At 72.5% G+C, this 57,367-nt stretch carries 50 protein-coding genes and 1 tRNA gene (1 of these 51 cut by a window edge); 14 read left to right on the top strand and 37 right to left on the bottom strand.

The window, feature by feature from the left end:
• The 5 genes from ACFV6D_RS22910 to ACFV6D_RS22890 all read right to left on the bottom strand — a co-directional run.
• A protein-coding gene (locus tag ACFV6D_RS22910) for a LacI family DNA-binding transcriptional regulator (protein WP_208869121.1) crosses the window boundary here: on the bottom strand, positions 1–191 show its start. 829 nt of this gene lie to the left of the window's left edge; the window shows 191 of its 1,020 coding nt (coding positions 1–191); it begins with the start codon at positions 189–191; its stop codon lies off the left edge, out of view.
• A gap of 25 nt (positions 192–216) precedes the next feature.
• Positions 217–1,935, bottom strand: a complete 1,719-nt coding sequence (locus ACFV6D_RS22905) for a glycoside hydrolase family 13 protein (RefSeq protein WP_380560967.1) — start codon at positions 1,933–1,935, stop codon at positions 217–219.
• Between the two features lie 37 nt (positions 1,936–1,972).
• Complete coding sequence (locus ACFV6D_RS22900) at positions 1,973–2,878, bottom strand: sugar ABC transporter permease (RefSeq protein ID WP_063350125.1); 906 nt, start codon at positions 2,876–2,878, stop codon at positions 1,973–1,975.
• 40 nt (positions 2,879–2,918) lie between these two features.
• Positions 2,919–3,920 (bottom strand): carbohydrate ABC transporter permease, encoded by a 1,002-nt coding sequence (locus tag ACFV6D_RS22895; RefSeq protein WP_063350124.1) that lies wholly within the window; start codon positions 3,918–3,920, stop codon positions 2,919–2,921.
• A 126-nt stretch (positions 3,921–4,046) separates the two neighbouring features.
• Positions 4,047–5,324: an extracellular solute-binding protein gene (locus ACFV6D_RS22890; RefSeq protein WP_380373758.1), complete on the bottom strand. Its 1,278-nt coding sequence runs from the start codon at positions 5,322–5,324 to the stop codon at positions 4,047–4,049.
• A 309-nt stretch (positions 5,325–5,633) separates the two neighbouring features.
• On the opposite strand from ACFV6D_RS22890, the gene ACFV6D_RS22885 reads away from it, so the two are divergent.
• Positions 5,634–6,245 carry a GNAT family N-acetyltransferase gene (locus ACFV6D_RS22885; RefSeq protein ID WP_380560966.1) on the top strand — a complete coding sequence of 204 codons (612 nt, stop codon included), beginning with the start codon at positions 5,634–5,636 and terminating at the stop codon, positions 6,243–6,245.
• Here ACFV6D_RS22885 and ACFV6D_RS22880 read toward each other — a convergent pair.
• Entirely contained in the window at positions 6,238–7,302 is a 1,065-nt protein-coding gene (locus ACFV6D_RS22880; protein ID WP_380428248.1) for an aldose epimerase family protein, read from the bottom strand. The genes ACFV6D_RS22885 and ACFV6D_RS22880 overlap by 8 nt on opposite strands.
• Positions 7,303–7,533: 231 nt before the next feature.
• The gene (locus ACFV6D_RS22875) at positions 7,534–10,545 is read right to left on the bottom strand and encodes an ATP-binding protein (protein ID WP_380560965.1); all 3,012 of its coding nucleotides are present in this window, start codon (positions 10,543–10,545) and stop codon (positions 7,534–7,536) included.
• Positions 10,546–10,868: 323 nt separating this feature from the next.
• Here ACFV6D_RS22875 and ACFV6D_RS22870 point away from each other — a divergent pair, with 323 nt between their 5' ends.
• The 3 genes from ACFV6D_RS22870 to ACFV6D_RS22860 all read left to right on the top strand — a co-directional run bounded on the left by ACFV6D_RS22870 (position 10,869) and on the right by ACFV6D_RS22860 (position 14,214).
• On the top strand, positions 10,869–11,816 hold the full coding sequence (locus ACFV6D_RS22870) for a hypothetical protein (protein WP_063350121.1): 948 nt from the start codon (positions 10,869–10,871) through the stop codon (positions 11,814–11,816).
• 267 nt (positions 11,817–12,083) lie between these two features.
• A complete protein-coding gene (locus ACFV6D_RS22865; RefSeq protein WP_063350120.1) occupies positions 12,084–13,607 on the top strand; it encodes an aldehyde dehydrogenase family protein in 1,524 nt (507 codons plus the stop codon).
• Between the two features lie 283 nt (positions 13,608–13,890).
• A complete protein-coding gene (locus tag ACFV6D_RS22860) occupies positions 13,891–14,214 on the top strand; it encodes a nuclear transport factor 2 family protein (RefSeq protein WP_363377241.1) in 324 nt (107 codons plus the stop codon).
• Positions 14,215–14,236: 22 nt separating this feature from the next.
• On the opposite strand, the gene ACFV6D_RS22855 is transcribed toward ACFV6D_RS22860, so the two are convergent.
• Positions 14,237–15,460 (bottom strand): serine hydrolase domain-containing protein, encoded by a 1,224-nt coding sequence (locus ACFV6D_RS22855; RefSeq protein WP_380560964.1) that lies wholly within the window; start codon positions 15,458–15,460, stop codon positions 14,237–14,239.
• Between the two features lie 145 nt (positions 15,461–15,605).
• Between ACFV6D_RS22855 and ACFV6D_RS22850 the strand changes: the two genes are divergently transcribed.
• From ACFV6D_RS22850 to ACFV6D_RS22840, 3 genes are all read left to right on the top strand, one after another.
• On the top strand, positions 15,606–16,115 hold the full coding sequence (locus ACFV6D_RS22850; RefSeq protein ID WP_063350117.1) for an NUDIX hydrolase: 510 nt from the start codon (positions 15,606–15,608) through the stop codon (positions 16,113–16,115).
• 33 nt (positions 16,116–16,148) lie between these two features.
• Positions 16,149–17,066, top strand: a complete 918-nt coding sequence (locus tag ACFV6D_RS22845; RefSeq protein WP_380560963.1) for a TetR/AcrR family transcriptional regulator — start codon at positions 16,149–16,151, stop codon at positions 17,064–17,066.
• Between the two features lie 129 nt (positions 17,067–17,195).
• Positions 17,196–18,938, top strand: a complete 1,743-nt coding sequence (locus ACFV6D_RS22840) for a hypothetical protein (protein ID WP_380560962.1) — start codon at positions 17,196–17,198, stop codon at positions 18,936–18,938.
• A 133-nt stretch (positions 18,939–19,071) separates the two neighbouring features.
• On the opposite strand, the gene ACFV6D_RS22835 is transcribed toward ACFV6D_RS22840, so the two are convergent.
• From ACFV6D_RS22835 to ACFV6D_RS22785, 11 genes are all read right to left on the bottom strand, one after another.
• The gene (locus ACFV6D_RS22835; RefSeq protein WP_063350114.1) at positions 19,072–19,779 is read right to left on the bottom strand and encodes a hypothetical protein; all 708 of its coding nucleotides are present in this window, start codon (positions 19,777–19,779) and stop codon (positions 19,072–19,074) included.
• 85 nt (positions 19,780–19,864) lie between these two features.
• A complete protein-coding gene (locus ACFV6D_RS22830) occupies positions 19,865–20,956 on the bottom strand; it encodes a YeiH family protein (protein WP_380560971.1) in 1,092 nt (363 codons plus the stop codon).
• Positions 20,957–20,969: 13 nt separating this feature from the next.
• Complete coding sequence (locus ACFV6D_RS22825; RefSeq protein ID WP_380342271.1) at positions 20,970–21,551, bottom strand: cysteine dioxygenase; 582 nt, start codon at positions 21,549–21,551, stop codon at positions 20,970–20,972.
• A 124-nt stretch (positions 21,552–21,675) separates the two neighbouring features.
• A complete protein-coding gene (locus ACFV6D_RS22820) occupies positions 21,676–22,590 on the bottom strand; it encodes a LysR family transcriptional regulator (protein WP_063350112.1) in 915 nt (304 codons plus the stop codon).
• Between the two features lie 108 nt (positions 22,591–22,698).
• Complete coding sequence (locus ACFV6D_RS22815; RefSeq protein WP_380560961.1) at positions 22,699–23,568, bottom strand: amino acid ABC transporter permease; 870 nt, start codon at positions 23,566–23,568, stop codon at positions 22,699–22,701.
• Positions 23,565–24,209, bottom strand: coding sequence for an amino acid ABC transporter permease (locus ACFV6D_RS22810; RefSeq protein WP_063350110.1), 645 nt, complete (start codon positions 24,207–24,209; stop codon positions 23,565–23,567). Before ACFV6D_RS22810 ends, ACFV6D_RS22815 begins: the two co-directional genes overlap by 4 nt.
• 12 nt (positions 24,210–24,221) lie before the next feature.
• Positions 24,222–25,139 (bottom strand): glutamate ABC transporter substrate-binding protein, encoded by a 918-nt coding sequence (locus tag ACFV6D_RS22805; RefSeq protein ID WP_063350109.1) that lies wholly within the window; start codon positions 25,137–25,139, stop codon positions 24,222–24,224.
• A gap of 9 nt (positions 25,140–25,148) precedes the next feature.
• Positions 25,149–25,877: an amino acid ABC transporter ATP-binding protein gene (locus tag ACFV6D_RS22800; RefSeq protein WP_063351563.1), complete on the bottom strand. Its 729-nt coding sequence runs from the start codon at positions 25,875–25,877 to the stop codon at positions 25,149–25,151.
• Positions 25,878–25,924: 47 nt separating this feature from the next.
• A complete protein-coding gene (locus tag ACFV6D_RS22795) occupies positions 25,925–26,170 on the bottom strand; it encodes a LapA family protein (RefSeq protein ID WP_363585876.1) in 246 nt (81 codons plus the stop codon).
• Positions 26,171–26,319: 149 nt separating this feature from the next.
• Positions 26,320–28,092, bottom strand: coding sequence for an ABC transporter ATP-binding protein (locus ACFV6D_RS22790; protein WP_380560960.1), 1,773 nt, complete (start codon positions 28,090–28,092; stop codon positions 26,320–26,322).
• Between the two features lie 64 nt (positions 28,093–28,156).
• Positions 28,157–29,929 carry an ABC transporter transmembrane domain-containing protein gene (locus ACFV6D_RS22785; protein ID WP_380560959.1) on the bottom strand — a complete coding sequence of 591 codons (1,773 nt, stop codon included), beginning with the start codon at positions 29,927–29,929 and terminating at the stop codon, positions 28,157–28,159.
• Positions 29,930–30,411: 482 nt separating this feature from the next.
• Here ACFV6D_RS22785 and ACFV6D_RS22780 point away from each other — a divergent pair, with 482 nt between their 5' ends.
• Complete coding sequence (locus tag ACFV6D_RS22780; protein ID WP_063350106.1) at positions 30,412–31,275, top strand: aldo/keto reductase; 864 nt, start codon at positions 30,412–30,414, stop codon at positions 31,273–31,275.
• A 257-nt stretch (positions 31,276–31,532) separates the two neighbouring features.
• Here the strand turns inward: ACFV6D_RS22780 and ACFV6D_RS22775 are convergent, their stop codons facing one another.
• Positions 31,533–32,429, bottom strand: coding sequence for a MarR family winged helix-turn-helix transcriptional regulator (locus tag ACFV6D_RS22775; protein ID WP_244293510.1), 897 nt, complete (start codon positions 32,427–32,429; stop codon positions 31,533–31,535).
• Positions 32,430–32,804: 375 nt separating this feature from the next.
• On the opposite strand from ACFV6D_RS22775, the gene fabG reads away from it, so the two are divergent.
• Together fabG and ACFV6D_RS22765 are read left to right on the top strand one after the other, a co-directional pair.
• Complete coding sequence (fabG, locus tag ACFV6D_RS22770; protein ID WP_063350105.1) at positions 32,805–33,572, top strand: 3-oxoacyl-ACP reductase FabG; 768 nt, start codon at positions 32,805–32,807, stop codon at positions 33,570–33,572.
• 231 nt (positions 33,573–33,803) lie between these two features.
• Positions 33,804–34,571, top strand: coding sequence for a phosphatase PAP2 family protein (locus tag ACFV6D_RS22765; RefSeq protein ID WP_244293509.1), 768 nt, complete (start codon positions 33,804–33,806; stop codon positions 34,569–34,571).
• Positions 34,572–34,644: 73 nt separating this feature from the next.
• On the opposite strand, the gene ACFV6D_RS22760 is transcribed toward ACFV6D_RS22765, so the two are convergent.
• Positions 34,645–34,845: an I78 family peptidase inhibitor gene (locus ACFV6D_RS22760; protein WP_063350104.1), complete on the bottom strand. Its 201-nt coding sequence runs from the start codon at positions 34,843–34,845 to the stop codon at positions 34,645–34,647.
• Positions 34,846–34,922: 77 nt separating this feature from the next.
• On the opposite strand from ACFV6D_RS22760, the gene ACFV6D_RS22755 reads away from it, so the two are divergent.
• Positions 34,923–35,198 (top strand): DUF6343 family protein, encoded by a 276-nt coding sequence (locus ACFV6D_RS22755; RefSeq protein ID WP_063350103.1) that lies wholly within the window; start codon positions 34,923–34,925, stop codon positions 35,196–35,198.
• A 105-nt stretch (positions 35,199–35,303) separates the two neighbouring features.
• Here ACFV6D_RS22755 and ACFV6D_RS22750 read toward each other — a convergent pair whose 3' ends face one another.
• The 15 genes from ACFV6D_RS22750 to ACFV6D_RS22680 form a co-directional block, all read right to left on the bottom strand.
• The gene (locus ACFV6D_RS22750) at positions 35,304–36,710 is read right to left on the bottom strand and encodes an aspartate aminotransferase family protein (protein WP_380342290.1); all 1,407 of its coding nucleotides are present in this window, start codon (positions 36,708–36,710) and stop codon (positions 35,304–35,306) included.
• A complete protein-coding gene (gene dxs, locus ACFV6D_RS22745) occupies positions 36,700–38,610 on the bottom strand; it encodes a 1-deoxy-D-xylulose-5-phosphate synthase (protein ID WP_380560958.1) in 1,911 nt (636 codons plus the stop codon). Before dxs ends, ACFV6D_RS22750 begins: the two co-directional genes overlap by 11 nt.
• Before the next feature lie 126 nt (positions 38,611–38,736).
• Positions 38,737–39,765, bottom strand: a complete 1,029-nt coding sequence (hpnH, locus tag ACFV6D_RS22740; protein ID WP_063350100.1) for an adenosyl-hopene transferase HpnH — start codon at positions 39,763–39,765, stop codon at positions 38,737–38,739.
• 2 nt (positions 39,766–39,767) lie between these two features.
• On the bottom strand, positions 39,768–40,448 hold the full coding sequence (locus ACFV6D_RS22735; RefSeq protein WP_063350099.1) for a hypothetical protein: 681 nt from the start codon (positions 40,446–40,448) through the stop codon (positions 39,768–39,770).
• Positions 40,445–42,529, bottom strand: coding sequence for a squalene--hopene cyclase (gene shc / locus ACFV6D_RS22730; protein ID WP_244293508.1), 2,085 nt, complete (start codon positions 42,527–42,529; stop codon positions 40,445–40,447). The genes ACFV6D_RS22735 and shc overlap by 4 nt, the downstream gene beginning before the upstream one ends.
• Before the next feature lie 7 nt (positions 42,530–42,536).
• Positions 42,537–43,625 (bottom strand): polyprenyl synthetase family protein, encoded by a 1,089-nt coding sequence (locus ACFV6D_RS22725; RefSeq protein ID WP_079136360.1) that lies wholly within the window; start codon positions 43,623–43,625, stop codon positions 42,537–42,539.
• A 254-nt stretch (positions 43,626–43,879) separates the two neighbouring features.
• On the bottom strand, positions 43,880–45,316 hold the full coding sequence (gene hpnE, locus ACFV6D_RS22720; RefSeq protein ID WP_380560957.1) for a hydroxysqualene dehydroxylase HpnE: 1,437 nt from the start codon (positions 45,314–45,316) through the stop codon (positions 43,880–43,882).
• A gap of 142 nt (positions 45,317–45,458) precedes the next feature.
• Entirely contained in the window at positions 45,459–46,316 is an 858-nt protein-coding gene (gene hpnD / locus ACFV6D_RS22715) for a presqualene diphosphate synthase HpnD (protein WP_063350097.1), read from the bottom strand.
• Between the two features lie 41 nt (positions 46,317–46,357).
• On the bottom strand, positions 46,358–47,338 hold the full coding sequence (gene hpnC, locus ACFV6D_RS22710) for a squalene synthase HpnC (protein ID WP_380560970.1): 981 nt from the start codon (positions 47,336–47,338) through the stop codon (positions 46,358–46,360).
• Between the two features lie 259 nt (positions 47,339–47,597).
• Entirely contained in the window at positions 47,598–48,407 is an 810-nt protein-coding gene (locus ACFV6D_RS22705; RefSeq protein WP_063350095.1) for an ABC transporter ATP-binding protein, read from the bottom strand.
• Positions 48,400–49,341 carry an ABC transporter permease gene (locus ACFV6D_RS22700; RefSeq protein WP_063350094.1) on the bottom strand — a complete coding sequence of 314 codons (942 nt, stop codon included), beginning with the start codon at positions 49,339–49,341 and terminating at the stop codon, positions 48,400–48,402. The genes ACFV6D_RS22705 and ACFV6D_RS22700 overlap by 8 nt, the downstream gene beginning before the upstream one ends.
• Before the next feature lie 136 nt (positions 49,342–49,477).
• Entirely contained in the window at positions 49,478–50,377 is a 900-nt protein-coding gene (locus ACFV6D_RS22695; RefSeq protein ID WP_063350093.1) for a glycosyltransferase family 2 protein, read from the bottom strand.
• Positions 50,374–51,111 carry a CDP-alcohol phosphatidyltransferase family protein gene (locus ACFV6D_RS22690; RefSeq protein ID WP_063351558.1) on the bottom strand — a complete coding sequence of 246 codons (738 nt, stop codon included), beginning with the start codon at positions 51,109–51,111 and terminating at the stop codon, positions 50,374–50,376. Before ACFV6D_RS22690 ends, ACFV6D_RS22695 begins: the two co-directional genes overlap by 4 nt.
• A gap of 91 nt (positions 51,112–51,202) precedes the next feature.
• Positions 51,203–52,264 carry an iron-containing alcohol dehydrogenase family protein gene (locus ACFV6D_RS22685; protein ID WP_063350092.1) on the bottom strand — a complete coding sequence of 354 codons (1,062 nt, stop codon included), beginning with the start codon at positions 52,262–52,264 and terminating at the stop codon, positions 51,203–51,205.
• Complete coding sequence (locus ACFV6D_RS22680; RefSeq protein WP_063350091.1) at positions 52,252–53,007, bottom strand: sugar phosphate nucleotidyltransferase; 756 nt, start codon at positions 53,005–53,007, stop codon at positions 52,252–52,254. Before ACFV6D_RS22680 ends, ACFV6D_RS22685 begins: the two co-directional genes overlap by 13 nt.
• 516 nt (positions 53,008–53,523) lie before the next feature.
• Here ACFV6D_RS22680 and idi point away from each other — a divergent pair.
• Positions 53,524–54,180, top strand: coding sequence for an isopentenyl-diphosphate Delta-isomerase (gene idi / locus ACFV6D_RS22675; protein ID WP_380429397.1), 657 nt, complete (start codon positions 53,524–53,526; stop codon positions 54,178–54,180).
• 32 nt (positions 54,181–54,212) lie between these two features.
• Here idi and ACFV6D_RS22670 read toward each other — a convergent pair whose 3' ends face one another.
• Positions 54,213–54,755 (bottom strand): ATP-binding protein, encoded by a 543-nt coding sequence (locus ACFV6D_RS22670; protein WP_380560969.1) that lies wholly within the window; start codon positions 54,753–54,755, stop codon positions 54,213–54,215.
• A gap of 384 nt (positions 54,756–55,139) precedes the next feature.
• Here ACFV6D_RS22670 and ACFV6D_RS22665 point away from each other — a divergent pair.
• Positions 55,140–55,224, top strand: a tRNA-Leu gene (locus ACFV6D_RS22665).
• 358 nt (positions 55,225–55,582) lie between these two features.
• Positions 55,583–57,256 carry an APC family permease gene (locus ACFV6D_RS22660; protein ID WP_063350090.1) on the top strand — a complete coding sequence of 558 codons (1,674 nt, stop codon included), beginning with the start codon at positions 55,583–55,585 and terminating at the stop codon, positions 57,254–57,256.
• Positions 57,257–57,367 lie beyond the last annotated feature (111 nt).

Raw genomic sequence — 57,367 nt, 5'->3', positions numbered from 1 at the left:
ATCAGCCCGATCAGGCCGGCGCTGCGCTGGCGCAGACGGGTCGGCCGCTCGTAGCCGAGCACGTCGAGCGCCGCCAGCACGGTCTGCCGGGTGGCGGCGGAGACGTTCGCCTTGCCGTTGAGTACGCGGGAGACGGTGGCTTCGCTGACCCCCGCCTGCGCCGCGATGTCTGAGAGTCGCGCCGTAGTCACGGTCCCAGAGCCTATTGCAACCACGTCAGACCGCCCACCAGCCGGTGCTGTCCGGCGCGAGCACCGTCTCGCCGCCGTCGACCACCAGCTCCACCGAGGAGAGCAGCAGCTTTCCGGGCGCCGCTATCCGGACCGGCTCGTCCGTGGCGTTGACGGTGCAGACGAAGGAGCCGCGGCGGAACGCCAGGGTCCCCTCGGGGCCCTCCAGCCACTCCACGGCCGTCCCGGCGCCGAGGTCGTCCTGGGAACGGCGGACGGCGAGCGCGCTGCGGTACAGCTCCAGGGTGGACGCCGGGTCGCCGGTCTGCGCCTCGACGCTCAGCGCGGCCCACTCGGCCGGCTGCGGCAGCCAGGACGGCCCGCCGGCGACCGGGCCGAAGCCGTACGGGGCCTCGGTGCCGGACCACGGGATCGGGACGCGGCAGCCGTCGCGGTAGCCGTCCTGCCCGGCCTTGCGGAAGAACGACGGGTCCTGGCGGACCTCGTCCGGCAGGTCGGTGACGTCCGGGAGGCCGAGTTCCTCGCCCTGGTAGATGTACGCGGAGCCGGGCAGCGCGAGCATCAGCAGGGTGGCGGCGCGGGCGCGGCGCAGGCCGAGCTCGCGGTCGCCGGGGGTGCGGATCTGGGTGCCGAGGCCGGGCGGGTTGGCGAAGCGGGTGGCATGCCGGGTGACGTCGTGGTTGGACAGCACCCAGGTGGTGGGGGCGTCGACCGGGCGCATCGAGTCGAGCGAGACGTCGATCACCTCGCGCAGCGCGGCCGCGTCCCAACCGGTGCCCAGGTACTGGAAGTTGAAGGCCTGGTGCAGCTCGTCGGGGCGCACGTAGTTGGCGGTGCGCTGGACGGTCGGGGTCCAGGCCTCGGCGACGCCGATCCGCTGGCCCGGGTACTCGTCGAGGATCTTGCGCCAGCTGCGGTAGATCTCGTGCACGCCGTCCTGGTCGAAGAACGGCATGACGTCGTTGCCGAGCAGCTTGAGCTGGTCCGCGCCGCCGAGGTCGGGCAGGCCGGGGGCCTTCACCAGGCCGTGGGCGACGTCGATGCGGAAGCCGTCGACACCCATGTCGAGCCAGAACCGCAGGATCGAGCGGAACTCGTCGGCGACTGCCCGGTTCTCCCAGTTGAAGTCGGGCTGCTCGGGGGCGAACAGGTGCAGGTACCAGTCGCCGGGGGTGCCGTCCGGGTTCTCGCTGCGGGTCCAGGCCGGGCCGCCGAAGATGGACTCCCAGTCGTTGGGCGGCAGTTCGCCGTTCTCGCCCTTGCCGGGACGGAAGTGGTACCGCTCGCGCAGCGGGGACTCGGGGCCCTCGCGCAGGGCGCGCTGGAACCACTCGTGCTGGTCCGAGGAGTGGTTGGGGACGAGGTCGACGATGATCCGCAGCCCCAGCTGGTGGGCGTCCCGGATGAGCGCGTCGGCGTCCAGCAGGCTGCCGAACATCGGGTCCACTGCGCGGTAGTCGGCGACGTCGTAGCCCGCGTCCGCCTGCGGCGAGGCGTAGAACGGCGAGAGCCAGACCGCGTCCACGCCGAGGTCGCGCAGGTACGGCAGGCGGCTGCGGATGCCGGGCAGGTCGCCCATGCCGTCGCCGTTGGAGTCGGCGAAGCTGCGCGGGTACACCTGGTAGATGACCGCGTCCCGCCACCAGCCTCTGGAGGCGCCGCCAGTCACAGGAGCCGGGGTGACCGCCTCGTGGGCGGCGGCGTCGGCGGCAGGCCGGGAGGTGTCGGCCAGGTTCTGGGTCATGGACGGTATCCCTTGGGGACTAGAGGAGCGAGGAGCGTTACGACTTGGAGGCACCGGCGGTCAGACCGGTGACCAGGTGGCGCTGCACCAGGTAGAAGAAGGCTGCCGACGGGATCGCGATCAGCACGGCGGTCGCGGCCATCAGGTTCCACTGGGCGTCGTGCTCGCTGACGAAGGTCTGCAGGCCCACGGCCAGCGTGTACTTGTCGGAGCTGAGCATGAAGGTGGAGGCGAACGGCACCTCGGCCCAGTAGGTGAGGAAGGAGTAGAAGGCGGCCACCGCCAGGCCCGGGCGGGCGAGCGGCAGCACCAGCCGCCAGAAGGTGCCGAACGGGCTGAGCCCGTCGACCCGGCCGGCCTCGTCGATCTCCACCGGGATGGTGTCGAAGTAGCCCTTCAGCAGCCAGGCGCAGTACGGCACGGTGGTGGTCGAGTAGACCAGGATCAGGCCCAGGTAGCTGTCCAGCAGGCCGAGGTCGGAGAGCATCGTGTACATCGGCACGATCAGCACCGCGATCGGGAACATCTGGGTGACCAGCAGCGACCACATCAGCGGCCGGTGGCCGGGGAAGCGCATCCGGGAGACGGCGTAGCCGGTGGTGGCGGCGACCAGGACGCCGAACACGGTGGTGACGCCGGAGACCAGGAGGGCGTTGCCGAACCAGGTGAAGAAGTCCGTGTCGAACAGCACGTGGTGGTAGTTCGACAGCGTGAGCTTGTCGAGGATCGCGCCGGGGTGGAGGTAGTCGGTCTTGTCCGGGCCGAGCGAGACGAAGAGGATCCACGCCACCGGGAACAGCGCGATCAGGCCGGCCACGATCAGGGTGCCGTGGGACAGCGCCCTGACCAGCGGGCTGCTCTCGCCGCGCCGGCGGGCCTTGGCCGGCCGGGCGGCCGGGGCCACGGCCGCCGCGGGGGTGGGGAGTTCGGTGGTGGTGCTCATCGGGGGTACCTGCCTTCGTGGGTCAACTGGGTCCGGGGCCTCAGCCGTTGGCCTGCTCGTTGCGGGCGAGCCAGCGCCGGTAGAAGGCGGTGAAGACGATCAGGATGGACAGCAGGATCACGCCGTAGGCGGCGGACTGCGCGTAGTCCCGGGGGATCTGGCCGAAGCCGAGGCGGTAGGCCCAGGTGACCAGCAGCTGGGCGTCGGGCGCACCGGTGCCGAAGAGCAGGAAGATGACGTTGAACTGGTTGAACGTCCAGATCACGCCGAGCAGGACGACGGTGGAGGAGACGGCCCGCAGCCCGGGCAGGGTGACGTACCGGAAGCGCTGCCACGGCGTGGCGCCGTCCATCTCGGCGGCCTCGTACAGCTCGGCCGGGATCGACTGCAGGCCGCCGAGCAGCGAGATCATCATGAACGGCACGCCGGCCCAGGTGTTGACCAGGATCGCGGCGGACTTCTGCGCCCACGGGTCGGTGAGCCAACCGGGTTCGGGCAGGTGGAGGAAGCCGAGCATGCTGTTGACGACACCGCCGTCGGACAGCATCAGTCGCCAGGAGAAGACGGTGACGAAGGTCGGCACGGCCCAGGGCAGGATGAGCAGCATCCGGTAGACGGCGCGGCCGCGCAGCTTCTTGTTGAGCAGCAGGGCGAGGCCCAGGCCGAGGGTGTAGTGCAGGAAGACGCAGATGGCCGTCCAGGCGATGGTCCAGACGAAGTGGGACCAGAAGCGGTCGTACGAGCCGGGGCCCCACAGGATGTCGGCGTAGTTGTGGAAGCCGACGAAGTTGTAGCTGGCCGGGATCTCGTTGACGCCGATCTTGCGGGCGACGTTGAGGCTGTTGGCGTCGGTCAGGGTGAGCCAGAGGCCCTGGACCAGCGGGTAGAGCACCAGGGCACCGAGGACCAGCACCACGGGGGCGATCATCGCGTAGGCGTACCAGTGCTTGGCGTAGGAGCGCTTGACGCGTTCCAGCAGGCCCGGACGCTGCTCGCGCTCCGGGCTGCCCTTGCCGGTGGCGCCCTGCACGGCGACTGACATCGATTGACACCTTCTCGGGGGGAAGTCTCGGGGAGAGCGGGTCCGGCCGCCGGGCCCGCCGGGTGGCCGCCGCCGCTCCAGCCGGACAGGGCCTGGAGCGGCGGCGGCCCGGACGGCCGACGGCGACTACTTGGCGAAGCCCGGCAGCAGCTTGGCGTAGTCGGTGGCGACGGTGTTCAGCGCGTCCTGGGTGCCGGTGCCCTGGACGGCCTTGCCCAGGTTGGTGCCGAGCGAGGAGAACAGCGAGCTGTACTCGGGCAGTTCGGGGCGCGGCTTGGCGCTGCCGAGGACGGCCTGGAAGCCGGCGATGCCGGGGTCGGCCTTGACGTCGGCGGTGAAGGCGTCGGAGCGGGTCGGCAGGGTGGAGTTCTTCTGCGCGATGAAGGCCTGGCTCTCCGCCGAGGTCATGAAGGCGGCGAACTTCTCGGCGGCGGCCTTGTGGGCCTGGTCGGCACCGGCGTAGACGGAGATGTTGTGCCCGCCGGTGGGCGCACCGGACTTGCCGCTGGAGCCCGCCGGGACGGGCGCGATGCCGAGGTTGTTCTTGTCGGCGAACGCGGCGCCCTTGTAGATGTTGGTGATCTCCCACGGGCCCTGAACGATGGCCGCGACCTTGCCGTTGTTGAAGGCGTCCATCATGTGCGCGTAGGCGTCGGTGGTGACGTCGGCCTTGGCCATGCCGGGCGCGGTGAACATCGTCTTGTAGGTCTCGATGGCCTTGACGGCCTCCGGCGAGGTGACGGTGATCTTCTTGCCGGCGGCGTCGACGGTGTCGGTGCCCTCGCCGAACAGGAACGGCATCGCGTAGTAGCCGTCCGCGGCCTTCAGCCAGAAGCCGTCGACACCGGCCTTGTCCTTGAGCGCGGCGGCGTCGGTCTTCAGCTCGTCCCAGGTCTTGGGGGCGGCGGTGATGCCGGCCTTGGCGAACAGCTCCTTGTTGTAGAGCAGGCCCAGGGTGTCGGTGACCAGCGGCACGCCGTACAGCTTGCCGTCGAACTTGGCCTGCTGGATCAGGCTGGGCTGGAAGGCGGAGGTGTCGGCGACGGCCGGGGTGCCGTCGAGCGGCTCCAGGTAGCCGGCCTTGGCGAAGGCGGCGGTCCAGCCGACCTCGGAGCGGAACACGTCCGGAGCGCCCTTGGCCCCCATGGCGGTCTGGAGCTTGTTCTGCGCCTGGTCGAACGGGACGTTGACGAAGTCGACCTTGACGTTCGGGTTGGCGGCCTCGAACTTCTTGACCAGCTCCTGGTAGTTCGGCGCCTCGTTGGTGGCGTTCGAGGTGTCCCAGTAGGTGAGGGTGACCGGCCCGTCGGCCTTGCCGTTTGAGCTGGAGCCGCTGCTGCCACAGGCAGCCATCGAGACCGCGAGGGCCACAACGAGGGCAGAGGCCGCGATGCCACGCCGCATGAGAACTCCTTGGGAGGGTGGGGGTGCCCGAGATCTTCGGAGACAGGCGCATAATGGCTGCCTCGTGCCGACTGCACCGTTGCTGCCGTCGGGCTCGGAAGGAAGTTAACAGCGGTGCAATAGCGACGGAAAGTCCTTGCAGCAAGTTTCTGCAAGAAACAGCGATCGTTACGCCCACGTGTCCTGGACGTAGCCGCACGGTAGTTGACAGTGCGACCAAATGTCCGGGTTCGCCCGCTTCGAGCCGGTACCGGATGGCCGAGAGCACCACCATCCCTGGCCGAAAACCGCTTGCAGCAGACTGAACGCATGCGTATCAGAGCCGCCATGAGGGACGAACTGCCGCTGCTGTGCGAACTGGAGCGGGCCGCCGGGGCCCCCTTCGCCGCGATCGGCATGCCGGAGATCGCCGACGACGAACCACCGGCCCCGCACGAGCTGGCCCACTACCTGGACACGGGCATCGCCCTGGTCGCCGTCCCCGACGCGACCGACCTGCCCCACGGAACCGACCTGCCCCAGCAACCCGGTCCCGGTCCCGGTCCGATCGCCGGCTACCTGCTCGCCGAGCCGGTGGACGGCGCCCTGCACATCGAACAGGTGTCGGTCCACCCCGACCACGCCCGCCGGGGCATCGGCCGGGCACTGATCGAACACCTCGCGGCCGGCACCGACGCCCCCGCACTCACCCTCACCACCTTCGCCGACGTCCCCTGGAACGCCCCCTACTACGCCCGCTGCGGCTTCCGCCCGCTCGCCGACCACGAGCTCACCCCGGGCCTGCGGGAGATCCGCCGCAAGGAGGCCGAGCACGGTCTCGACCGCTGGCCCCGGCTCTGCATGCGCCGGGACCTCGCGCGGGACCTCCAGCAGGACCTCACGCAGAACCTCACCCCGGACGTGCCCGGAGCGCTCAGCTGACGCCCAGCCGCAGCACGGTGGTCGAGCGGAACTCCTCCCCCGGCCGCAGCACGGTGCTCGGGAACGCCGGGTGGTTGGGGGAGTCCGGGAAGTGCTGGGTCTCCAGCGCGATCCCGGCGAACGGCCCGTACGGGACACCGCTCGCGCCGGTGACCGCCCCCTGGAACTTGTTGGCCGTGTAGACCTGGACACCCGGCTCGGTGGTCAGCACCTCCAGGGTGCGCCCGCTGACCGGGTCCTCCAGCAGCGCCGCCCGGGCCGGGCCGCCGTCGGCCGGCCGGGCCCGGAGCACCCAGTTGTGGTCGTAGCCGCCGGGCCCGGCCAGCTGCGGGTGGTCGTCGTGCACCGACTTGCCGATCGGCGTGGCCACCGTGAAGTCGAACGGCGTGCCGGCCACCGGCTCGGTCCGCCCGTACGGGATCTGCCGCTCGTCGGCCGGGGTGTAGGCGTCGGCGTCGAGGGTGAGCAGGTGGCCGAGGACGTCGCCGTTCCCTTCACCCGCAAGGTTGAAGTAGGCGTGGTTGGTCAGGTTGACCACGGTCGGCTTGCTGGTGACGGCGCGGTAGGCGATCACCAGCTCGCCGGCCGGGTCCAGGGTGTAGGAGACGGTGATGTCCAGCGCGCCGGGGAAGCCCTGGTCGCCGTCCGGGCTGTGCAACCGCAGCCGCACCCCGCCCTCGATCCGCTCGGCCTCCCAGATCCGCTGCGCGAAGCCGTCCGGCCCGCCGTGGATGGTGATGCCGCCGCCGGTCGGGGCGAGCGGGTGCTCCTCGCCGTCGATGGTGACCCTGGAACCGTCGATCCGGTTGGCGTACCGGCCGACCACGGTGCCGTAGTGCCGGGCCGGGCCGAGGATCTGCGTCAGCTGGTCGGTGGAGAGCAGCAGTTGGGCGGGGCGCCCGGCGCGGTCCGGGCCGGTGAGGGTGTGCAGGGTGGCGCCGAGGGTGAGCACGCTCGCCTCGTACGGGCCGGCGGAGAGCGTCCAACGCTCGATCGCGGCGCCCGCGCCCGAGGGGTCGAGGGGTTCGTGCCGCACGCTGGTGGCCTCGCTCGCCATGGCCTGCTCCTCACTGGCGGTCGCGGGGTGCCGTGACCGCCCCGGTTCCGGGTCCGTCCAGGGGGTCGCCGCGGCGCCCCCACGTCTGCGTCAGCCTAGGGCGTGTCTGACAATTCGCGCCCGGCGGGAATCGTCAGACACGCCCTGACGACGGCGACCGCCCCGGGAGCGCTCCCGTGCCTCCGCGCGCCGCCCGGGCACCCGCCGCCCACGCCCCCCTGCCACCGCGGGCTACGCCTCCTCGGGCTCCGCCCCCGGCCGGGCGGCCCCGCGCGGCTGCGTCGGCAGCCCGAGGGCGGAGGCCAGGCCGTCCGGCCCGCTGCCCGCCTTGCGGTAGACCGCGGCCAGTCGGCGGTTGACCAGGCTGAGGTGCACCCCGAGCTCGTCGGCGATGCGCTGCGGCGGCACGCCCTGCACCGCGAGGTTGGCGACCTCCCACTCGGGCTGGCTGAGCGTCTCCCGGAAGTCGCGCAGCCCCAGCCGGTTGGGCCGCAGGCCGTAGTTGGCCAGTTCCCGCCGCGCCTGGTCGACCAGCCCCTCGGCCGAGCAGTGCTGGGCCAGTTCGATGCCCTGGTACAGGTACTCCTGCGCGTCCTCCAGCCGCCCGACCCGGCGCAGCGCGGCGCCGAGGTCGACCAGCGCGACGGCGTGCTCGTACCCGGCCGGCGACTGGCCGAGGTACATCACGGCCTGCTCCAGCAGCTCGACCGCCTGCTGGCCGTCCTCGATCTGGGCGTTCAGCCGCAGCGCGGTGCCGATCGCCGAGGCGGTGCCGAAGGTGCGGGCGTCCTGGACGGCCTTCTGGGCGTACTCGCGGGCGCGGTCGGGCTCGTCGGCCGCGATCGCGATGGCGAGGTGGCCGGCCCAGGGCGCCCAGACGGTGTTGTGCCAGCCGCGGGCCTCCAGTTGGGCGCCGGCCTCGGTGAGTGCGGCGGCCGCCCCGGCGTAGCGCTTCTTGGCGATCAGCAGCTTGCCGTACAGCGAGGGCGCGTCGGGCAGCACCATCGCGGTCGTGTGGTACGGCGGGTGGAAGCCGAACTCGACGGCGAGTTCCCAGGCCTCCTCGGTCCGGCCGCGGGCGAGCAGGGTGTCCACCAGGACGCCGACGGCGTCCCAGGCGAGCGGCAGCTTGGGGCCGATCCGCTCGGACAGTCGCAGTGCGCGGCGCAGGAAGTCCTCGGCCTCGGCGAGCAGGCCGCGGCGGAAGCGGGCGAGGCCCATCAGGAAGTACGCGAAGCCCCGGTGGGCACCGCTCCACCCGGCGACCTCGAACTGGATGATGGCGTCCGCGAACAGCCGCTCGGCCTGGGCGATGCGGTCGTTGTAGGTGTAGGTGAGGCCAAGCATGGAGGGCAGTTCGAAGCCCCAGGTGCTGTCGGTCCAGCCGAGTCCCTTGGGCAGGCGGCTGGCGTCGAGGACGGCGTCGGCGTAGGTCAGCGCCTCGGCGGAGGGGGCGCCGCGCAGGGTGAGGTCCCAGGCGCGCATCGCGAGGACGGCCCGGTCGGCGGCGTCGCGGGTGCTGAGGCCGTCGCACATGAGGCCGAGCCGGGTGGACCGGCCGGGCCCGTCGTCCTCGGACTTGCGGAAGGCGTGCCACATGAACGAGGCGGCCTGGAGCCGGAGTCGGCCGGCCGGGTCGGCGGTCTGCTCGGCCTCGTCCTGGCAGACCACTGCGGCCTGGCGCAGTTCGCCGCTGTGTGCGAGCACCTCGGAGAGCCGGAAGGTGGCGTCGACCCGCAGTTCGGGGCGCAGCGGCCCCTCGTCGGGGTCGAGGGCGAGCTTGAGCTGGTTGACGGTGGCGACGGGGTCGGTGAGCAGGGCGGAGCAGCCCAGTTCGTACAGCACCTCGGCGCGGATGTCGTCGGCCGGGGGTTCGTTGAGGGCGCGGTGCAGGCAGCGCTGGGCGGCTTCGGGGGCGCCGATCAGCAGGTGTTCGACGGCGGCCCGGCGCAGTTTGCGGACGGTCTTGTCGTCGCCCTCGCCGGAGAAGGTCTCGACGAGGTGGCGGGAGGCGGCGAGCAGGCCGAGTCCGGCGTTCTCGATCTCGGCGGCGGCGACGCCGTGCATGCCGGTGCGGGTGGCCTCCGGCATGGTGTTGTAGATCGAGCTGCCGATCAGCGGGTGGACGAACTCCAGGTTGCCGTTGGGGGTCTGGGTGAGCACGCGCTGCTTGCGCAGCTGCTTGATGGCGTCGCGGGCGCCCTCGGTGGTCTGGGCACAGATCCGGGTGGCGAGGTCGACCCGGATGTCGGTGCCGAGCATCGCGCAGGCCCAGGCGAAGCGCAGGGTGCCGGAGCCGAGCCGGTCGATCCAGCTCTTGAGGGTCATTCCGGTGGCGTCGACGGCGAGTTCGCGCAGTTGCTGGGAGTTCTCCTCGACCGGTTCGAGGTCCTGGTCGCGGACCTGGTCGAGCAGGGCGACGGCTTCGAAGGGGTTGCCGTTGACGACGTTCCAGAACTCGTAGCAGAAGGCGTCCTCGGCCTTGTCGCCGAGTTCGGCGCGGATCATGTCGGTGACGGAGACCAGCGAGAGCCGGTTGAGTTCGTGCTTGCTGGTGGCGAGGCCGAGGACGGCCTTGCGGTGCTGCTGGATCTCGGTCGGCCAGTCGTTCTCGTCCTCGCGGAAGGCGAAGACGAGCAGGACGGGCAGTTCGCGGGAGCGGACGGCGAACTGGGTGAGCCAGGAGAGCGACTCGTGGTCGCCCCAGTGCAGGTCGTCGACGATCATGACCAACGGGGCCCGGCGCGGCGCGAGTTGGGTGAGGACGTAGTCGAGGCCGTCGCGCACGCCCTGGGGGTCGAGGCGGCGGGCGCCGGCCTTGGGCCGCTTGAGGCCCATGGCCGGTCCGACGACCTCCTCCCAGGTGCCCATGACCTGGCGGAACTCGTCGGGCTGCAGGCTGGTGAGGAGGGGCTGGAGGAGCTGGCGCAGCACGTGGTAGGGCTCGTTGAACTGGCGCTCGCCGCCGCGGGCGAACAACACCTCGGCGCGGTCGCGGAGTTTGGCGACCCGTCGGACCTCGTGCAGCAGGCTGGTCTTTCCGATGCCGGGGCGGCCGGAGAAGGCGAGCAGTTCGCCGATCTCGGTGCCGCCGGCCGCGAATTCGCAGCAGAGTTTGTCGACGGCCGTCTCGACGGAGCGGAGTTCGGCGTCGCGGTCGCGCAGCCTGACCCTCGGCGAGGTGCTGTCGCCGTCCCGGCCGGAACCTGATCCCGTCCGAAGTTCGTTGTCCTGCTCGGTCACCGTCGTGCCTCCGCCTCGCCACTCGCGTCACAGCCCGTGTCGCTGCTCGCATCACTGCCCGTGGAGCCGAGGTTAGCGCTGCGTGGCACTCGCTGTGGGGCATTCGCGCAGGCTGGGGCGGACGGTGAGGGTTCGGACGCCTTGCCAAGGGCAATTGCCCTATACCCCTAACGTCCGATCATTACATCAGATACCCTACGGCCCGCGAGGCGAAGATGATCTTTCGCTATCACCCTCTCCCCGGAAGCCTCGCCGCGTCAACTCCCCCCACACCCAACGTTCGAACCACTAGTACCCCCACCCTTCGCCGCACCGGGAGTCCGATGTCTGACGACACCTCACTTCAGATTCCGTTCCCGCACCGTCGCAGCCCGCACGGACCGCAGGCCACCGCGCTGCACCGTGACTGGCTGGTCCGCCACCCGCTGCTCCCCGACGTCGACCACCCCGGGTACGCCCACTGGGACGTGGTCGACCTCGCCGCCCTCGGCTACCCCGACACCGGCCCGGACGAACTCTCCCTCGCCGCCGACCTGATGGGCTTCTACTTCCTCTTCGACGACCAGTTCGACGGCCCGCTCGGCCGCCGCCCGACGGAGGTCGCCCCCATCTGCGAGCGGCTGATCGCCGTCCTGCACGGAGCCCGCCCCGACCAGGACTCGCCGGTCGAGACCGCCTTCGCCGACCTCTGGGACCGCAGCGTGCGCGGCATGCCCGCCCGCTGGCAGGCCCGCGCCGCGTACAACTGGGAGTGGTACCTGGCCAGTCACCCCGCCGAGGCCGCCGGCCGCATCTCCACCCGGCCACCCGACCGCGACGGCTACCTGGTGCTCAGACGAGGCACCGCGGCGATGGAGACCATCTTCGACATGGTCGAACGCCTCGGCCAGTTCGAGGTGCCCGCCGCCGTCCTGCACCACCCGGTGCTGCGTCAACTGCGCCAGCTGGCAGCCGACATCCCCTCGCTCAGCAACGACGTCCGGTCGTTCCCGCTGGAGGCCCCGCGCGGCGACGTCAACAACCTGGTGATGATCGTCCAGCGCGAGCGCCGCTGCTCGGCCGAGGAGGCCTGCGCGGTGGTGCTGGAGGAGGCGCAGCTGATGGTCGAGCGGTGCCGGGACCTGCACGGCCGACTGCCGGACGTCTACCGGGAGTTGGGGCTCTCCCGGGTCGAACGGACGATCGCCCAGCGGTACGCGGACGGGCTGGTCACCTGGCTCGCCGGCTACCTGCACTGGGAGTCCCGCACCGGCCGGTACCACGCGGTCTGACACCGTCCCGGACGGAGCGCGGAGACATGGTGCGCGCCCCGCGCGACCGCCGGAACGCGCAACCCTCCGTACGGGCCGGGCGCACGGACCGTAGCCGCGCCCGCGCCGGGCGGCTATCGTGCTCGACGGCGGACGCCCCGGCGGGCATCCGCCCGGAATTGCGTGTCCACACCCTCCCGCCGGGCCGCCCCGCGCCGGGCGCGGCCCGGCGCGCCGCCCCGCCACCCGGTCCGGGCGGCGCCCGACGTCGCGAGGAGACACCAGAGCATGACGGTCTACCAGCCCCCCGGCACGCCCGGCAGCATCGTCGCCTACCGCTCCCGGTACGAGCACTGGATCGGCGGCGGCTGGACCCCGCCGGTGCGCGGCGAGTACTTCGGCGACCCGACCCCGGTCACCGGCGAGGTGTTCACCGAAGTCGCCCGCGGCACCGCCGAGGACATCGAGGCCGCGCTGGACGCGGCCCACGCCGCCGCCCCCGGCTGGGGCCGCACCCCGCCCGCCGAGCGGGCCCAGGCGCTGCTGCGGATCGCCGACCGGATGGAGGCGAACCTGGAGCGGCTGGCCGTCGCGGAGAGCTGGGAGAACGGCAAGCCGGTGCGCGAGACGCTGGCCGCCGACCTCCCGCTCGCGGTCGACCACCTGCGCTACTTCGCGGGCGCGCTGCGCGCCCAGGAGGGCGGCCTGTCCCAGCTGGACGAGGACACCGTGGCGTACCACTTCCACGAGCCGCTGGGCGTGGTCGGCCAGATCATCCCGTGGAACTTCCCGATCCTGATGGCGATCTGGAAGCTCGCCCCGGCGCTCGCGGCCGGCAACGCGGTGGTGCTCAAGCCCGCCGAGCAGACCCCGGCCTCGGTGCTGCTGTGGGCCGAGCTGACCGCCGACCTGCTGCCGCCCGGCGTGGTCAACATCGTCACCGGCTTCGGCGAGGAGGCCGGCGCCCCGCTGGCCTCCAGCAACCGCATCCGCAAGATCGCCTTCACCGGCGAGACCACCACCGGCCGGCTGATCGCCCGCTACGCCAGCGACAACCTGATCCCGGTCTCGCTGGAACTCGGCGGCAAGAGCCCCAACCTGTTCTTCGCGGACGTCGCCGACGCCTCGGACGCCTTCTACGACAAGGCGGTCGAGGGCTTCGCGATGTTCGCCCTCAACCAGGGCGAGGTGTGCACCTGCCCCAGCCGGGCGCTGATCCAGTCCTCGGTCTACGAGCGGCTGCTCGCCGACGGCCTGGAGCGGGTGCGCGCGATGCGCCAGGGCGACCCGCTGGACACCGAGACCCAGGTCGGCGCCCAGGCCAGCGCCGAACAGCTGAAGAAGATCCTCTCCTACTTCGAGATCGGCCAGGCCGAGGGCGCCAAGCTGCTGGCCGGCGGCGAGCGGGCCGACCTCGGCGGCGCCCTGGCCGGCGGGTACTACGTGACGCCGACGGTGTTCGAGGGCGTCAACAGCATGCGGGTCTTCCAGGAGGAGATCTTCGGCCCGGTCGTCTCGGTCACCCGCTTCGAGGACTTCGCCGAGGCGATCACCCTCGCCAACGACACCCAGTACGGGCTCGGCGCGGGCGTCTGGACCCGCAACCTCAACACCGCCCACCGCGCCGGGCGCGCCATCCAGGCCGGCCGGGTGTGGACCAACTGCTTCCACGCCTACCCCGCCCACGCGGCCTTCGGCGGCTACAAGAACTCCGGCATCGGCCGGGAGAACCACAAGGCGCTGCTGGAGCACTACCAGCAGACCAAGAACCTGCTGGTCAGCTACTCCCCGGACGCGGTGGGCCTCTTCTAGCCGGGCCGCGGCCCGCACGGAACACGGAACGCGGAACCAGGAACCACATAAACACGGAGCGGGAGGCCGGTCCCGGCCTCCCGCTCCGCCGCCACTCCCCGTGGCCGCACCGCGAACGCCCGTTGGGACGTCCACGCTGCGCAACCCTCCGTAGGGCAAAACGCCCATTTCGGGATCTAAGCACATGAATACGCGATTTTCTCGACGCGCCGCCGACATGCCCGAACACACCCGGCGAACGCCGTAGACAGGACTCCCCGTCCCTCACCCCCCGGGAGTCCCGATGACCATCTCCCCCGCCAAGCTCTCCGACCCCACCGTGCGCGCCTTCGTCGCCGCGGTCAACGCGGGCGACCGCGACGCCTTCCTGGCCACCCTCACCCCGGACGCGACCATGTCCGACGACGGCTCCGACCGCGACCTGCCCCAGTGGATCGACAAGGAGATCTTCACCGTCCGCGGCCGGATGGACGTCCAGACCGAATCGGACGGCGGCCACGCGCTGATCGCCAACTTCACCAACGACACCTGGGGCGAGATGCGCACCGCCTGGCGCTTCACCCTCACCGGCCCGAAGATCACCCGCTTCGAGACCGGCCAGGCCTGACGGCTCGGGACCGCGCCCGCCGCTACCCGGACAGCCCCAGGCACCCCCGCACCGCACGGATCAGGTTGCGCGAGCGGATGTCGCCGGTGACGCCCGGCTGCATGCCGTTGGTGACGTAGCCGAAGCCCAGCCCGAGCTCCGGGTCGGCGAAGCCCAGCGAGCCGCCCCGGCCGGGGTGGCCGAAGCTCGCCGGGGAGGCCATCGGCGCGGTCGGGCCGTGCCGCCAAAAGCCCAGGCCGAAAGTGGAGTTGACGATCAGCACCCGGTCCGGTCCGCTCACCTCGGGCCCGACCGCGCGGGTCAGCACCCCGGGCCCGAGCAGCGGCGGCAGCAGCGCGCCGGAGCCGTCCGGGCGGTCGGCGGCGCCGATCAGCGCCGCGTAGAACCGGGCCAGCGAGCGGGCGGTGCCGATGCCTCCCGCGCCGGGGATCTCGGCGGCCTGCACCGCCGGGTCGTTGAGGTCCACCCCGGGGCGCACCGAGGCGAAGGACCGCGCGGTCAGCGAGGCCGGGTCCTGGTAGGCGTCCCGGACGGACTGCTTGGGCCGCAGCCGCAGCCCGCTCGGCCCGGTCCGGGCCGCCTCCGGGGCGGGCAGGTCGACCAGCCGGCCGACCCTCGGCGCGGCCCCGGCCGGCAGCCCGATCCACAGGTCCAGCCCGAGCGGCCGGGCGATCTCCTCGGCGAAGTACTGGCCGATCATGCGCCCGCTCACCCGCCGCACCACCTCGCCGACCAGCCAGCCGAAGGTGTACGGGTGGTAGCCGTGCGCGGTGCCCGGCTCCCAGGCGGGCGCCTGCGCGGCCACCGCGGCCACCGCGCGCTCCCAGGTGAGCACGTCCTCCAGCCGCAGCGGCACGTCCAGCGCGGGCACCCCGGCCTGGTGCGACAACAGCCAGCGCACCGGCACCCCGCCCTTGCCGGCCTGCGCGAACTCGGGCCAGTAGGAGGCCACCGGGGCGTCCAGGTCGAGCAGGCCGCGCTCGGCCAGCAGCAGCGCGGTGGTCGCGGTCAGGCCCTTGGTGACTGAGCGCAGCACCTGGGCGGTGTCCGCCGTCCAGGGCACCGCCGGCGCGGGCCGCCCGCCGACCTCGGGCCGGGCGTCACCGCCCCACAGGTCGACCGCCTTGCGACCGCGCACGTACAGCGCGAAGGCCGCGCCCAGTTCGCCGTACTCGTGGAAGTTCCGCGCGAAGGCCTCCCGTACGGGCTCGAACCCCTCGGCCGTCTCGCCCCAGATCTCCACCACCGCGCGCCACCCTCAGCCTGTCCGGTTCCTGCGTTCCCGCCCGCGTCCAATCGTGCACGAATCACATGCGGATCACATGCGAATCGAGCTCGGATCGCACTCGAAAAGCGTTCGAAGCGGGCCCCGAAACCCTAACCTGTCCGTCATGACCAACCCTGCCGAAGAACTGCTGGACGTCGTCGACGAGCACGACCGGGTGATCGGGACGGCGCTGCGCGGGGAGGTGTACCGGCAGGGGCTCACCCACCGGTGCGTCTTCATCCTGGTCCGCGACCCGGCCGGGCGGATCTTCGTCCACCGCCGCACCGACACCAAGCTGTTCGCCCCCGGCGCGTACGACATGTTCGTCGGCGGCGTCGTCGGCTCCGGCGAGACGTACGCCGAGGCCGCCGTCCGCGAGGCCGAGGAGGAGCTCGGCGTGCACGGGATCACCCCGCGCCCGCTCTTCAAGTTCCTCTTCCGGCAGGACCGGCTCTCCTGGTGGAGCGACATGTACGAGGCCGAGTGGGACGGCCCGGTCCAGCCGCAGGAGTCCGAGGTCGCCTGGCACGCCTGGCTCACCCCCGCCGAGCTCGCCGACCGCCTCGCCCGCGACCACTTCGTCCCCGACGGCCGCGAGGCCTACCGCCGCTACCTGGACCTCCACGCCGCATAGGCCCCGCCCCGGACGGCGGATAGGGTGGCGCGCATGGCCTCCCGTACGCCGTCGCCGACGGCCGCCCGCGCTGCACGGACCCCCGCCCCGGAGCAGGCCCCGGAGCAGGCCCCGGAGCAGGCCCCGGACCGGGCGGCGGGCCGGACGCCAGGCCGGGCGGCTGCCGGTGAGCGGCCGCGCCGCAGGCTCAGCGTGGACGAGCGGCGCGAACAGCTGATCGCCGTCGCGCTGGAGCTGTTCAGCCGGCGCCCGCCCGAAGAGGTGTCGATCGACGACATCGCCGCCGCCGCGGGGGCCTCCCGGCCGCTGGTGTACCACTACTTCCCCGGCAAGCAGGCGCTGTACGAGGAGTCGCTGCGGCGGGCCGGGCGGGAGCTCTCGGCGCGCTTCGAGGAGCCCGCCGACGGGCCGCTGTCCGAGCGGCTGTACCGGGTGATGGGCCGCTACCTGGACTTCGTGCAGAGCCACGGGCCCGGCTTCGCGGCGCTGCTGCGCGGCGGCTCGGTGGCGGCCAGCGCGGGCACCTCGGCGGTGATCGACGAGGTGCGGCGGGCCGCCCACGACCAGATCCTCTCCCACCTGGCGATCCCCGCGCCGAGCCCCGGGCTGCGGCTGACCGTCCGGGCCTGGATCGCCAACGCCGAGATCACCTCGCTGGAGTGGCTGGCCGAACGCTCGGTGCCGTTGGAGGACCTGCAGCTGCACCTGGTGCAGGAGTTCGTCGCCACCCTCACCCTCACCGCCGCCCGGGAGCCGGCGCTCGCCGCCGAACTCGCCTCGTTCTTCGCGGACGAGCGTCCTGACGGCCCGACCGGGCGCCTGGTGCGGGAGCTCGCCGGGCTGTTCGCCGTCCCCGGGATCGCCGAGGCGGTCACCGCGCTCGCCACCGCACCGTCCGGCGAAACGTCCCCGCAGGCCACGGGCGAAACGGCCGCGGCTCCCATCGGGTGATCCGCCGGTTCGGTCCCGACAGCGGGCTCTGATAGGAATGAGCACGGATCCGACGGCACGCCGCCACGGCGCGCGCGGACCCACCCGAACCAGCGGACCGCAGACGCAGCAGAGCGGGGGGCTCAACAGTTGACCCAGGACGTCCAGTTCAGCGCGGAGGCCAATCCCTTCGCAGCGGCGGAGCAGGTCTGCGCGACCCTCGGCACGCTCACCGACGCCCTCTTCGACGAGCGCACCTCCCGCCATCCGGCGGCCTCGCTCAGCACCCTGCGCCCGGCCGAACACCCCGCCGCCGAGGCGCTGTTCGGCCTCCCGCTGGCCCCGAACGGCCCGGTGCACGCGGCCGTGGACCGGCTCGGCACGGTGCTCACCGCCGGCACGGCCCGCCCCGGTAGCGGCGCCCGGGTCGCCGACCGGGTGACCACCGCCCTCCACACCCGCTACGGCGGCGGGGCGGTGCGCGGCGCGATCGCCGACCGGGGCACCACCTCGGCCGCGCTGTTCCACCTGCCGGTCACCGGCGAGTTCGCCGACCCCAAGCTGCGCCCGCCGTTCGCCCCGGCACTGGCCGCGCTGGCCGCCGGGCAGCAGACCCGCCAGCCGGTCGAACTGGCCACCGGCGCGGGTGCCGAGGTCCGGCTGGTGGTCCCGCCCGGCTTCCACCCGCTGACCTCCCCCGGCGGTCCGGCCGGGGTCTGCTCCCGTACGGTGCCCGCGCCGGCGGGCGGGGCGGGCGACGTCGCCCCGGCCACCGCCGCGGCCGCCGAGGAACTGACCGGGCATCTGGCCGAGGTCGCCGAGGAGCTGTTCAGCGGTGACGGTCCGGATCGGCGCCGCGACTTCGCGGTCATCGCCGCCACCCTCGCCGACCTGGTCCACGACGCCGGCACGGTCTACGCGGGCGTCTGCGCGCTGGACGTGGACGGCCGGGCCTCCGACGCCGCCCTCGTCGTCTCGCTCGCCCGGCACCCGCTGCCGATCACCGCGCTCGCCACCGAACTCGCCACCGTCCGGCGGCACGCCGAGGTGTGGACGGTCCTGCTGCCGGCCGGGCCGGCCGCCGTCCTGGTCGAGGGACGGACCGTCCCGGTGCCGGGGCCGCTGTCCGCCGACGGGCAGCGGCGCTGGGTGGTCACCTCGGCGGTCGAGGCCTTCGTCCCGCTGCCGGACGGCGGCACCGTGCTCTGCGTCCAGCTGTCCACGGCGCAGCCGGAGGACTGGGACCTGTACACGCGGGCGTTCGCGGAGCTGCTGAAGAGCGTTCAGTTCGGCTGGGACGGGGAGGTGGCCGGCGCCGCGCCCGTGCCCGCCACACCTGCTGCCGCTCCCGCTCCCGTTCCCGTCGAGAAGGAGCCGGAAGAGGCGGAGGAGGTGCCGGCGGACCTGCGCGGCACGCCGGTGCAGCTCCCGCCCGAGGACTTCAACCCGTTCGCGCCCGTCGCGGAGGCCTCCCCGGCCGACGCCGAGCCGCAGGCGGCGCCAGCCAGGCGGAAGGGCACGCCGGTCATGGTGCCCCCGCCGGACTTCAACCCCTTCGCCCCGGAAAGCCTCCCGCCCACCCCGGACACGTCCCCGGCAGCGGCCGCCCCGACCACCGACCCGTTCGGCACGGTGACGGCCGACCAGTCGGACCCGTTCGGCACCACGCTCGCGGCGCAGGGCCCGGCCGTCCCGCCGCCGCCCTCCGCGCCGCCGGCCGTTCCCGCGCAGGCCGTTCCCGCGCAGGACGCCCCGCGCAAGGGCACGCCCGTCATGGTTCCCCCGCCGGACTTCAACCCCTTCGCCCCGGAAAGCCTCCCGTCCACCCCGGACGAAGCGACGGAGACCGACGCGGCGGAGGCTTCGGGCCCGGAGACCAGGCCGTTCGGCTGAGCCCCGGCAACGGCCCCCTCCGACCGGATCCAACCCCAGGGGGCCGCGACAACGCGACGCCGAGAGCCGGCAGTTGGCCGCTGCCACGGACAACGCCCGGACGCGACAGGAGGGTTGGCGAGGCCCTGCGCCGTCAGCCCGCGCGCCGGGCCAGGTGGACCACGTCCGGCACGCCGCGGCTGACCGGGATCTCGTGCGTGACGACGTCGGAGAAGCCCACCGCCCGCAGCGCCTCCTCGAAGTCAGCGGAGGGCTGGGCGCTCCACACCGCCAGCACCCCGCCCGGCTGCAGCCGGTGCCAGAGCACCGCGAGCCCGTCGGCGCCGTACAGCCCGGCGTTGGAGTCGGTGACGGTCCAGTCCGGGCCGTTGTCGATGTCGAGGCACAGCGCGTCGTAGCGCTCGCCGTCGGCCGCCGCCAGGTACTCCAGCAGGTCGGTGTGGAGGACCTGGACCCGCTGGTCCTCCAGCGCGCCGCCGGAGAAGGCGCCGAGCGGCCCGTTCCGGTGCCAGTCGATGATGGCGGTCTCGCGCTCGACGATGGCGATCCGCCCCCAGCGCGGCTCGGCCGCCGCGTACGCCAGCGAGAAGCCGACGCCGAGGCCTCCGATCAGCACCGAGGGCTCTGCGGGGGCGCCGGTGCGGTCCAGTTCGTCCAACGCCGCCTGGATCAGCAGGCGTTCGGAACGGCCGTCGGCGGTGTCCATCAGGAAGCAGCCGTTGGCGATGATCTCGAAGTGCCGACCGCGCCGGCGCAGTACCACCTCGCCGAACGGGCCGTCCCGCCGGTCGAGCGTGACGACGGCCTCGTGAGCGTCCCGTTCGGGCAGTGCGGTGGACATGCGGCTTCCTCAGCGGACTCGGGTGCAGGAGCGTCCCGGCGGACGAGTACCCGCCCGACAATAGCCGAGTCCGCCCCTGCGCCCGTCACGTCGTGACCAGCACCCCGGCGTAGGAGACGCCCGCGACGACCACCCAGGAGCCGAGCCCGAGCAGGGCGAGCCGCCCGCCGGTGCGGACCATGGTCGGCAGGTGCACGGCGCTGCCGAGACCGAACAGCGCGGCGGCCAGCAGCAGTTCCTGGGCGTCCCCGGCGAGGGTGAGCGCCCGCTCCGGAAGCACCCCGGCGGTCCGCAGCACGATCATCGCGAGGAACCCCGCCACGAACAGCGGGACGATCGGCGGGCGGCTGCCGGTCTTGACCGGGTTCTTCGCAGGGTCTTCCCCCGACTCCTGGTCCGCCCCGACGACGGCCGCCCCGCCCCGTCGCGCCCGGCGCCGCACCGCGATGGCCATCCCGGCGACCAGCGGCGCCAGCAGCACCACCCGCATCAGCTTGACCAGGACGGCCTCCCGCAGCGCGCCCGCCCCGCCGGTCTGCGCGGTGGCGACCACCTGCCCGACGTCGTGCACGCTCGCGCCGACCCACCGCCCGAACTCCACGTCGCCCAGCCCGAACGGCTGCTGGAGCAGCGGCAGCACGGCGATGGCCAGCGTCCCGCACAGGGTGACCAGGGCCACCGAGGCGGCGACGTCCTCCTCCTCGCTGCCGGCCGCCTGGCTGACCGCGCCGATCGCCGAGGCGCCGCAGATGGAGTACCCGGTGGCGACCAGCAGCGGCTGGTCGCCCGGCAGGCCGAGCCGTCGGCCGAGCCAGAGCGTGCCGGTGAAGGTGGCCGCGACCACCGCGAGCACCATGGCGACGGTGGCCCAGCCGAGGCCGAGCACGTCGTCCAGGCTGAGCTTGAGCCCGAGCAGGACGATCCCGAGCCGCATCAGCCGCTTGCCGGCCATGGACAGCCCTGGCCGGGCCACCCCGCGCACCACCGGGCGCAGCCCGGGCAGGTGGGCCGCCGCCATGCCGAGCACGACGGCGGCGGTGAGCTTGGGCACGGCGGGCACGGCCGCGTGGACGGCGATCGCGGCGGCCACCCCGGCCGCCGCGAGCAGCAGGCCGGGGGCGTCCCCGCCGAGCGGGGGCAGTGAGCGGGTGCGCGTGGCGCGCTCCCGGAGGGTCAGTGCCACGCCGCCCTCACTGCTGCTGGTCGGCGGGCAGCCGGTAGACGCGCCGGATGCTGGTGCCGAGCCGCGAGACGTCCGCGCCGTACACGTGGATGGAGATGGCGGTGCTGTTGCAGGCGTTGCGCACCAGGTGGATGTCACCGGGCGGGGCGAAGGCCGCGACGGTGCCGGCCGGGCCGGCGACGTGCTCGGTCTCGACGAGGTGGGCGGTGCGGCCGTCGGAGACCAGCCGGTAGCGGGTCTCGCTCTCCTGGCCCTGGTGGACGCCGGCCACGCACCACGAGACGTGGTCGTGGATCGGGGTCTGCTGGCCGGGCAGCCAGACCAGGGCGACGACGGAGAAGCCGCCGTCCTCCTCGGCGTGCAGGACGTGCTGGCGGTAGCGCTTCGGGTCGCCCTCGCGCTGGGCGGGGGTGAGCAGCGCGTCGGGCCCGTCGGGGTCGGCGTGCAGGTGCGGGGCGAGGCGTTCGCCGACCAGGTAGGCGGTGAGTTCCGGGGGCAGTCCGCGGTCCACGACGGCACGGATCTCGCCGATCAGGGCGGTCATCCGCTCGGTGAGCCGGTCGCTGCCGACCGTGGCTGGGGGTGTCATGCCAGCAGGTTCGGCTGCACCGACCCATCACGTCCAACGATGGTTCTTAAGCTTCCCCCCAACTTCAGCTTATGAATCGCCCCGGCGAGCACCCACCGGAGCCACGACTCAGCACCCGATCCGGTCAGCACCCGATCCGGCTGGCCGCCGCCCGCCGCAGATGGTCCAGCACCAGCCCGGTGGCCGGTATCCGCCGGTGCTCGCGCAGCACGTACGCGCTCACCTGCCGACGCAGGTGCGGTTCGACGGCCCGCCCGGTGACCTTGCGGTGGCACATGAAGGAGAGCACCAGCGCGGGCATCAGCGCGATCCCGACCCCGGCGGCGACCAGGCTCTGGACCGCGAGGTTGTCGTCCGTGGAGAACACGATGTCCGGCGCGAAGCCCTCCTCCGCGCAGACGTTCAGCAGGTTGGCCCGGCAGCGCGGGCACCCGGCGATCCAGCGCTCGCCGTCGAGGTCGACGAGCCGAACGGCGTGCCGACGGCCGAGCGGGTGTCCGACCGGCAGCAGTACGGTGAGCAGGTCCTCCATCAGCGGGATCTCGTCCAGCCCGTCGGGCACCTCGGTCGCGCCGCCGGGGTAGCGGAAGGCCAGCGCGATGTCGCACTCCCCGCGCAGCAGTCGCTGGACGGAGTCCGGCGGTTCGGCCTCCAGCAGCTCGACCCGCACACCGGGGTGTTCGGCGAGCAGCCGGGCCATCGCCTCGGGTATCAGAGTGGCGTTGGCGCTGGGGAAGGCGCAGACCCGCACCCGCCCGGCCCGCAGCCGGGCGAGCGCGGCGAGCTGCTGCTGGGCGGCGGAGAGGCTGCCGAGGATCAGTTCGGCGTGCCGGGACAGCGCCTCGCCCGCCTCGGTGAGCCGCAGTCCGCGCCCGGCCCGGGTGAACAGCGCGACGCCGACGGTGCGTTCGAGCGCCTTCATCTGCTGGGTGATGGCGGGCTGGGTGTAGCCGAGCTCGCGGGCGGCGGCCGAGTAGGAGCCTGCTCTGACGACCTCGTGGAACGTCCTGATGTGCCGTGAGTCGAATACCGGCTCCATGGCCCCTCCCCCGGTCGTCGTCGTCGAGCCTCCGCAATCATAAGAGGAAATTGGAGGTGCCCGCTCTATCCCCACCCGCACCTATGGTTCAGGATCGAACCAGCCTTCTCACTGCTGCGCGGACGGCGGCAGTCCCATCGCCACCCCGGCCTTGACCACCGGCGCCCCGCCCCGCATGCTCGGGCTGCGCCGGCTGCGGCGCTCGACCCAGCGGGCGAGCCAGGAGAGCAGCAGGCACATGCCGATGTAGATCGGCGCGATCACGATCACCACGGGGATGAACGGCAGGTCGTAGTCGAGGTTGGTGGCGATCAGCTTGCCCGCGTGCAGGAACTCCTCGTAGGTGATCAGGAAGCCCAGCGAGGTGTCCTTGAGCGCGACCACCAGCTGGCTGATGATGGCCGGCAGCATGGCCCGGTTGGCCTGCGGCACCAGCACGTACGTCATCACCTGAGTCTTGCGCAGGCCGAGCGCGTAGGCCGCCTCGCGCTGCCCCTTGGGCACCGCGAGCACGCCGGCCCGGAAGACCTCGGCCAGCACCGAGCCGTTGTACAGCACCAACCCGGCCACCAGCGCCCACAGCGGCTGCACCTTGAGCGCGACGAAGACGAAGAAGATCATCACCAGCAGCGGCATGGCCCGGAAGAACTCCACCACCACCGTGGAGAGCACCCGCACCACCCTGTGGTCGGACAGTCGCCCCGCCGCGAACAGCGCGCCGAAGGGCAGCGCGAACAGCACCGTCCAGCCGAAGGCCTTGAGGGTGTTGCCGAGCCCGCTCAGCAGCAGGTCCTGGACGCCCCGGTACTCGAAGGGCATCCACTTCTGGTACGTGAACTGGTGGGTGTGGAAGAGCATGTAGACGATCCAGCCGATCAGCGCCGCGATCAGCAGCAGCGCGATCCCGCCGTACAGCCGGTGGCGGGCGAGCGCCTTCGGACCGGGGATGTCGTACAGCGCCGAGGATCCAACGGTCATCGCGACACCGCCACTCGTCGTTCCAGCAGGTTGAAGACGGCGCTGACGGCCAGGGTGATGATCAGGTAGCCGACGGCGATCCAGACGAAGGTCCAGATGATGCTGTAGCCCAGCTCGTTGATCGTCCGGTAGGTGCCGAGCAGCTCGGTGACGCTGAACGAGCCGGCGATCGCCGTGTTCTTCGCCAGCGCGATCATCACACTGCCGATCGGCGCGACCACCGACCGGTACGCCTGCGGCATGACCACCACGCTCATCGTCTGCCCGAAGCTCATGCCCAGGCTGCGCGCCGCTTCCCCCTGCCCCACCGGCACGGTGTTGATGCCCGAGCGCATCGCCTCGCAGACGAAGGCCGAGGTGTAGCAGCCGAGCGCGGCCACCGCGAAGACGAAGAACGGCAGCGTGATGTTGAAGCGCGGCAGGCCCAGCACCACGATGAAGAACAGCAGGGTCAGCGGCGTGTTGCGCAGCAGCGTCACCCACGCCGTCCCGAACACCCGCAGCGGCCGGACCGGCGAGACCCGGAAACCCGCGATCATCACTCCCAGCACCAGCGACAGCACGGCGCTCACCGCGAACAGCGAGAGCGTGCCGAGGAAGCCCTCCCAGTAGGTCGACCAGTTGTCGGTCAGCGTTTTCACGGCGCGGCCCTCTCAGTACCGGTCGATCGGCGGCGGTGTGGGCGCCGGCTCCCCGGACAGGCCCAGGGTCGCGTCGTAAGCCTTCTTCCAGTCGCCGTTCTGCTCGTTCTGCGCCAGCGCGTCGTCCAGGGCCAGGCGCAGCACGGTGTCGTTCTTCGGGGTGCCGATCCCGTACGGCTCCTGGGAGAACAGCGGGCCGACCACCTTGAGCTCGTCCGGCGCCTTGGCCGCGTAGCCCAGCAGGATCGCGTTGTCCGTGGTGACGGCGTCGACCTGGCCGGTGATCAGGTTGTCCACGCAGGCCGAGTAGGTGTCGTAGCCGATCAGCTTCGCCTTCGGGAACTGCGACTGGATGCGCTGGTACGGGGTCGAGCCGGCCGCCGAGCAGACCTTCTTGCCGTCCAGGTCCTGCGGGCCGTGGATGGTGTTGTCGTTCCTGCGCACCAACAGCGACTGCCCGGCGATGAAGTACGGTCCGGCGAAGCCGACCAGCTTCTTCCGGTTGTCGTTGATGGTGTAGGTGCCGACGTAGAAGTCCACCTGGCCGTTCTGCAGCGCGGTCTCGCGGTTGGCCGAGGCGATGGTCTTGAACTCGATCCGGTCCGGCGGAAAGCCCAGGTAGGCGCCGACCATCTTGGCGATCTCGATGTCGAAGCCGGAGTACACGCCGGTGGCCGGGTTCTTCTCGCCCAGGTACGGCTGGTCCTCCTTGGCGCCGACCACCAGGTGGCCCCGGCTGCGGGCGGCGTCCAGGGTCGGCGAGCCGGTGATGGAGGCGGCGTCGCGCACCTGGTAGCTGGGCAGCGCACTCGCCTGCGGGCCCTTGGGCGGCGGGGTGCCGGGCTTGCCGCAGCCGGCGGCCAGCACGGCGAGCAGCAGGACGGCGGCGAGCGCCGTCCGGCCCCGGGCGGCGGTGGTCTTCCTCGTCACGGCGCCGCCTCAGTGCTTCAGGATCTTGGACAGGAAGTCCCGGGCGCGCTCGCTCTCCGGAGCGTTGAAGAAGTCCTCCGGGGCGCGGTCCTCGACGATCCGGCCGTCGGCCATGAAGACCACCCGGTTGGCGGAGGCCCGGGCGAAGCCCATCTCATGGGTGACCACGACCATCGTCATGCCCTCGTGGGCGAGCTGGCGCATGACGTCCAGCACCTCGTTGATCATCTCGGGGTCGAGCGCCGAGGTCGGCTCGTCGAACAGCAGCGCCTTCGGGTCCATCGCCAGCGCCCGGGCGATCGCCACCCGCTGCTGCTGGCCGCCGGAGAGCTGGGCCGGGTACTTGTCGGCGTGCGCCTCCAGCCCGACCCGCTCCAGCAGGGCGCGGGACTTGGCGTCCGCCTCCGCCCGGGGCCGGCCGCGGACCTTGATCTGCGCGAGCGAGACGTTCTGCAGCACGGTCTTGTGCGCGAACAGGTTGAAGGACTGGAACACCATGCCGACCTCGGCGCGCAGCCGGGCCAGCCCCTTGCCCTCCTCGGGCAGCGGCTCGCCGTCGATCAGGATGGTGCCGTCCTCGATCGGCTCCAGGCGGTTGATCGCCCGGCAGAGCGTCGACTTGCCGGAGCCGGACGGTCCGATGACCACGACGACCTCGCCGCGGCCCACGGTCAGCTCGATGTCCTGGAGGACGTGCAGGTCCCCGAAGTGCTTGTTGACGCCGCGCACCTCGATCAGCGGCGTGAAGGCCGAGGGCCCCGCCTGGGCCGGCCCGGGAGCGCTGGTCACCGGCCGCGACGCCCCTTCAGCAGCCAGCCCAGCGCGCCGCCGGCGAGCAGCGTGGCGAGCAGTGCGATCCAGAGCGGCGCGGTGACGGTGAACACCCAGAACTGGATCTTCACCTTGTCGAGGTTCGCGAACAGGAACCACACGGCGAGGACGACGAGGACGCCGATCCCGATGTACCGGGTGGGGATCCCAGCGATCTCGCTGCGTTTGGAGCCGGACGAGCCGTCCGAAATCTTGGTCACCGGAGCAGTCTGCGGGCCGGGGATCCGATTTGCCCGGTTACACGCCCTGATGGGCGAGGGAGTAACCCGCACGGGGCAATCAGGCCCCGTGCGGGTTTGAAATGCCGTACGGGTCAACGGCGCCGTACGGGTTCGACGGCGCCGGCCCGCTACCGCTCGTCCCGCCAGGAGCGCCAGAGCGCCGCGTACGGGCCGCCGGCCGCGACCAGCTCCGGGTGGCTGCCGTACTCGCTGATCCGGCCGCCCTCGACCACCGCGATCACGTCCGCGTCGTGCGCGGTGTGCAGCCGGTGGGCGATGGCGATCACCGTGCGGCCCTCCAGCACCCGGGCGAGCGAGCGCTCCAGGTGCCGGGCGGCGCGCGGGTCCAGCAGCGAGGTGGCCTCGTCCAGCACCAGGGTGTGCGGATCGGCCAGCACCAGCCGGGCCAGCGCCAGCTGCTGGGCCTGCGGCGGGGTCAGCGCGGTGCCGCCGGAGCCGACCTCGGTGTCGAGGCCGTGCGGCAGCGCGTCCACCCAGCCGCCGGCGTCCACCGCGTCCAGCGCGGAGCGCAGTTCGGTGTCCTCGGCCCCGGGCGCGGCCAGCCGCAGGTTGTCCCGCAGGGTGCCGACGAAGACGTGGTGCTCCTGGTTCACCAGGGCGACCTCCACCCGCACCCGCTCGGCCGGCATCCGCGCCAGCGCCGCCCCGCCGAGCGTCACGCTGCCGCGCCCGGGGGCGTAGATCCCGGCCAGCAGCCGCCCCAGCGTGGACTTGCCCGCCCCGGACGGCCCGACCAGCGCGACCCGGCTGCCCGGCGCGACGTCCAGGCTGATGCCGTGCAGGACGTCGGCGCCCTCGCGGTAGCCGAACCGGACGTCCCGGGCCTCGACCCGACGGCCGTCCGGGTGGCTGGACTCGTCGCCCTCGTGCTCCGGCACCTCGCGGACGCCGACCAGCCGGGCCAGCGAGGCCTGGCCGATCTGCAGCTCGTCGTACCAGCGCAGGATCAGGTCGACCGGGCCGGTCAGCATCTGCGCGTACAGCACTCCTGTGGTCAACTGGCCGACGGTGATCCACCCCTTGAGGGTGAACAGCCCGCCGAGCAGCAGGGTGGCCAGCACCGCCGAGGAGTAGACCGCGTCGATGGTCGGGAACCAGACCGAGCGCAGCCACAGGGTGTAGCGCTCCCAGGCGAGCCACTCGCCCAGCTTGCGGTCCGTCAGGGCGATCCGCTGGTCGCCCAGGCGCAGCGCCTCCACCGTCCGCCCGGCGTCCACCGTCTCGGCCAGCATGGTGTTCACCGCGGCGTACCCGGCCGACTCGTTGCGGTAGGACTGCGGCGCGCGCTTGAAGTACCAGCGGGAGCTGACCAGCAGCAGCGGCAGGCCGATCAGCGAGGTGAGCGCGAGCAGCGGCGAGGTGACCAGCAGGGCGCCGATCACCAGCAGCAACGACACGATGGCGACGGCGAGTTCGGGCACGGCCTCGCGCACCGACTTGTCCAGCCGGTCGACGTCCGTGGTGCCCCGGGAGACCAGGTCCCCGGTGCCGGCCCGCTCCAGCACGCCGGTGGGCAGCGCGACCGAGCGGACCAGGAAGTCCTCGCGCAGGTCGGCCAGCACCCGCTCGCCGAGGACGGCACCGCGCATCCGGGACCAGCCGGTGAAGGCGGACTGCACCACCAGCGCCAGCAGGTACCAGCCGACCGCGACCGCGATGGTGGCCTCGGCGGTGCCGGTGGCCAGCGACTCGACCAGGCTGCCGAGCACCCAGGGGCCGACCAGCCCGGCCACGGTGGCCACCGAGTGCAGCGACACCACCGCGGAGAACCCTCGGCGGTGGCGCCGGGCGAGCAGGCGCAGGTAGGCGCGCACGGCGGCCGGTGAGCCGACCGGCAGGGTGGTGGCCGGCCCCTGCTCCTCATGGACGGGGGGCTTCATGGCGTGCTCCTCAGGTATGCGGCGGGTCGGGCGGGGCGGACGGCGCGGGTGCCCACGCGGCCGCTCATACCGGCTCCCCCACCGGTGCCGGCTCCTCTTCGCGGGTGACCACGGCCCGGTAGGCCGGCTCGGTCCGCATCAGGTCGCGGTGCCGCCCGGCCACGGCCACCCGGCCGTCGCGCAGCAGCACCACCCGGTCGGCCTGGTCGAGCAGCAGCGGGCTGGTCGCGAAGACCACGGTGGTGCGCCCCGCCCGGGTGTCCCGCAGTCCGGTGGCGATCCTGGACTCGGTGTGGGCGTCCACCGCGCTGGTCGGCTCGTCCAGGACGAGGACCGGCGGGTCGGCCAACAGCGCGCGGGCCAGGGCGAGCCGCTGGCGCTGCCCGCCGGACAGCGAGCGCCCGCGCTCGGTGATCCGGGCGAGCATCGCGTCGCCCGCACACTCCGGCGAGCCGTCCACCAGGGCCTCCAGCACGTCGTCGGACCGGGCGGCGGCCAGCGCCTCGGCCACCGAGACCCGCCCCGAGGACGGGATGTCGAACAGCCCGGCCAGGGTGCCGGAGAGCAGCACCGGCTCCTTGTCGTGGACCAGCACCGCCGCCCTGGCCTCGGCCAGCGGCACCGCGTCCAGCTCCGTCCCGCCGAGCCGGACGGAAGGCTGCTCCGGCTCGCCCTCGGCGGCCGGGACGTGCCCGCCGAGCCGCCCGGCGAGCGCCCCGGCGAAGTCCGGGTCCCCGCAGACGACCGCGGTCAGCTCCCCGGCCCGCGCGGTCAGCCCGGTCGCCGGGTCGAACAGGTCGGCGTTCCCCGGCTTGTTCAGCGAGGCCTCGGCCACGCCGCTGCTGCGGCTGAGCGAGAGCACCCGGACGGCGCGCCCGGCGGAGACCCGGGCGACGCTCCAGGCGTGCGCGGCCTCGCCGAGGATCCGCAGCGGCGCCGCGAGGAAGGCGGTGGCGCCGTACACGGCGATCAGGGTCCCGACGGCGAGCTCGCCCGCAGCCGCCTGCCGGGCGCCGTACCACGTCACCCCGATCACGAACAGGCCCGGCAGCAGGACCTGTTGGGCCTGCATCAGCGACCAGATCCGGGCCGATCGGACGGCCGCGGCCCGGACCTTCTGGGAGGCGGCCCGGTACCGGTCGAGGAACAGTTCCTCGCCGCCGATGCCGCGCAGCACCCGCAGCCCCGCCACGGTGTCGGCGGCCAGCTCGGTGGCCTTGCCGCCGAGCGTGCGCTGCTGCTCGTACCGCCGCTCGAACGGCCCGATCAGCGGCCAGACGGCGGCCGCCAGCACCGGGACGCCGAGCAGCACCCCGACCCCGAGCACCGGTTCGACGACCAGCACGGCCGAGCTGACGGCCAGCCAGACGATCACCGCGGCCCGGACCCGGGCGACGAGTTCGACGTACCAGCCGATCCGCTCGACGTCCCCGCTGCCGACCGCGACGACCTCGCCGGTGGCGATCCGGCAGGACAGCCCGGCGCCCAGGTGCGAGGCCTGCCGGGCCACCAGCTGCCGCACGTGGCACGCCGCGTGGATCCAGTTCCAGACCGCCTGCCGGTGCAGCAGCACGGCACCGAGCGCGGACAGCACGGCGAGCGCCACCGCGAGGGCACCGGCCCGCCAGATCCCGGCGGCCTCGCCGTCGACGGCGGCCTGCACGCCCCACCCGAGCGCTATCGGCAGCGCCGCCTGGCCGCCCATCTCCAGCAGCGCCCAGCAGGTGGCCAGCGCCTGCCCGCGCCGCTGGCCGCGCTGGAGCCAGCGCAGGAAGGCCGGGGGTGAGGAGAGATCGGGGCTACCGGGGTCGGCCAACGGCAGGGGGGTGAGCAGCATGACACTCCGATACAGGAGGGTGCGGGACGGTGCTGGAGGTCCTGGAGGGTGCGAGCAGGCGTGAGCGGGCACGCCGGGAGAAGGTCACGAGCCGGAGGCACGGGTCTCGCGGCACGGCGGGCCCGACTCGCGCGAACAGCGGAAGACGGGCGGCGGCGGGCGACAGCGCGGCGCCTCGCCCCGGCGGCATCGGCGCGTCCGGGGCGGCGCCGAACGGGACCGCCGAACGGGACCGCCGGACGGGACGGCCGGACGGGGGCGGGAAGGGCACGAAGGGCCCGGATCTCAGGAGGTCATGGCCACGAGCCTGCCAACCCCGATGTGATCTGCGCAACAGGTTTTTTCGCCGCCCGGCCCCCGGATCCCCGCCGAAGCGGGCCTCCGGCCCCGCAAGATTCCCCCGAACGGCGGGAACAATCCCGCCCGGGTCCCAGTTGCCCCCTTCTGGAATCAGACGGACAACCAGGAGGGCACCCCTTCCCGTGAGCAACATCCCCAACGTCACGCTGAACGACGGCGCGCAGATCCCGCAGCTCGGATTCGGCGTGTGGCAGGTCCCGGACGACGAGGCCACGGCCGCCGTCCGCACCGCGATCGAGGCGGGCTACCGCTCCATCGACACCGCGGCCATCTACGAGAACGAGGCCGGCACCGGCCAGGCGATCACCGAGGCCCTGGCCGGCGGCGTCGCCCGCGAGGACCTCTACATCACCACCAAGCTGTGGAACTCGGGCACCCGTGACTGGTCGGGCGAGCAGGGCCGCGACGCCGTCCTGCGTGAGTTCGACGCGTCGCTGGCCAAGCTCGGCCTCGACTACGTCGACCTCTACCTGATCCACTGGCCGCGCCCGAAGCACGGCAGCTACCTGAACGTCTGGAAGGCCTTCGAGCAGTTGAAGGCGGACGGCCGGGTCAAGTCGGTCGGCGTCTCCAACTTCGGGCCCGAGCAGCTCACCCGACTGCTCGACGAGACCTCGGTCGTCCCGGTGCTGAACCAGGTCGAGCTGCACCCGTACTTCCCGCAGACCGAGCTGCGCGCCTTCCACGCCCAGCACGGCATCGCCACCGAGGCCTGGAGCCCGCTGGGCCAGGGCAAGGAGCTGCTCGCCGAGCCGGCGCTGGCGAAGATCGCCGAGAAGCACGGCCGCACGGTCGCCCAGGTGGTGCTCCGCTGGCACCTGCAGAGCGGCGTGATCGCGATCCCGAAGTCGGTCACCCCCGCCCGCATCCGGGAGAACCTGGACGTCGCCGGCTTCGAGCTGGACGCCGAGGACCTCGCCGCGATCGCCGGTGTCGCCACCGGCACGCGGATCGGTCCGGACCCGCAGGAGTTCGACTGGAACTGACGGCACCCGCCGTCCGACTTCTCTGACGAGCGGTCATGTCGAACGACCGCCCACCCCTGCAGGGGTGGGCGGTCTTCGGTGTGCCACGATCCACCAGCGCCGACGAGCAGCGGCCTCCGGCACGTCAGGCCACCAGCACCTTGAGCCGTCAACGGCTTGAGTCATCAACGCCTTGAGCCGTCAACGCCTCAAGCCCTCGGCACACCAGGCCTTCCGTACGTTGGCGAATCGTTTTGGCTGGCGCTCAAAGGATCCTTCTAGAGCCGCGCCGCCTTGCCGAGGAGCGCCAGCGCGGGCCCGTGCTCACTCTCGTCCAGCGGGGCGAGCAGCAGCCGCTGGACCTCGGCCACGCCGGCCGTCGAACGGTGCAGCAGGTCCTGGCCCGCCGGCGAGAGCGACAGCAGGTTGCGGCGCCCGTCCGAGGGGTCGCGCCGGCGCTGCACCAGACCACGGCGCACCAGCCGGCTCACCATCTCGGCCATCGTCGCCTTGTCCAGCGAGGCCAGCTCACCGACCGTGCGCTGGTCGGCGCCCGGTTCCAGTTCGAGCGCGTCCAGCACCGCGTACTGCGGAGCCGTCAGCTCCGCACCGACGTGCTCCGACCAGAGTTTGGTGTGCACCTGCTGGCCCACCCTGATCAGGTAGCCGATCGCCCGCTGCGCGTCCAGTATCGGCCGTGTGTCGGAGAACACGGCGACCGCGGCGGGCTCCAGCCTGGCTATCTTGGCCATCACCCGCACGATCTCCACCTGCTCCTCCGCCGTCAGCGGCTCGAACAGGGTGCGCTGCACGCGGACCACACCGCCGGTGGCCTCACGCACCGCCTGGGCACCGCTCTGCGAGAGAGCGAGCAGTTTTCGCCGGCCGTCGGCCGGGTCACGCCTTCGCAGCACCAAGCCGCGGCGGACCAGCCGCGCGACCATCTCCGCCATCGTCGCCTTGTCCAGCGAGGCTCGCTCGCCGACCGTCCGCTGGTCGGCACCCGGTTCGAGGGCCAGGACCAGCAGGACGGCGAACTGCGGAGCCGTGAGATCGGCTCCGACATGCTCGGACCACAGCCTGGTGTGAACCTGCTGTGCAACGCGAATCAGGTGTCCGGGCGACTGTTGCAGTCGCGCGGACACGCGGGTCGTCGGGATCTCCCCCAGCACCATGTATCCGTCCCGATGTCACACCCGGTGTGTGTGGGACACCCGGGTGGGGCAGTAACGGCGAGTGGGCGTCCAGCTATGAGGGAGGGCGCTCCAGCCGTGCAGCCGGTGGCTGCTGGCGGACACTATACAAACGGCGGGCCCTTGCTGGCAGGCAGGGGCGGATAGTAGACGCAGGTTCGGCAACATTGGCATATTTACGCGCCCGCCACGCCCTCTCGGTAACCCGTTCTCAGTAGAAAGCCGACCGGTCGGTCCTTACCGACCGTCACCCGCGACTCTCCGACCCTGTTCGCCCTCCCTACTCGCGGGTAGGGTGTGGCCACCCTCCCCGGGGCGCTCCCCGCGGAGACCACCCCGAGAGAGACGAGAGCGAGCATGACCGAGCAGAGCACCGCCCCCCGGGTCGCCGTCGTCACCGGCGCCGCCCGCGGCCTGGGCGCCGCCACCGCCGTGCAACTGGCCTCCGACGGCTACGCCGTGGCCGTCCTCGACCTGGACGAGACCGCCGGGAAGGACACCGTCGACCGGATCACCGCGGCCGGCGGCCGGGCCCTGGCCGTGGGCGCCGACGTCTCGGACGCCGACCAGGTGCAGGCCGCCGTCGACCGGGTGGCCGCCGAGCTCGGCGCCCCCGTGGTGCTGGTCAACAACGCGGGCGTGCTCCGCGACAACCTGCTCTTCAAGATGTCCGAGTCCGACTGGGACACGGTCATGAACGTCCATCTGCGCGGGGCCTTCCTGATGACCCGCGCGGTGCAGAAGCACATGGTGGACGCCGGTTTCGGCCGCATCGTCAACCTGTCCTCCTCGTCCGCCCAGGGCAACCGCGGCCAGGCCAACTACTCGGCCGCCAAGGCCGGTCTGCAAGGCTTCACCAAGACTTTGGCCATTGAGCTGGGCAAGTTCGGCATCACCGCCAACGCCGTGGCCCCCGGCTTCATCGCCACCGACATGACCGCGGCCACCGCAGCCCGGGTCGGCATGGACTTCGAAGACTTCAAGCGGGCTGCGGCCTCCCAGATCCCGGTCCAGCGGGTCGGTCTGCCTGAGGACGTCGCCCACACCATCTCCTTCCTCGCGAGCGAGGGCGCCGGCTTCGTCTCCGGGCAGGTGATCTACGTCGCGGGCGGCCCCCTCGACTGAGCACGGAACCTACACAGGGTTACCACGGAGTGGGAAGCCGGCCGCGCCGGCCGCCCACTCCGTTTTCTTTACCGGGGCTTTTGCAGAATCATTCGAACACCACACTGGCATTCGATCCGAGAATCGCGGAAATCACTCCCCGGGCGGACCTCTCCCCGCCAATTGTCGATTTCACGGGAAAATGACAAATCCCTCCGGAATAGCCCCGGCCGGATGGGTAAGGTCACCCCCGTGCAAGCCCCGAGTACCCCCGCGCCCTATCCGAACCAGGGGCCGGAGCAGCTCACCACCACCCACCGCGAGCGCCCGAGCCCCGAACGAGCCCACCGCCGCGAGCCCGGCTGGCCGCCGATGGGCCGCCGACAGGCCGCCCTGCTCGCCGTGACCTGCGTCGCCTACCTGCTGGTCCTGGCCGGTGTCCTGCTCAACACCGCCCTGGTCGACCTCGACTGGTCGGTCCGGCTGTTCCGCCCCTACGAACGCTGGCCCAGCCTGGAACCGCTGCTCGACACCTGGGTGGTCGCCGGGCAACGCGGCCCCTCCGCCATCGCCGCCTTCGTCTGGCTCGGCTGGCGCGCGCACCGGCTGGGGCGGCTGCGCCCGCTGCTGGTGATGGCCGTCGCGCTGCTGCTGCTCAACGTCACGGTCGGCGCGGTCAAGATCGTCACCGGCCGGCTCGGCCCGCACTACGCCCAGTACGTCGGCTCGCCCGAACTGTTCTCCGGCGGCACCATCTTCCCGTCCGGTCACACCGCCAACGCGGTCGTCACCTGGGGCGTGCTCGCCTACCTCGCGGTCCGCTGGCGGCGCACCGGCGCGGTGATCGCCGCCGCCACCGCCTGCTCGATCGGCCTGACCACGCTCTACCTGGGCACCCACTGGGTCACCGACGTGCTGGCCGGCTGGGCCGCCGGACTGCTGGTACTGCTCTCGCTGCCGCTGCTGGAGCCGCTGGTCGTCGCCGCCGAACAGCGGTTGGCCCGTCGGCCGGGCCCCTGAGCCCGCACGCCACGACCACCGCGGCCACCGGCCACCCCGGCCGCCGGAAAGGTCGACCACCGGGAGGGCGGCCCTACCCCTCCCAGCTACGCTCGACCACGCCGTCGCGCACCGCGAGGTTGAGCCGGCCCTCACGGTGGTCCATGGTCATCATCGCCCCCGGCTCCAGCACCCGGACCGAGGCCCAGCCGTGCCGCCGGGCCAGCTCCCGGGCCCGTTCGATCCGCAGCCCCGCGTAGCCCTCGGCGTCCGCCGCCGCGTCCGACCCCGTCATCGCGTCTCCCCCGCTCTCCCCCACGGACGTACGCTGGAATCGTAGCCCCCACCCGCGCGGCCCGGAGGTGAACGGCCATGCGCACCACCACTCCGCGACGGCCGTGGCGCAGCGGCACCGAGCCGGCCACCGCCCGCAGCGACCTCAAACTCCGCTACCTGCTGTCGCTCACCTTCACGCCGCTGTTCGCGCTCGCGACGGCGGGCTTCGCGATCTGGGCGGCGGCCTCCCCCGCCAACGGCGCCCCCAGCCAGGGGACCCTCACCGGCTTCGCCATCGCCTGCGGCCTGCTCACCCTGTTCGCCACCGTCGATCTCGTCGTGGTCATCCGGCGCCGCCGGACCGAGCTCTGACACGGTGTCTCCCACGGAGTGGGAAGTCGGCCCGGCCGACTTCCCACTCCCGCAACACTCCCGCAACACTCCCGCACCGCCGCCGAGCACCCGCCCAGAACCAGCTCAGCGGCTGCCGACCGCTTGCTTCACCAGCGTCCGCCCGAAGTCCCACATCAGCCCGCTCCCCCGGTGCGCGTCATCCATGATGTCGGTGAAGGCGTCCACGAACCGGTCGACGTCGCGCTCCGTGATGATCAGCGGCGGGATCAGCTTGATCACCTCCAGGTGGTCCCCGGACACCTGGGTCAGGATCCGGTGCCGTTGGAGCAGCGGGACGACCACCATCTGGGCGAACAGCCCCTTGCGCGCCGCTTGCAGAGCCGTCCAGCCGGTGCGCAGCTTGAGCGACTTGGGTCGGCCGAACTCGATGCCGATCATCAGACCCCGGCCGCGCACCTCGGCGAGCAGCTCGTACCGGTCGACCAGTGCGGCCAGCCGCTCGCGCAACTGATCGCCGACCTGACGCGCGTTCTCCACCACCTTCTCCTCGCGCATCACCTCCAGGGTCGCCAGTCCGGCCGCCATCGCCTGGGCGTTGGCACCGAAGCTGGCCGAGTGCACCAGCACCCGGTCCATCGAGGAGTACACCTTCTCGAAGATCCAGCTCTTGCCGAGCGTCGCCCCGACCGGCACGTAGCCGCCGGAGAGCGCCTTGGCCACGCAGACCAGGTCGGGCAGCACGCCCTCCTCGTGCTGGTAGGCGAAGAACTCGCCGGTACGACCGATCCCGGTCTGCACCTCGTCGCAGATCAGCAGCGCCCTGTGCTCATGCAGCAGGGCCTGCGCGGCACGCAGCCAGCCGGGCGGCGGCGCCAGGACGCCCTTGCCCTGGATCGGCTCGACGATCAGGGCGGCGACGTCGCCGCGCTTCAGCTCCCTGGCCAGCGCGCCGAGGTCGCCGAGCGGGATGGCGGTGTCCGGCAGCAACGGGTCGAAGCCCTTGCGGAAACCGCTCTCCCCGTTGACGGAGAGCGAGCCGGTGGTCAGCCCGTGGAAGGCGTGGTCGGCGTACAGGACGCGCCTGCGGCCGGTGGCGTACCGGGCGAACTTGAGCGCGGTCTCCACCGCCTCGGTGCCGCTGTTGCCGAAGAACACCCGGTCCAGCCCGGGCGTGTACGAGAGCAGTCGCTCGGCGAGCAGCCCGGGCAGCGGCGAGCAGTCGAAGCGGACCAGGTCCGGCAGGTCGAGGTCCATCACCTGCTGGATCGCCGATCGCACGACCGGGTGGTGGCGGCCCAGCGCGAAGATGCCGAAGCCGGCCAGCATGTCGAGGTACTCGTTGCCCTCGGCGTCGTAGAAGTACGGGCCCTTGGCGCGCTCGTAGTACTTGTCGAAGCCGATGGTGTGCAGCATGCGCGGCAGCTGCGGGTTGAGGTGGCGGCCGTGCAGTTCGTACCGCTCGGCGCCGCGTTCGGCGATCAGCGCGGCGAGGTCGAAGCTGGCGGCGGTGCGGTCGGGGTCAGCCGGCATGGCGCTGGTTCGCTCCTCGGTTCGGTAGCAGGTTCTTGGCGAAGACGGCGGTCTGGGCGGCGACTCCGGTGCCGGTCAGGCCGGTCTCCTCCAGGATCTCCCCACGCGCGGCGTGGCCGAGGAACTCCTGCGGCAGGCCGAGCACCCGCACCGGCACGTCCACGTCGGCGTCGCGCAGCGCCTGGGCGACGGCGGCGCCGACGCCACCGGTGCGGCCGTTGTCCTCGACGGTGACGACCAGCCGGTGGGCGGCGGCCAGTTCCGGCAGGACCGGGTCGACCGGTTTGACCCAGCGGGGGTCGACGACGGTCGCGGTGAAGCCCTCGGCGAGCAGCAACCGGGCGGCGTCCAGGCAGGCGGCGGCGGTGGTGCCGACCGCGACCAGGAGGATCTCCGACGGCCGGCCGGTGCGCAGCAGGACGTCCATCCCGCCGATCCGTTCGACGGCCGGCACGGCGGGCCCGATGGTGGCCTTGGGGAAGCGGACCACGGTGGGGGCGTCCTCGACCTCGACGGCCTCGCGCAACTGGGCCCGCAGCTGTTCGGCGTCGCGCGGGGCGGCGAGCCTGAGGCCCGGGACGACCTGGAGGATCGACATGTCCCACATGCCGTTGTGCGAGGCGCCGTCGCTGCCGGTGACCCCGGAGCGGTCGAGGACGAAGGTGACGCCGAGCCGGTGCAGGGCGACGTCCATCAGGACCTGGTCGAAGGCCCGGTTCAGGAAGGTCGCGTAGACGGCGACGACCGGGTGCAGGCCGCCGGTGGCGAGGCCGGCGGCGGAGGTGACGGCGTGCTGCTCGGCGATGCCGACGTCGAAGGTGCGGTCCGGGAAGGCCTTGGCGAAGCGGGCCAGGCCGACCGGTTGGAGCATCGCCGCGGTGATCGCCACCAGGTCGGGCCGCTCGGCGCCGAGCGCGACCAGTTCGTCGCCGAACACCGAGGTCCAGGAGACTCCGCCGCTGGGCGAGATCGGCAGGCAGGTGTACGGGTCGATCGGGTTGACGGCGTGGAAGCGGTCGGCCTCGTCCTGTTCGGCGGGCCGGTAGCCGCGCCCCTTGACGGTGAGGCAGTGCACGATGACGGGGCCGCCGAAGTTGCGCGCCTGGCGCAGCGCCTGTTCGACGGCGCCGAGGTCGTGGCCGTCGATCGGCCCGAGGTACTTCAGCCCGAGGTCCTCGAACATGCCCTGGGGCGCGAAGGCGTCCTTGAAGCCCTTCTTGGCCCCGTGCAGCGCGTCGAAGATCGGCTGGCCGACGAGCGGGGTGCGCTGCAGCGCGCCCTTGCCGAGGGCGAGGAAGCGTTCGTACCCCTGGGTGGTGCGCAGGGTGGCCAGGTGGTTGGCGAGGCCGCCGATGGTCTTGGCGTAGGAGCGCTCGTTGTCGTTAACGACGATGACCAGCGGCCGGTCGCGGGCCTCGGCGATGTTGTTGAGCGCCTCCCAGGCGAGCCCGCCGGTGAGCGCGCCGTCGCCGATCACCGCGACGGTGTGCCGGTCGTGCTGGTCGAGCAGTCCGGCGGCCTTGGCGAGGCCGTCGGCGTAGGACAGGGCGGTGGAGGCGTGCGAGTTCTCGACCAGGTCGTGTTCGGATTCGCCGCGCGAGGGGTAGCCGGAGAGCCCGCCCTTCATCCGCAGCCGGGAGAAGTCCTGGCGGCCGGTGAGCAGTTTGTGGACGTAGCTCTGGTGGCCGGTGTCGAAGACGATCCGGTCGTACGGGGAGTCGAAGACCCGGTGCAGGGCGATGGTCAGCTCGACCACGCCGAGATTGGGCCCGAGGTGGCCGCCGGTGCGGGTGACGGCGTCGATCAGGAACGCGCGGATCTCGTCGGCGAGCAGCGGGAGTTCGGCCGCCGGAAGCTTTCGCAGTTCGGCCGGTGACGTGACGCTGGAGAGCAGTGACATGGGTACACCTCACGACTCGGAGTGGCGCGGTGGTGCCGCCGCCCGGCGGGGGCGGGGCCGGCCCGGGCGCGGGGCCCGGGCCGGACGGGGTGTCCTCGGGAGCGGTGGCGCGGTCGAACGACCGGCTCAGTGGCCGCGGTTGGCACCGATGGTCTCGGTGATGGCGCGCAGCGACTCCTTGAGCGAGCCCATGGTGGCGAGTACGGCGGTCGGCTCGTAGCCGCAGTGCGCCATGCAGTTGGCGCAGCGCGGGTCCTTGCCGCGGCCGTACTTGCTCCAGTCGGTCTTCTCGACGAGTTCGCGGTAGGTGGGCACGTAGCCGTCGGCCATCAGGTAGCAGGGCCGCTGCCAGCCGAACAGCGAGTAGTTGGGGATGCCCCAGGGGGTGCACTCGAAGTCGGCCTTGCCCTCCAGGAAGTCCAGGAAGAGCGGGCTGTGGTTGAGCCGCCAGCGGCTCCGGTTGCCGCCGGCGAAGGCCTTGCGGAAGAGCTCCCGGGTCTGGTCGACGCCGAGGAAGTGCTCCTGGTCGGGGGCCTTCTCGTAGGCGTAGGCCGGGGAGATCATCATCTCGTCGACCTTGAGCTCGTCGTTGAGGAAGTCCAGCACCTCGATGATGGTCTGCGGGGTGTCGGTGTTGAAGAAGGTGCTGTTGGTGGTGACCCGGAAGCCGCGCCGCTTGGCCTCCTTGATCGCCGCCACCGCCTCGTCGAAGGTGCCCTCCTTGGCCACCGACTCGTCGTGCCGCTCGCGCATGCCGTCGATGTGCACGGCGAAGGTGAAGTACGGCGAGGGCTTGAACTTGTCCATCTTCTTGCGCATCAGCAGCGCGTTGGTGCAGAGGAAGACGTACTTGCGGCGCTCGACGAGCTGGCGGACGATCTCGTCGATCTGCGGGTGCATCAGCGGCTCGCCGCCGGCGATCGAGACCATCGGGGCACCCGACTCCAGGACCGCGCCGACCGCCTGGGCCACCGGCATGCGCTGCTTCAGCACACCCGCCGGGTGCTGGATCTTGCCACAGCCCTCACAGGCGAGGTTGCAGGCGAACAGCGGCTCCAGTTCGACGATCAGTGGGAACTTGTCCCGGCGCTTGAGCAGCTTCTGCTGCATGAGGTAGGTGCCGACCCGCACGGTCTGGCGCAACGGCATGGCCATGGCTAGCTCGCCTCCTGGGGGAGCGTCGAGGATGTGGGGTGGTTCAGGTCCGCGGGGCCGGGCCGGGACTCCTGCCGGTACCAGTCGACCAGGGCGGGTACCGCCGCCCGCAGGGTCCGCCAGGCACGCACCCCGGCCGGGAGGGTGCCGGGCCGCAGCAGTTCGCGCTCGGGGGTGTCCACGACCACCCGCAGGACGGCGGCGGGCAGCGTCGGCCGCCGTTCCCGCAGCGCGGCCAGCACGGCGGCGGCCTCCATGTCGACGGCGAGCGCGCCCTGGAGGTGCAGGGCGCGCCGTTCGAGGCCGCGGACGACGTGGTCGGCGGTGTGGTGCACCCCGGCGTGCGCGGTCAGGCCGAGTTCCTTGAGGGCCCTGGCAAGCTCCGGCCCGGAGTCGACGGGGTACAGGTGCCCCTCCGCGTCGCGCACGCCGTCGGCGACCACGATGTCGCCCGGCAGCACGCCCGGGCCGACCGCGGCGCCGAAGCCGGCCACCACGACCGCGCCGTAGCCGCCGGGGGCGGAGCCGAGCAGCCGGCGGACGGTCAGCGCGGCCCGCCGCCGGCCCATGCCGGTGCGCACCAGCACCGGCGGCCCGCCGGCCGCACCGCGCCAGTCGCCACCGCGCAGCGCCCAGACCTCGGGTCCCAGCGCGCAGAGCACCAGCAGCGGGGCGGTGGTCACCGCGCCGCCCCGATCGCCGGGGTGTCGCCGTTGCGGCGGCCGAGGGCGGGGCTGCCGTGCAGGTAGCGGCCGAGCGCGGTGACCGGGAAGACCAGCCGGTACAGGTGGTAGTTGATGGAGAAGTCCCACGGGAAGCCGGTGCCGGTGAACTGCGGCTCGTCCCAGGTGCCCTCGGGCAGCTGGGTGCGCACCAGCCAGTCCACGCCGTGTTCCACCGCCGGGTTGGCCCGGCCGTCCGGGCCCTCGCCGGCCGCGAGCAGCGCCATCAGCGCCCATGCGGTCTGCGAGGCGGTGGAGTCGCCGCGCCCGGCCCAGCGGGCCGGGTCCTCGTAGGAGCGCATGTCCTCGCCCCAGCCGCCGTCGGTGTTCTGCCGGTCCTCCAGCCAGCGGACGGCGCGCCGGATCGCCGGGTGCTCGTCCGGGACGCCGGCCGCGACCAGGGCGGGCAGCACCGAGCCGGTGCCGTAGATGTAGTTGGTGCCCCAGCGGCCGAACCAGGAGCCGTCCGCCTCCTGGTTGTGCAGCAGCCACTCGACGCCGCGCCGGGTGCGCCGGTCGCGGGCCCGGCCGGTCTCGGCGAGCATCTCCACCACGTGGGCGGTGACGTCGGCGGACGGCGGGTCGACCACCTCGCCGAAGTCGCAGAACGGCAGCTTGTTGGGCAGCGTGCTGGTGTTGTCGACGTCGAAGGCGCCCCAGGCGCCGTTCTTGGACTGCATGCCGAGGTTCCAGAGCACGCCGCGGTCCATCGCCGCATCGACCTTGGCCGGGTCAGGGTGGTCGACCCGGCCCAGCGCGAGCACCACCTCGGCGGTGTCGTCGATGTCGGGGTAGGTGTCGTTCTCGAACTCGAAGGCCCAGCCGCCGGGGGCCAGCGTGGGCCGCTGGACGGACCAGTCGCCGTCCTTGCGGATCTCCTCGCCGAGCATCCAGTCGACGGCCGAGACCAGCGCCGGGTGGTCGGCCGGCAGCCCGGCGTCGACCAGCGCGATGGTGGCCAGGCAGGTGTCCCAGACCGGGGACTGGCAGGCCTCCAGCCAGCGCCGGCCGTCCTCGGTGTGCACGGTGAAGCGGTCGAAGGAGGAGAGTCCGGCCTGCATCACCGGGTGCTCCAGCTCGTAGCCCTCCAGGTGCAGGGCGATCAGCGAGTACACGGCGGGCGGCTGGATGCCACCCCAGCAGCCGTCGGCCTCCTGCCGTTCGACGATCCAGCGGCAGGCCTGGGAGACGGCGAGCCGGCGCAGCGGGCGCAGGGCGCGGTGGTGGTAGGCGTGCAGGACCTTGTCGAGGCGCTCGAAGAGGCCGTCCCAGCTGGTGGCGGGGGCGAGCGGCCGGTCGGGGTAGGGGTGGTCCGGGTCGGTGTGCAGCTCGGTGAGCGGGAAGGGCGCCGGACGGACGGGGCGGTGGGCCGAGACGACGGTCAGCGGGACGATGGTCTGGCGGGCCCAGCAGCCGAAGGCGTAGATGTTCAGCGGCAGCCACTTGGGCAGGAAGATGATCTCGGGCGGCATCTCGGGGAGCCGTTCCCAGGGCCACCAGCCGAAGAGCGCGAGCCAGATCCGGGTGAAGACCCGGGCGGCCGCGATGCCCCCGGCGGAGCGGACGTACCGTGCGGCGGCCACCATGTGCGGGGCCTCGGGGTCGTCGCCGGCGAGTTTGAGGGCGACGTACGCCTCGACGGTGGTGGACAGTTCGGCCGGCCCGCCGTGGAAGGTGGCCCAGGTGCCGTCCTCCCGCTGCTGGGACCGGATCCATTCGGCGGTGGCCTTGGTCTGGTCCTCGGTCCGGATCCCGAGGAACTGCCGCAGCAGTAAGTCCTCGGCGTCCATGGTGACGTTGGTCTCCAGGTCGCCCTTCCACCAGCCCTCGGAGCTCTGCAGCGAGAGCAGGTGGGTGGTGGCGCGGGCCAGTGCCTCCCGCGCGTCGGCCGCTCCGAGGTCCGCCTCACCGGCCGGCCGGAGCTGGTCGGTGTCTTCGGGCTGCCACCGCCCGGCGCCCAGGAGGGTCGGGGGGCGGTCGCCCACCGCGACCGGCTCGGAATCGTACTCAGGGTCGAGCCGGCCGTCCGCGGTTGCTGTCAACGTAACGTCACCTCTCTCGTACCACCACGAATTCGGCGAGTGCGACGAAGTGCTCGCGCACCTCGTCGGACATGGGCACCTCGTCCAGGGCGGCGAGGGCAGTCGTGTGCTGGCGGCGGGCTTCCTCCTGGGTCCAGGCGCGGCCGCCGGCCTCCTCGATCAGCGCGGCCCGGGCGGCGAGCTCGGGCTCGCCCTCCTCGCCGCGGCCCTTCGGGTCGGCCAGCTGCTCGGCGAGCCGGCGCGAGGCCGCGCCGCCCTCGGCCAGCGCGGCGGCGACCGGCAGGGACTTCTTGCGCTGGCGCAGATCGCCCCAGTGCGGCTTGCCGGTGACCTCGGTGGCGCCCCAGATGCCGAGCAGGTCGTCCACCGCCTGGAAGGCCAGGCCCAGGTGGTGGCCGTAACGCTGGAGCGGTTCGGAGACCTTGTCGTCGGCCCCGGCCAGGACGGCGCCGATCGCCGAGGCGGCCGCCAGCAGCGCCGCGGTCTTGCCGCCCTCCATCTCCAGGCACTCGGCGACGGTGACGCTGTCGCGCTGTTCGAAGGCGACGTCCATGGCCTGGCCGTCGATCAGTCGGCGGGTCGCCGTGGTGAGCAGCCGGACGGCGCGTGCGGCGTCGGTGGGGCTCGTACCGCCGGTCACCGCGGCGTCGAGCAGCACCTCCGTGCCGAGCGTCGCCAGGGCGTCGCCGGCCAGGATCGCCTGGGCCGGACCGAAGACCGTCCAGGCGGTGGCCCGGTGCCGTCGGGTCTCGTCACCGTCCATCAGATCATCATGGAGCAGGGAGAAGTTGTGCACCAGTTCAACCGCGACCCCGCCCGGCACGCCGACCTCGGCGGCGGCGCCGGTGGCCCGGGCGGAGAGCAGGGCCAGGGCGGGGCGCACGGCCTTGCCGCCGTCGCCCTTGGCCGGGGTGCCGTCCCGGTCGATCCAGCCGAAGTGGTACGCGGCGACGGTGTCCATCGGTGCGGCCAAACGGGCGACGGCGGACCGTAGCGGCGGGGTGCAGAGCGTGCGGCTGCGGGCCAGCAGCTCCGGCACCGAGACCGGTTCGGCGTGCGCCGTGCCTCCGACGGCGATGCCGGTGCGTGACTCCACGTGCGTTCCCTCTCCCTCGTGGTGCCGGACCGCCCGGGGCGGCCGGGTGCTTGCGCTGTCGGTGCGGCTGGTGTCGATGTGGCCGGTGTCGGTGCGGCCGGTGTCGGTGCGGCCGGTGTCGATGCGGCTCGGGTCGGTGCGGCTGGTGCCGGTGTCACCGCTGTCAGTGCCGCCGGTGCGGCCGGTGTCGTTTCCGCCGGTGCGGTCGACGGGAGGCCCGCCGGCTCTGGCGGGGTCCCCGGCGGCGCCCGCCGTCACCGGGGCCACCTCCCGTCGCCCCGGTCCGCCGGGAACCGACTGCCGGCCGCGGCGAGCGCCGCGTCGGCCGCGGCGTGGCCGCTGCGCACGGCCCCCTCCATGGTCGCGGGCCAGCCGGTGGCCGTCCACGCGCCGGCCAGCAGCAGGCCGGGGACGTCCGTGCGGGCCGACGGGCGCAGCAGCGCGCTGCCGGGCGCCGGGTCGAAGGTGGCGGTGCGCTCGCGGGTGACGAAGAAGTCCAGCACCTCGGCCCCGGCGGCGGCCGGGAGCAGCCGGGCCAGCTCCGGCAGGTACCGGCGGCGCAGCTCGGCGACCGGCAGGTCGATCTCGTCCTGGACGGCGGACTGCGAGAGCGCCAGGTACTGGGCGCCGGGGTGGGCCCGGCCGAGCCCGGTGCCGGCCAGGCCGGAGTGCGCGGTGCGGTCGAAGACCCACTGCACCGGGGAGCCGAGGGCGGCGAAGAACGGCCGGCGCAGCACCTTGCGGTCGTAGACCACGTGCACGTTGAGGATCGGCGCGGTGCCGAAGTCGGCCAGCCGGTCCTGGCCGGGGAGGGCGTTCGGGGGCAGCAGGGCGGCCGCGCTGTCCTGGGCGCCGGCCAGCACGACGGTCTCGGCGGCGAGCGGCTCCGCGCCGCCTTCCAGATGGACGGCGTGCTGGGGCACCGCCGGCTTGAGCTCCGTCACGCGGGCGCGCAGCAGTACCTTCACGCCCGCGCGTTCCAGCTCGGCGAGCGCCCGGTCGTGGTGGATCACGCCGAGCGGGACGGCGGCCATGCCGATGTCGGAGGCGCCCGGATCGGAGAGCAGGCCGGTCTTGAAGACCATCGCCGCCAGCGCCAGCGACACCTGGTCGGCCCGGGCGTTCAGGGTGGCGACGCCGACCAGGTCCCAGAGGGCGGCGAGGGTGTTCGCATTCTGCCCGTTGCGGCGCAGCCACTCGCCGAAGGAGATCTCGTCCAGTGCCGGGTCGGCGAGGTCCAGGCCCTGGAGCGCCAGCGCGCCGCGGACCACCCGGGCGCGGTCGGCCGGCCCGAGGTGCGGGTAGCGGGCGAGGCTGCCGGCCAGGTGCAGCGGGACGGGCAGGCCGGCCCGGCGCAGCCGCCCGAGGGTGCGCACCGGGGCCGCGTCCGGCCCGGCGACGGAGAGCACCGGGACGTCCAGCCGGTCCTGTACGTGGACCAGCCGGGCGGCGCCGAGCCGCTCCAGCAGGCCGCGGTAGGCGGTGCAGCAGCGCAGGTAGACGTGCTGGCCGTTGTCGACGGTCAGCTCGCCGCGCTGGAAGGAGAACGCCAGCCCGCCGAGCCTGGGCCGCCCCTCGACCAGCGTGACCCGGTGGTCGGCCTCGGCCAGCCGCAGCGCGGCGGTGATCCCGGCCAGGCCGCCGCCGACCACCACGGCGGCCGGGCGCGCGGCATCGGCTCGCCCGGTCATCGACCCTCCCCCTCGCGATTGCTGGACCGCCCTGCGGCGGTCGCTCCGGCCGGCACGCTCGTGACCGGCCCGGTCCTGGTCAACACTGCTCTGCCCGCTTGTGATTCCCCGCTGACACAGCGTGACAGAACTGCGGTGAGAATCAAGAACGCCCCCCGGCGAGCCCGGAAAGCGCGACGTACGCCTTCTCCCAGCCCGGCAGCGAGACCCGGCCGCGCAGGACGGACTCGGGGTCGGCGGCGATCCGGCCGAGCAGCCGGTGGTAGATCCCCGCCATCGCGGCGGTGCAGGCCCGGCTTCGGCGGTCGAGCATCGGCAGCAGCCGCAGGCCCTCCTCGAAGGCGGCCTGGGCGCGGGCGGCCTCGAAGGCCACCAGGCCGGTGAAGTCGGCGCCGACCGGCGGCCTGGGCAGCGCGAAGCCCTGCTCGCAGCCGAACCGGGCCAGGTCCTCGGCGGGCAGGTAGGTGCGGCCGTTCAGGGCGTCCTCGCGCAGGTCGCGCAGGATGTTGGTGAGCTGCAGGGCCAGGCCCAGGGTGTCCGCGTAGCCCGCGCCGCGCTCGGGGTCGTCGCAGCCGTACACGCCGAGCGAGAGCCGGCCGACCGAGCCGGCCACGCAGCGGCAGTAGACCTTCAGTTCCTCGTAGGTCTGGTACTCGGCGCCCTTGAGGTCCATCTCGACGCCGTCGATCAGTTCGTCGAAGCCGCCGAGCGGGATCGGGAAGCGCCGGGCCGCGTCGGCCAGGGCGACCTTGATCGGGTCGGTGTCGTCCTCGGCGACCACCCCGGCGCGGACCTCGTCCACCAGTTCCCGGGTGCGCACCAGCGCCTCGGCCTTGCGGTCGGACGGAAGGTCCCCGTCGCCGATGTCGTCGACCCGGCGGGCCAGGGCGTAGAGAGCCGACATGGCCAGCCGCTTGGGTTCGGGCAGCAACCGGATGCCGTAGCTGAAGTTGCGTGCCTGAAGTCCGGTGACTGCCTCGCAGTACCGGTACGCCGCCATGACCTGGGCCGACGCCAGTGGTGATGCCGCCACTCGGGCGTTCACCTTCCCTTCGCGAAGATTGCCGCCGCCTTCGCTGCGAGGCGGCGCTTGTTCGGCTTCGCCTGCTGCGCGAGCACGTCGTACCCGGCGTCCTCAATGGCCGCCAGGGCCACGTACCCGCCGGCGGTGAATCCCGCCAGGAGCAGTCGAAGCCTCCCCCGAACCGTACCTACCAATGGCGCGCCGCGGTCGAGCAGGGTGCGGGCCCGCTGCACCTCGAAGGCGATCAGCTCGCGCACCGGGCCGCTGGCGGTGGGGGCGGCGAGGTCCGCCTCGGTGACGCCGAACCGGGCGAGGTCCTCGGCGGGGAGGTAGATCCGCCCGTGGGCGAGGTCCTCGGCGACGTCCTGAAGGTGTTCGACCACCTGGAGGGCGCTGCAGATCGCGTCGGACAGCTCGATCCGCTCGGGGGTGGCGACGCCGGCGATGGCCAGCACCAGGCGGCCGACCGGGTCGGCGGAGAGGGTGCAGTAGCCGATCAGGTCGTCGTAGCCGGCGTAGCGGGTGGTGGTCTGGTCCACCCGGTTGGCCACGATCAGGCGGCGGAACGGCTCCGGGGTGAGCCCGTGCCGGTCGACCAGCGGCACGAGGCTGTGCAGCAGCGGGTGGCGGGGGCCCTCGGAGGCCCCCGGGTGGAGCGCCGCCTCGAAGACCCGGTCGAGATCGCGCTCCAGTCCGTCCAGCAGTGCGAGGCGGAAGGCGACCTCCTGCGGACTCGGCGGGCCGGACTGGGCCGAAGGGGTGGCGGGAGGCGTGGCCTCGACCCCGAGCAGGGCGGCGGTGGCGGCCGGATCGGCCAGGTCGCCGTCGCCGGCGTCGTCGACCAGCCGGGCGTAGCCGTAGACGGCCATCAGGTCGTCGCGCCAGGCCGCGGGCAGGAAGAACGGGGCGACCGGGAAGTTCTCCGCGCCCGCCTTGTCCAGGGTCTCCCCCGCGGAGCGGTTCACCGACGTATCTCTGGGCTGGGCCGAAGCCGACACTGCTGTCACTCCCCCGTTCTACACCGCTGGGCATCACCGGCCCGACTCGGACACGCGTCCGAGCGGGGGCGCCACCTCCGGCACACCGCCCCCGCGCATACAGCCTGACACCACGGGGCGCGCCGGAGAAGAGCGCCCCGCCCGGCGCACGGGGGCGCTCACCCCCGCGGCGGCGGGCCACCCGGGGCACCGACGGGGGCGCACGAACAGGGGGCCGGCCCCGGAAATCCCCGGAACCGGCCCCCTGGACGGCCTGTTATTACGGGCGTTCGCCGCGCTCGTAGCGGCCGACGACCTCTTCGGTCGGGCCGTCCATGATCAGCTCGCCGGCCTCGATCCAGATCGTCCGCTCGCAGACCTCGCGGATCGAGCTGTTGTCGTGGCTGACCAGGAAGACCGTACCGGCGGACTTGCGCAGTTCGTCGATCCGCTTCTTGCTGCGCTGCTGGAACGCCTGGTCGCCGGTGGCCAGCGCCTCGTCGATCAGCAGCACGTCGTGGGTCTTCGCGGCGGCGATGGCGAAGCGCAGGCGGGCGCCCATGCCGGAGGAGTACGTGCGCATCGGCAGCGAGATGAAGTCGCCCTTCTCGTTGATGCCGGAGAACTCGACGATGTCCTCGTAGCGGCTGCGCACGTCGGCCGGCGCCATGCCCATCGCCAGGCAGCCGAGGATGACGTTGCGCTCACCGGTGAGCTCGTTCATCAGCGCCGCGTTCACGCCCAGCAGCGAGGGCTGGCCGTTGGTGTAGATGCCGCCCTTCTCGGTCGGCAGCAGGCCCGCGATGGCGGCCAGCATGGTCGACTTGCCGGAGCCGTTGGAGCCGATCAGGCCGATCGCCTCGCCCTTGTAGGCGGTGAAGCTGACGCCGCGCACGGCGTGCACCTCGCGCACGCCCGCGGAGCGCTTGCGGCTGATGATGCGGCTCATCGCCGAGGTGGCGCTGCCCTTGCCGGAGCCGGCGCCGTGCACCCGGTAGACGATGTGCACGTCGTCGACGACGACGGTGGGCTCGCGGGCGACGTCCGCGTCCCGGACGGTGTCCAGCTTGCTCAGTTCGACGTCAGCCACGGCCGTACTCCTCCTCGGCCTTCCAGAAGAAGACGTATCCGATCACGAACATCACGACCGCCCACCCAATGCCGTAGGTCCACTGGTGGAGCGGGAGTTCCTGGTGCTGGGGCTGGTGCTTGTTGTAGATGATCGGCGCGAAGGCGTGCCGCAGCAGGTCCATGTAGACCGAGGCCGGGTTGAGGGCCATCAGCGTCTGGATGTACTTGGGCCACTCCTGGATCTTGTCCTGGATGCTGAACATCACGCCGGACAGGAACATCCAGGCCCGCATCACGAAGGGGATCAGCTGGGAGATGTCGCTGGTCTTGGAGCCGAGCCGCGCCATGACCAGGGCGATGCCCGTGTTGAACATCATCTGCAGCACCAGGGCCGGGATGATCAGCAGCCAGGTCCGGCCCGGCTTGATGCCGCTGACCAGCACGGTGCCGACCAGCACCACCATCGAGATCAGCAGCTGCTGGAGCTGGATCACGGTGAACGCGATCGGCAGCGAGGCCCGGGGGAAGTGCAGCGCGCGGATCAGCCCGAGGTTGTCGGCGATCGCCCGGGTGCCGGACTGCACCGCGTTCTGGGTGAACTGGAAGACAAAGACACCGATGCAGAGCCAGGCGATGTAGGTGTCCGGCGGGAAGTTGTCCTTGCTCTTCAGGATCACACCGAAGACCAGGTAGAACACCGCGCAGTTCAGCAGCGGCGTCACGACCTGCCACAGCTGGCCGAGCTTGGCGTCGGTGTACTGGGCCACCAGGCGGGCGGTGGCGAAGGCCCAGATGAAGTGGCGCCGGGCCCAGAGCTGCTTGGTGTAGGCAATCAGGCCGGGCCGCCTGCCGCTCACGGCCAGGCCGTACTTGTCCGCAAGCTGCTTGGGGGTCAGGCCCGCGTCCACCCCCCTGGGGGATGAGAGGCTGACGGGTTCACTCACTGTCGACACATTCGTCCTTCACGCGGGATCGGTCGGGGCGGCCGGTCGACGGGGGTCCGCCGGCCTTGCGCCGATGGGGATCCACTGGATCACGGGGAGAGTCCGGCCGGTGTGTGGTCACCGGCCGCAGCGATCGATCATTCGATCAGATGACCGGTGGCCGGCCCAGCCTGGTCAATCGCCAAACGGTACGCCATCGCATGGGCCGCCGCGGACCGCAGGGTTCGCGCCAGCCCGCCCGGAACCCGCCCCACCAGGCCTTCAGCGCCTCCGAGGAGGGGCGGCGGGCCAGGGTCAGCAGGAACCAGGTTCCCAGATAGAGAGGCACCAACAGGGCCGGAAGGTTCCGTCTGGCGAGCCAAACCCTGTTACGGGCAATGTTGTGGAAGTAGGTGGCGTGCCGGGCGGGCGAGGTCGTCGGGTGGTGCAGCACCACGTCCGCGCGGTAGTCGATGGCCCAGCCGGCGTCCGCCGCGCGCCACGCGAGGTCGGTCTCCTCGTGGGCGTAGAAGAACTCCGCGGGCAGCTGCCCGGCCTGCTCGAACACCGCGCAGCGCACGGCAGTCGCGCCGCCCAGGAAGGTGGTCACCCGGGACGAGCGCAGCGGGTCGCTGGCGCGCAGCCGGGGGACGTGCCGACGCTGGGTCACGCCGGTGTCGGGGTCGGCGATCCGGAAGGCCACGATGCCCAGCTCCGGGTCGGCGGTGAAGGCCTCGCGCAGCAGGCGGGCCGAGTCGGTACGCGGCAGGTGCCCGTCGTCGTCCAGGAAGAGGACGGCGTCCACGTCCCGGCCGTCGCGGCCGAACAGCTCGATGCCGACGTTGCGCCCGCCCGGGATGCCGAGGTTCTCCGGCAGCTCGACGCTGCGCACGCCCTCCGGCAGCGGCGGCAGCTCGGCGCCCTGGCCCACCACGGCCAGCTCGACCGCCGCGCCCTCCTGGGCGCGCACCGAGTCGATCAGGGCGGCCAGTTCCTCGGGGCGGTTGCCCATGGTGATGATGACGGCTCCGAGGCGGAAGCTCTCCGCGCTGGTCGGGGCGCTCATCGCAGCCTGCTGGAGAGGACGATGCTCAGCAGGTGCAGCACGGTCTGCAGCATGGCGATCGCCGCCAGCGCCACCACCGCGATCCGGGTGAAGAACAGCCCGCCGTGGACGGCGTCGGCGATCCCGGCCGCGAGGATCAGCAGCGAGGCCTCGACCGCGCCGACCAGGCGGTGGAACTTCAGGAAGGAGGCCGCCCGGCGGGCCTTGGCCACCGAGGACGAGCGCGGCACCGCGGCGCTGTCCTCGACCGCCGTCAGGCCGCTGCGGGCCCGGGCCACGTCCACCAGGTCCGTCTCGGACTTGATCAGGATCGCGCCGAGCGCGGCCAGCGTGCCCAGGAACGCCCACTCCCAGTGCGAGCCGCCGCCCTCGCGGTGCAGCAGGTCGGTGGCGCGCAGGCCCAGCCCGGTGAGCAGGGCCGCCTCGGACATGTAGTGGCCGACCCGGTCCAGGTAGACGCCGGTGAGCGAGGTCTGCCGGCGCCAGCGGGCCACCTCGCCGTCCACGCAGTCCAGCAGCAGGTAGACCTGGATCAGCAGGGCCCCCAGGACCGCGCCCGCGATGCCCGGCACGACCAGCGCGACGCCGGCCAGGACGCCGGTGAACATCATCAGGTACGTCAGGCCGTTCGGCGTGATCGCCGTCACGGTGGAGAGCACGCGGGTGATCCGCAGCGAGATCCGCCGCATGTACAGGCGCCCGGCCCAGTGCTCGGCGCTGCGGCGCTGGAGCATGCCCTCCGGGTGGATCACCGCGCGCAGTTCCTCGATCGAGGGCCGGCGGGTCAGGTCCACCGGGGGCCGCTCGGCGCCCGCGGTGGAGGGGTCAGCTGTTGACGGCTTGGACATAGTCGGCGTACGCGTCCCTGATTGCTGAGGGGGAGAGGTCGAGGTGCTCAAGGATGGTGAAGCGCCCCGGGCGGGTGTTCGGAGCGTAGTGCACCGCGTCGGTGAACTCCGCCTCGGTGAAACCGATCTGAGCTGCGGTCACCGGCAGTCCATGGCTCGCCAGGCGCTCCACGATCAGACCGGTCAGCTCGCGCTCGCCCCGCAGGAAGCTGGCGAACGCGGCGCCGAGGCCGACCTGTTCGCCGTGCTGGGCGGAACGCTTGGGGTACAGCACGTCCAGAGCATGCGAGATCTCGTGGCAGGCACCCGAGGAAGGCCGGGTGCTGCCCGCGATGTTCATCGCGATGCCGGACAGTACCAGGGCTTCCGCGAGGGCCGTGAGGAGGTCCTGATCCTGAGTGTTACCTGGGTGCCGCAGCAGGTTCTCGCCGGCCGAGCGGGCCATCGCCACGGCCAGTCCGTCCACCGGCTCGCCGGTGACCGCGTGCGACAACTCCCAGTCCGCGCAGGCGGAGATGTTGGAGACCACGTCGCCGATGCCGGCTGCCACGAAGCGCGGCGGGGCCTGCCGGATCACGTCCAGGTCGACGATGATGCCGATCGGGCTGGGCACCCCGTAGGAGCCGCGGCCGGCGTCGTTGTCGAGCGTGGAGACCGGCGAACAGATGCCGTCGTGGGCCAGGTTGGTGGCGACCGCGACCAGCGGCAGGCCGACTCGGGCGGCGGCGTACTTGGCGGCGTCGATGATCTTGCCACCGCCGAGGCCGACCATCGCGTCGTAGTGTCCGCCGCGCACCGACTCGGCCAGGCGCACCGCGCTGTCCAGACTGCCGTCGTCGACGTTGTACCAGTCGGCGCCGGGCAGGGCCGGCTCCAGGCGCCGGCGCATCGCCGCGCCCGAGCCGTTGCTGATCGCCACCGCGATCCGGCCCGAGGCGGACAGCCGCTGGTCGGCGAGGATGCCGCCGAGCGCGTCCAGCGCGCCCGGGCGGACCTCGACGAACAGCGGCGACGGAACCAGCCGGGTCAGTACTGGCACGCGATCTCCCGCGCCTTCGCCAGGTCGTCGTGGTTGTCGACCTCGACCCAGGAGACCTCGCCGATCGGCTGCACGTCGATCCGCAGGCCGCGGTCGACCATCTCCTGGTAGCCGTCCTCGTAGTACAGCTGCGGGTCGCGCTCGTAGGTGGCGCGCAGCGCGTCGGTCAGGTCGGCGGCGGCGGCGGGGTTGATCACGGTGACGCCGATGTACTCGCCGGTGGCCTCGGTGGGGTCCATCAGCTTGGTGATGCGGCGCATGCCGGCGGCCGGGTCGACGACGACCTTCATCTCCTCGTCGGCGAGCTTCTTCACCGTGTCGAGGGCCAGCAGGATGCCGGGGGCGGTGCCGGCCTCGACGAGGCGCTGGTTGCCCTCCAGCATGGTGCGCTGCACGGACGACGGGTGCACGGTGTCGCCGTTGGCCAGCAGCAGGCCCTCGGCGAAGAGCTCGCGGGCGCACCAGAGCGAGTACGCGTTGTTCCACTCCTCGGCCTTGTCGTTCTCGACCAGGTGGAGCTTGACGCCGTACTTGCTCTCCAGGGCGTCCTTGCGGTCGTACACCGCTTCCTTGCGGTAGCCGACGACGATCGCGGCCTCACGGATGCCGACCTCGGCGAAGTTGCCGAGGGTGAGGTCCAGCACGGTCCGCTCCCCGTCGACCGGCACCAGCGCCTTGGGCAGGGTGTCGGTGTACGGGCGCAGCCGGCGGCCGGCGCCGGCTGCCAGAACGAGGCCGATCATGCGGGGTCTCCTGATCCGTCGTGCGGTGCGCGGGGCGGTGCGCGCGGGGTGCCGGGGCACCGGCTTTCCGTCCGGCCGGGCCGCGAATCGGCGCGCCGGTGCCGCCGCGAGTGCGGGCACCGTGCCGTAAGCGATGGTAGGCGACCCGGGCGGCCGACCCGAACGCGGCCGGGGGCCGCGAGGTGACGGGAGGGTGGCGAAGCGGTGATCGAACGCGGGGGCGAGGCGATGATCGAACGAGGGGGCGAAGCGGTGATCGAACGCGACTCGAACGAATGCCGAACAATTCTGCTATTCCGATGACCCTTCCGGGAGCGACTTGGACCCATCTGTGCCCGGAATCGACCTGCGGACGGTCATGATCCGCCCGGTTGTGCGTGGGACCCGTCCCCACCGCCACCCATACGGCAGACTGGAGCCCGACGCCGGCGCCGGTGCCCCCGCTGCGTCCGCTGCACCCGGTGTACCGGACGTACCCCGATGCTTCCGTTGCTCCCCCCTCCCGAAAGAGGCCCCATGCCCCAGAGCCTGCCGACCAACCCGACACACTTCGACTCCGAGATCGACACCGGTCTCGACGTCGAGACGGACGTGACGGTCGCCCCGGGGGCCTCGACCGGGACCGCCGACGCCGGTCCCGAGATCCTGCTGGAACTGGTCGACGACGAGGGCGTCACCACCGGCACCGCCGAGAAGCACTGGGCACACCAGCAGCCCGGCCGGCTGCACCGCGCGTTCTCGGTCTTCCTCTTCGACCGCCAGGGGCGGCTGCTGCTCCAGCGGCGGGCACTCGGCAAGTACCACTCCCCCGGCGTCTGGTCGAACACCTGCTGCGGCCACCCGTACCCGGACGAGCCCCCGTTCGTCGCCGCCGCCCGACGCACCGCCGAGGAGCTCGGCATCGCGCCGGCGCTGCTCTGCGAGGCGGGTACGGTCCGTTACGACCTGCCGGACGAGGCCACCGGGCTGATCGAGCGGGAGTGGAACCACCTGTTCGTCGGGCTGGTGACCGCGCCCGTCGAGCCCAACCCCGACGAGGTGGACGACTACGCCTTCGTGACCGCGCAGGAACTGCGGGAACTGCGCGCCGAGCGGCCGTTCTCGGTGTGGTTCGAGACGGTCTTCGAGGCGGCGCTGCCGGGGATCCGGGAGATCGCCGGGCGGGACTGGTAGGCGGGCGGGACCGGTCGGCGGGCCCGCGGCGCTCAGTCGTCGGTCTCCGGGGGGACGGGCAGCGAGGCCCAGATGACCTTGCCGCCCTCCCCCGTCCGCTCCACGTCGCACACCCCGCCGGCCTGCAACGTCACGCTCTTCACCAGCAGCAGGCCGCGGCCACCGGTCCGCCCGGTGTCGCTCTCCAGCGCCTTCGGCCGGTACGGGTCACCGTCCTCGACCGACACCCGGACCCAGCCCCGGCGGACCGCCAGCTCGGTCGTCACCTCCGGCGACAGCTTCGCCGCGTGCGTCACCGCGTTGCTCACCAGCTCCGAGACGATCAGCAGCACGTCGTCCACCAGCTCCTGGTAGCGCACCCCGGCCATCCCCTGGGCCAGCAGGCGGTCACGGACCGCGTGCCGGGTCAGCGGCACCGAGGCCTCCTCGGCCGGCACCGGGAAGCGCCACACGCCCTCGACCGGTCCGGCGGGTGCGCGTTCCGGCCCGGTGCGTTCCGGCCCGGTGCGTCTTGGGTCGGCGGGTACGCGCTCCGGTCCGGCGCGTCTCGGCTCGGCCTTCGCCGCCCCGCTGATCTGCTCCACGTCCAGCCGCCCTTCGTCCGCGACCCGGGAGTGTCCGCGACCCGGGAATCAGGCGTTCCGCTCATGGCGCCCTCGATCCACAGAGGCTAGGAGAGGCACCGCCGGGACCGTGGCACCGTCGACAACTTGCCCGTGTCGGACCGCTTCCGGCCGGAACGGACCGCGGCCGCCGCCGGGGTCGACCGTTTCCTTCGCGCTCGCCACCGCTTCGGCCGGGGTTCGCGCACCGTGGCGACCCATCCCAGCCAGCCCGACCACCCCGACCGACCCGGACATCCCCCCACCCGGGGAAACGCAGGTGAGAAGCACTCCAGAACCCTGGTAATGTTCTCTCTGTCGCCGAGGGGGCGAGAAAAACCCCGAAGCACACACCCTGTCCGGGTGGCGGAATGGCAGACGCGCTAGCTTGAGGTGCTAGTGCCCTTTATCGGGCGTGGGGGTTCAAGTCCCCCCTCGGACACAACCGAATTCCCCGTGGGATCCGAAAGGAACCCGCGGGGAATTTCTTTTTCCCGGCGCGCCGTCGCCATCCACGGGTTCTCTCGGGTTCTCTCGAGTTCTCGCAGGTCCTCTCGGGTTCTCCGCGCGGACCGGGTGGCCGCTGCGGCGCTCGCGACCCCCGCAACCGCTGTGACCCAGGCGACTTCTGCGGCTGTCGTGACCCGGAAAGCGGACACGAGATGGCAACGATCGGACAGTTTGAGCTTCCCTTGAGGTATTCGCCCGTTTTGGCCCCATAGGCTGTCTCCGTTTGTCCGGAAACCAGCGTAAAAACCACGACACCACCCGATGAAACCCCGAGCGAGAGGACCGATACGTTGAGTGAGCCAGAGTCTCCGACGGCATCACATCAGAACTACCGGCGATCGCTCGGCACCATCAGCCTCACCGCCGTGGGGCTCGGATCGATCATCGGATCCGGGTGGCTGTTCGGCGCCGAGCGCGCCGCCCGGCTGGCCGGCCCCGCATCGATCCTGGCCTGGGTGATCGGGGCCGCCGTGGCACTGACCATCGCGCTCACCTACAGCGAGCTCGGATCGATGTTCCCCAAGGCCGGCGGCATGGTCCGGTACGGCCAGTACTCGCACGGCTCGCTGGCCGGCTACCTCGCCGCCTGGGCCAACTGGATCGCCATCGTCTCGGTCATCCCCGGCGAGGCCACCGCCTCCGTCCAGTACATGAGCTCCTGGCACTTCGGCTGGGCACAGGGGCTGTACAACGGCAAGGAACTCACCCTGAGCGGGGTGGCACTGGCCAGCGTGCTGCTGGTCGGCTACTTCATCCTCAACTGGTTCGCCATCACGATGTTCGCCAAGACCAACACGGCGATCACCGTCTTCAAGGTCATCGTCCCGACCCTGACCGCCGGCGCGCTGCTGTTCGCCCACTTCGACACCGCCCACTTCACCGACCACGGCGGCTTCGCGCCGAACGGCTGGAGCGCCGTGTTCACCGCCGTCGCGGTGTCCGGCATCGTCTGGGCCTTCAACGGCTTCCAGTCCCCGCTCAACCTGGCCGGCGAGGCCCGCAACCCCGGCAAGTCGCTGCCCAAGGCCGTCATCGGCTCGATCCTGATCGCCCTGGTGATCTACGTCGCGCTGCAGATCGCCTTCATCGGTGCCATCCCGGCCGCCGACCTGTCGCACGGCTGGAGCAGCCTCGCCTACACCTCGCCGCTTGCCGACCTCGCGATGGTCTGGGGCCTCAACTGGCTCGCCCTGCTGCTGTACGCGGACGCCTTCGTCTCCCCCAGCGGCACCGGCATGATCTACGCCGCCACCACCTCGCGCATGATCCACGGCGTGCAGGAGAACGGCCACCTGCCGAAGATCTTCGGCAAGGTCGACGCCAAGACCGGCATCCCGCGCCCGGCCCTGGTGCTCAACCTGGTGGTCGCCTTCCTGTTCCTCGCGGTCTTCCGCGGCTGGGGCTCGCTGGCCGAGATCGTCTCGGTCGCCACCGTGATCTCGTACGTCACCGGCCCGGTCGCCGTGATGGCCCTGCGCCGCCTCGCGCCGGACCTGCCCCGGCCGGTCCGGCTGCGGGCCATGCCGATCATCGCGCCCGTGGCGATGGTGTTCGGCTCGCTGGTCCTGTACTGGGCCCGCTGGCCGCTCACCGGCAAGGTCATCCTGCTGATGGCCGCCGGTCTGCCGATCTGGGCCTGGTACGAGCTGCGCAAGCCGTGGGCCGAGCTGAAGCCGCACCTGAAGGCGGGCGCCTGGATGGTCGCGTACCTGTTCGTGATGGCCGGCGTCTCCTGGGCCGGCAGCACCGACTTCGGCGGCCAGGGCTACCTGCCCGAGGGCTGGGACCTGCTGGTCGTCGCGGCCATCGCGCTGGCCTTCTACTACTGGGGCGTCGCCAGCGCCTGGGCCAACCCGTCCCTGGCCGCCGTCCGGCGCGAGCTGGCCGAGGAGGCCGCGGCCGCCGAGGGCTCCGACGGTTCTGCGGGCTCCGGCCAGGAGCCGCGGGAGGCCTCGCGGGCCTGAGGGAGCGCACAAACGCCGCGAGGGCGGCGGGCCGGGCGCGGGCGCCGCCCGGCCCGGGGGGGGCGCGGCGCGGGGCGGGTGTCTAACACACCGCACACACGCGCCCCCGAG

The sequence above is a fragment of the Kitasatospora sp. NPDC059812 genome, from assembly GCF_042732075.1.
Classification (GTDB): domain Bacteria; phylum Actinomycetota; class Actinomycetes; order Streptomycetales; family Streptomycetaceae; genus Kitasatospora.
The sequence above is the reverse complement of the archived record's forward strand: the minus strand, read 5'-3'. Positions and strand labels throughout refer to the sequence as shown.

Coding starts and splice junctions, on each gene's coding strand:
- ACFV6D_RS22845 (WP_380560963.1), top strand. CDS start 16,149: ATGGCCTCCCGTACGCCGTCGCCGACGGCCGCCCGCGCTGCACGGACC.
- ACFV6D_RS22905 (WP_380560967.1), bottom strand. CDS start 1,935: ATGACCCAGAACCTGGCCGACACCTCCCGGCCTGCCGCCGACGCCGCC.
- ACFV6D_RS22815 (WP_380560961.1), bottom strand. CDS start 23,568: ATGACCGTTGGATCCTCGGCGCTGTACGACATCCCCGGTCCGAAGGCG.
- ACFV6D_RS22825 (WP_380342271.1), bottom strand. CDS start 21,551: ATGACACCCCCAGCCACGGTCGGCAGCGACCGGCTCACCGAGCGGATG.
- hpnE (WP_380560957.1), bottom strand. CDS start 45,316: ATGACCGGGCGAGCCGATGCCGCGCGCCCGGCCGCCGTGGTGGTCGGC.
- ACFV6D_RS22785 (WP_380560959.1), bottom strand. CDS start 29,929: ATGCTGCTCACCCCCCTGCCGTTGGCCGACCCCGGTAGCCCCGATCTC.
- ACFV6D_RS22895 (WP_063350124.1), bottom strand. CDS start 3,920: ATGTCAGTCGCCGTGCAGGGCGCCACCGGCAAGGGCAGCCCGGAGCGC.
- ACFV6D_RS22680 (WP_063350091.1), bottom strand. CDS start 53,007: ATGATCGGCCTCGTTCTGGCAGCCGGCGCCGGCCGCCGGCTGCGCCCG.
- ACFV6D_RS22865 (WP_063350120.1), top strand. CDS start 12,084: ATGACGGTCTACCAGCCCCCCGGCACGCCCGGCAGCATCGTCGCCTAC.
- ACFV6D_RS22750 (WP_380342290.1), bottom strand. CDS start 36,710: ATGCCGGCTGACCCCGACCGCACCGCCGCCAGCTTCGACCTCGCCGCG.
- ACFV6D_RS22755 (WP_063350103.1), top strand. CDS start 34,923: ATGCGCACCACCACTCCGCGACGGCCGTGGCGCAGCGGCACCGAGCCG.
- hpnH (WP_063350100.1), bottom strand. CDS start 39,765: ATGGCCATGCCGTTGCGCCAGACCGTGCGGGTCGGCACCTACCTCATG.
- ACFV6D_RS22885 (WP_380560966.1), top strand. CDS start 5,634: ATGCGTATCAGAGCCGCCATGAGGGACGAACTGCCGCTGCTGTGCGAA.
- ACFV6D_RS22860 (WP_363377241.1), top strand. CDS start 13,891: ATGACCATCTCCCCCGCCAAGCTCTCCGACCCCACCGTGCGCGCCTTC.
- ACFV6D_RS22835 (WP_063350114.1), bottom strand. CDS start 19,779: ATGTCCACCGCACTGCCCGAACGGGACGCTCACGAGGCCGTCGTCACG.
- ACFV6D_RS22870 (WP_063350121.1), top strand. CDS start 10,869: ATGTCTGACGACACCTCACTTCAGATTCCGTTCCCGCACCGTCGCAGC.
- ACFV6D_RS22820 (WP_063350112.1), bottom strand. CDS start 22,590: ATGGAGCCGGTATTCGACTCACGGCACATCAGGACGTTCCACGAGGTC.
- ACFV6D_RS22760 (WP_063350104.1), bottom strand. CDS start 34,845: ATGACGGGGTCGGACGCGGCGGCGGACGCCGAGGGCTACGCGGGGCTG.
- dxs (WP_380560958.1), bottom strand. CDS start 38,610: ATGTCACTGCTCTCCAGCGTCACGTCACCGGCCGAACTGCGAAAGCTT.
- ACFV6D_RS22850 (WP_063350117.1), top strand. CDS start 15,606: ATGACCAACCCTGCCGAAGAACTGCTGGACGTCGTCGACGAGCACGAC.
- ACFV6D_RS22890 (WP_380373758.1), bottom strand. CDS start 5,324: ATGCGGCGTGGCATCGCGGCCTCTGCCCTCGTTGTGGCCCTCGCGGTC.
- idi (WP_380429397.1), top strand. CDS start 53,524: ATGCCCCAGAGCCTGCCGACCAACCCGACACACTTCGACTCCGAGATC.
- ACFV6D_RS22790 (WP_380560960.1), bottom strand. CDS start 28,092: ATGAAGCCCCCCGTCCATGAGGAGCAGGGGCCGGCCACCACCCTGCCG.
- ACFV6D_RS22690 (WP_063351558.1), bottom strand. CDS start 51,111: ATGCTCCAGCGCCGCAGCGCCGAGCACTGGGCCGGGCGCCTGTACATG.
- hpnD (WP_063350097.1), bottom strand. CDS start 46,316: ATGGCGGCGTACCGGTACTGCGAGGCAGTCACCGGACTTCAGGCACGC.
- ACFV6D_RS22695 (WP_063350093.1), bottom strand. CDS start 50,377: ATGAGCGCCCCGACCAGCGCGGAGAGCTTCCGCCTCGGAGCCGTCATC.
- ACFV6D_RS22880 (WP_380428248.1), bottom strand. CDS start 7,302: ATGGCGAGCGAGGCCACCAGCGTGCGGCACGAACCCCTCGACCCCTCG.
- ACFV6D_RS22900 (WP_063350125.1), bottom strand. CDS start 2,878: ATGAGCACCACCACCGAACTCCCCACCCCCGCGGCGGCCGTGGCCCCG.
- fabG (WP_063350105.1), top strand. CDS start 32,805: ATGACCGAGCAGAGCACCGCCCCCCGGGTCGCCGTCGTCACCGGCGCC.
- ACFV6D_RS22775 (WP_244293510.1), bottom strand. CDS start 32,429: ATGGTGCTGGGGGAGATCCCGACGACCCGCGTGTCCGCGCGACTGCAA.